The organism is Streptomyces sp. x-19, assembly GCF_046549115.1.
Taxonomy (GTDB): Bacteria; Actinomycetota; Actinomycetes; order Streptomycetales; family Streptomycetaceae; genus Streptomyces; species Streptomyces albulus_C.
Genome location: NZ_JAJPWK010000012.1, coordinates 169485 through 225876, shown reverse-complemented (window position 1 = coordinate 225876; position 56392 = coordinate 169485). Strand labels below are relative to the sequence as shown.

The window sequence follows — 56392 nt, the reverse complement described above, 5'->3', positions numbered from 1 at the left end:
CCTGCGGCGGGGATGGGCGCGATGGACGGGATGACCGGGATGACTGGGATGGCTGGGATGACTGGGATGACGCACTCCGCCCCGGCCGGCGTCCCGCTGCTGACCGGGTTGCTGCTCGCCTACTACGCGGTCTACGTGCTCGCCGCCGGGGTCCGGTTGGTGCCGGGGGACGCCGGGGCCGGGCCCCGTGCGGTGGTCGGCGCGGAGCGGGGCGCGTGCGCCGGGCCGCCCGTGGTCCTGCGGGCCTGCCAGGTGGCCATGGGGTTGGGGATGCTCGCCATGCTGCTGGCGCTGTGACGCGGCGGGCGGCCCGGCCGCACCGTCCCGGAGCCGTACACCTGGGGCGGGCGTGGTGTACGTCACTTCCGTCGCAGGACCGTACCAACCGGTAGTCGGCCGCTCATAGGCTGACGCCATGATGGTCCCCCTCACGCTGATGATTCTCGGCGTGCTGGCCGCGGCGATGGCGCCGCGCCTGATGGCCCGTTCGGACTGGCCCGACCGTGAGCCGGTACTGGCCCTGTGGGTGTGGCAGTGCGTGGTGGCCGCCGTCCTGCTGTGCTGCGGCCTGGCCATGTCGCTGAGCGCGGCCGCCGCCTGGGACGCGATCCGCAGCCCGGTCTTCGGCTTCGCCCCGCGGGTGGTCGTCGAGGCGTACGCGCTCAACACCTACGGCCCGTGGGCCGGTGTGCTGGCCATGCTGCTGGCCGGCGGCGGCGCGTGGACGGTGGTGGCGCTGACCCGCGAGGTGCGGGCGGCGCGGGTCCGCCGCCGCCGGCGCCGGGCCGAACTGCGCCGGCGCTCCCCCCTGATGCCGGGTGAGGACCCGCGCGAGGGTCGCCTGGTGGTCCTGGAGGGCGAGCGGCCGGAGGCGTCCTGGCAGCACCACCCCGCACCGCAACTGGTCATCACCACCGCGGCGTTGCGGCGCCTGAAGGGCCGCCAGCTCGACGCGTTGATCGCGCACGAGCAGGGCCACCTGCGGGCCCGGCACGACGTCCTGCTGCACTGCGCGTCGGCGCTGGCCGTCGGATTCCCGCAGATCCCGGTCTTCGCGGCGTTCCGCGCCCAGGTCCACCGACTGGTCGAGATGGCCGCCGACGACGTCGCCTCGCGCCGTTTCGGCCGACTGACCATCGCCCTGGCCCTGGTCGAACTCAACGAGGACCGCGGGGTGTTCGGACCCTGCCCGCCCCAGCTCGCGCAGGTCCCGCAGCGGGTCGACCGGCTGCTCGCCCCGGCGGCCCGGTTCACCCCTGGGCGCCGACTGCGGATGACCGCCTACGCGCTGCTGCTCCCGGCCGTCCCGCTCCTGGTGGCCTTCGGGCCCGGACTCTCCGCACTCACCTGAGCTTCCGCCGCCCGGCCGGCACCATGGTCACCATGACCCTCACCAACGGCGCACCCGACGGCACGGTCGGCGGCGCGATCGACGGCGTCCTGTTCGACTTCTCCGGGACGCTGCTGCGCATCGAGCCGGCCGAACGCTGGCTGCGCGCGTCCCTCGCCGCCTTCCACGCCGTCCCCGGCACCGCACCCTGTCCGCTCACCGACGACGAGATCGCCCGGCTGGCCGGCGCACTGGAACGGGCCGGCGCGCTCCCCGGCGGCGGGTCACCGACCACGGTGCCCGAGGCGCTGCGGCCGCTCTGGGACCTCCGGGACCGCGACGCCCGCAGCCACCGCGCCCTCTACACCGGCTTGGCCCGTCAAGTTCCCCTGCCACACGCGGAGTTGTACGTTCCGCCGGACACCGCCCCCTCCCTCTACGACGCCCTCTACGAACGCCACCGGCTGCCGGACGCCTGGCTGCCCTACCCCGACGCGGCCGAGGTGCTGGCCGCGCTCCACGGCCGCGGCATCCGCGTCGGCCTGCTCAGCAACATCGGCTGGGACCTCCGCCCGGTCCTGCGCGCCCACGGCCTCCACCGCCACCTCAGCGCCTGCGTGCTGTCCTACGAGCACGGCCTGCAGAAGCCGGACCCGCGCCTGTTCACACTCGCCTGCAAGGAGTTGGGAGTGGCTCCGGCGCGGGTCCTGATGGTCGGCGACGACCGGACGGCCGACGGCGGCGCCACCGCGATCGGCTGCGGCTACTTCCCGGTCGACCACGTTCCCGTCCACCGCCGCCCCGACGGGCTGCGGCCGGTCCTGAAGCTGGTCGGCTGAGCGACCGGGCCGGCGGGAAGGGGGTGGCGCGGGGCGGGGCGGTGTGTGATCGTCGGGGAGCTTGACGACCGCAGCGCCCCGCGGCGCGCACCCCGTCCGCCCAGGAGGCCGACCCGTGTCCACCCCGTACCTCGACGCGTTGTTCTCGCTCTCCGGTCGGCGGGCCCTGGTGACCGGGGGCAGCTCCGGGATCGGGCGGGCGATCGCCGAGGCGCTGGGGCGTGCCGGGGCCGCCGTCGTCCTGATGGCGCGCCGCCCGGACCCGTTGCGGGAAGCCGCCGAGGAGCTGCGGACGGCGGGGTGCGCGGCGGACTGGGTGGCCGCCGACCTGGGCGACCGGGCGGCGGTCGGGACCGGCGCCGACGAGGTGGTGCGCCGGTTCGGCGCACCGGACGTCCTGGTCAACGCCGCCGGGGTCAATCCCCGCCCGCCGCTCGACGCGTTGCGCACCGAGGAGTGGGACCGCACGATGGCGGTCAATCTGGACGCCCCGTTCCTGTTGGGCCAGCGTTTCGGTCCCGCGATGGCGGAGCGGGGCTGGGGGCGGATCGTCCACGTCGCGTCCCAGCAGGCGATCCGGGCGTTCGGCAACAGCGGCGCCTACGGGGTGTCCAAGGCGGGCCTGGCCGCACTGACCCGTTCCCAGGCCGAGGCATGGTCCCGGCACGGTGTGACCGTCAACGCCCTCGCCCCCGGATTCGTGCGCACCCCGCTCAACGCGGCGGTCTTCGCGGATCCGGAGCGCACCGAGGCGATGGCGCGCCGGACGATGACCGGCCGCAACGGCGAACTGGCCGACTTCGCCGGCGCCGCGGTCTTCCTGGCCGGCCCCGGCTCGGCGTACGTGACCGGGCAGACGCTGTTCGTGGACGGCGGCTTCTCGGTGACCTGACGCCGTGGCCGGGAGGCGTGGCACCGCCCGCCCCCGGGCGGTGCCACGCCTCCCGGTCTCAACTCCCCTCCCCCACCATGGAGTCGAGGATGCCGGTGACGGTCTCCTCACTGATGTCCGGGTGCAGGAACGCCAGCCGGGCGACGGTCTCACCCTCCCAGACGCTGGGGGTCACGAAGGCCGTTCCGGCCGCCAACAGCCGCTTGGACCAGGCGTAGTAGTCCTCGGGCCGCCAGCCGGTGCGGCGCACCAGGACCACGGTCAGCTCCGGCTCCCGCAGCAGTTCCAGGCCGTCGGTCGCCCGCACCTGCTCGGCGGTCCGGCGGGCGGTCCGGGCGCCGCGGGCGACGGCGTCGCGGTAGGCGTCGGTGCCGTGGACGGCCAGCGAGAACCACAGCGGCAGCCCGCGCGGGCGGCGGGTGAGGTGGTAGGCGTAGTCGCTGGGGTTCCACTCGCCGGGGGTGTCGCCGTCGGCGCCGTGGATGGCGTCGAGGTAGGAGGCGTCCTGGGTGTGCACCGCGCGGGCCAGGTGCGGTTCCCGGTAGAGCAGGGCGCCGCAGTCGAAGGGCGCGAACATCCACTTGTGCGGGTCCATGACCAGCGAGTCGGCGTGCTCGATGCCGCGGAGCCGGTCGCGGAGTTCGGGGACGAAGAGCGCGGCGCCGCCGTAGGCCGCGTCGACGTGCAGCCACAGCGCGCGGGTCCGGGCCTGCTCGGCGACGCCGGCCAGGTCGTCGACGATCCCGGCGTTGGTGGTGCCGGCGGTGGCGACCACCGCGACCACCGGCGCGCCGCCGTCCCGCTCGGCCGCGTCCAGGGCCGTGCGCAGCGCGTCCCCGGTCAGCCGGTGGTCCTCGGTCGGCACCACCAGCGGTTCCACGCCGATGATCCGCAGCGTGTTGCCGACGGAGGAGTGGACCTGGTCGCTGACGGCGATCCGAACCGGGGCGGCGTCGCCGAGGCCCCGGGTGCGGCGGCCGGTGTCCCGGGCGACGACGAGGGCGGAGAGGTTGCCGGCCGAGCCGCCGCTGACGAAGCAGCCGCCCGCGGCCGCGGGCAGTCCGGCGAGGTCGGCGAGCAGGCGCAGCACCTGGTTCTCCGCGGCCACCGCGCCGGACGCCTCCAGCCAGGACACCCCGTGCAGCGACGACGCGGAGAGCACCATGTCGAAGAGGGCCGCGGCCTTGGTGGGCGCACCGGGGATGAACGCCAGGAAGGCGGGGTGGTCGCAGGAGACGACGGTGGGTTCGAGGTCGTCGGTGTAGGTGCGCAGCACGTCGGCCACCGGGCGCGGGCCGGTGCCTATCGCGTCCTTGAGCGCGGTGGAGAGTGCACCGACCTCGCCGAGGCGGCCCAGCGGCGGCGGGTCGAGCCGCAGCCGGTGGAGCAGGTGGTCCATGACCTGCTGGGCGAGTTCCTCGTCGTAAGCGTGCACGGGCGTCTCTCCTGTCGCGTAGCGGGATCCCACACTCCGGATCCAATGGATCTGGATCAGATCCATTTACGGGAGCGTAAGTGTCCGCGGCAGGCAGCGTCAATCAGCGGTTGCGGCGGCGACACACGGGCCCCTCCCTGGGACCTCGCCCCACGAGCAGCCCGGACCGGACCTAGTCGTGCGCCGCGAACTGGTCCAGGACCGTCAGGAACTGCCGGTGCGCGTCCCGCAGGTGGTCCCGCATGGCCGCCTCCGCGGCCGCGCCGTCCCCGGCCAGCACCGCGAACGCGATCGCCTCGTGCTCCTCGCGGAGGGCCAGCCCGAAATCCCGGTCCGTGGGGTAGACCCGGCTCCAGTCCGAGCCCAGCCAGAGCGCGTTGCCGGCGACGAACATCTCGGCCCGCGCCCGGGTCACCGCCTCCGCCAGCACCTCGTTGCCGCCCGCGGACGCCAGCCCGAGGTGGAAGCGGGTGTCGATCCGGTGGTACTCGCCCAGGTCCGTGACCTTGGCATCGAGCAGCGCCAGCAGTTCCCGGCGCGCCGCGCCGCCCCCGCGCTCGGCCGCCAGCCGCGCCGCGTACGGCTCGATGGCCTGCCGGTATTCCATGTAGTCGCGCAGCGACGCCCGGATCCCGGCGGTGACCGCGGCGCGCGCGCTGTCGCCGCCGGGCCGGGCCGAGGCGATCCGGGTGCCGCCCGCGCGCCCCAGGGTGGTGTGCACCAGCCCCTCGTCCGCCAGCTCGCGCAGCGCCTGCCGCACGGTGTTGCGCCCCACGCCGAACGCCGCCGCCAACTCCCGCTCCGGCGGCAGCCGGTCGCCCGGGCCGAAGCCGCCGAGCGCGATCCGCTGCCGCAGCGCCTCGGCCACCACCGCCCGCGAGGACTGCTGCCCCGCCCCGTTCACTCGCTCGCCGTCGCCGCTGCGGGCCGACCCGCCGGAACCCTCGTCATGCACGCCGTCGCTCACGCCTCCAGCCTATTGGACTTCGCGCGGAACCTATTGACAGGCATCCGCCCCCCTCCTACGGTCACCTCATCATTTTTGGATCCCAGGCAAACCCATTGATTGGGCGGCCGGACCGGGTGCACGCCCCGCCGCACCCCGCAGCGGTCCGCCGTTCCATGGGACCGCCGTGAGGAGCGTCTTCATGAGCAGAACCGCAGGTGCCCCGGCGAGCTCCGCCCCGGAGCCGAGCACCAGCGCCCCCGGCGCCGACCCCGACCCCGGCCCCGCACGCCCGTCGAGCCCCTGGAGGATCGCCACCGCCTCGCTGATCGGCACCAGCGTCGAGTGGTACGACTTCGGCATCTACGCCACGGCGTCCGCGCTGGTCTTCCCCGAGCTCTTCTTCCCCGAGATGAACCGCGCCCTGGGCACCCTGATGTCCTTCGCCACGCTGTTCGTCGGCGCGCTGGGCCGCCCGCTCGGCGCGATCGTCTTCGGGCACATCGGCGACCGGTACGGCCGCAAGAAGGCCCTCATCTGGTCACTGACCCTGATGGGCGCCGGCACCGTCGGCATCGGCCTGCTCCCCGGCTACCACGCCATCGGGGTGGTGGCCCCGGTCCTGCTGGTGCTGGTCCGGATGACCCAGTCGCTGGCCGTCGGCGGCGAGTGGGGCGGCGCGGTCCTCTTCGCCGTCGAACACGCCCCGCCCCGCCGCAAGGCGTTCTTCGGCTCCTTCCCGCAAGTCGGCGACGGCGTCGGCTACTTCCTCTCCACCGGCGCCTTCGCCGCCGTCGGCCTGCTGGGCCACCGCGCCCTGCTCGACTGGGCCTGGCGGGTCCCCTTCCTGCTCTCCGCCGTGCTGGTCATGGTCGGCCTGCTGATCCGGCGCACGATGGCGGAGTCCCCGGAGTTCGAGGCCGCGCAGGAGGCCACCGAGGCCGAACGCGACCCGGCCGGCGCCGTCGCGGCCCCCGCCGCCAAGCGCGACACCCCGTTCCTGTCCGTCCTGCGCGACGCCTGGCGGACCTGGCTGCTGGCCTCCGGCGCCTTCCTGATCACCGTCGGCGGCTACTACATCGTGGTCACCTTCATGTCCACCTACGCCGTCGACGACCTGGGCTTCTCCGACTCGCAGGCGGCCGGCGCCGGGACCGCCGCCTCCCTCGTGGTCATCGTCTGCACGCCGCTCGCCGCCCTCGCCGCCGACCGCTTCGGACTGCGTCGGATCACCCTCATCGGGATCCTGCTCCACGTCGCGGTCGCCTTCCCGATGTTCTGGCTCGCCGAGACCCGTTCCGTCCCCGGACTCTGGCTCGCCATGTGCCTGCCCATGCTGGCCAGCACCGTCGCCTACGCCGCGATCGGCACGTTGGTGTCCGGATGGTTCACCCCCCGCACCCGGTACACCGGCCTGTCGATGAGCTTCCAGACCGCCGGGCTCGCCGGCACCCTGGCCCCGGCCGCCACCACCTGGCTGTTCACCGCGTCCGGCAACTCCTGGACCCCGGTCGCCCTCGCCTTCGCCGCGATGGCCCTGCTCAGCGCGGTGTGCCTGGTCGCCCAGGGACGGCGGGGCACCCGCGGCGGGGCGGACTGACGCCCGGCACGACGCGACGGAACGAGGCGGTCGGAGCGCGGGAAGTCGCCGCGTCCGCCCGCCCCTCCCGCACTCACCGAGCGGCGCCGCTCCCCGGCCGGTCCCCGGCCGCGGACCCCACCGACGGCAGGTAGCGCGGCGCCCGCCAGGCGTCCATGCGGTGTTCCACCGCGGCCCCCAGCGACAGGAGCTCGCCGTCCTGGCGGGCGCCGGCCATCAGGAGCAGTCCCACGGGGAGTTCGTGCACGAAGCCGGCCGGCACCGACAGCGACGGGTATCCGGCCGCGGCCGCGGGCGTGGACGAGGGGATGACGTCGTTGTCGCCCCGCGCGCAGTCGGTCGTCCAGGCGGGCGGGTTGGTCGGCGCGGCGATGGCGTCCAGCCGGTGCGCGGCCATCGTCTCGTCGATGGAGCGCCGCGCGAGGTCCGTCAACTCCGCCCGCTTGGCGCGGTATTGGGGATCGGTGGTGGGTGGGGCGGCGAGCGCCCGTTCGAAGAGTTCCTGGCCGGCGAAGCAGGTGCGTTCGGCCGGGTGGGCGCGGTTGAACGCGATGAGCCCGGCGAGGTCCTGCGGGCCGTCGCGGGTGGGGAGGTAGGCGTCGATGTCCCGGTGGAACTCGCTCAGCAGCGCCGGGAACTCAAGTTCCGCCAGGCGCTTCTGGTACGGCGGCGTCACCTCGACGACCTCGGCGCCCGCGCCGCGCAGCCGCTCGGCGGTCCGGGACAGCACGGCGTCCACCTCCGGCCCGAGCGAGGGCAGCCGCCACAGGCCGATCCGCTTGCCGCGCAGACCGTCCGGGCGCAGCAGCCCCGCCGGCAGGTCGCCGGAGCCGTCGGTGCGCACGCCCTGCCCGCCGCTGAGCACCGAGAAGGCGAGCGCGGTGTCGATCACGTTGCGCGCCATGGGCCCGGCGGTGTCCTGTTCGGCGGAGATCGGGACCACGCCGGACTGGCTGACCAGGCCGAGAGTGGGCTTGTGGCCGACCACCCCGTTCATCCCGGCCGGGCACACGATGGAACCGTCCGTCTCGGTCCCGATCGCCACCTGCGCCAACGACGCGGCGAGCGCGGCGGCCGAACCGGCGGAGGAACCGCACGGGTTGCGGTCCAGGACGTAGGGGTTGTGGGTCTGGCCGCCCACCGCCGACCACCCCGACGTCGGTTTCTCGGCACGGAAGTTCGCCCACTCGGAGAGATTGGTCTTGCCGAGGATCACCGCTCCGGCCGCGCGCAGCCGGGTCACCAGGGCGGCGTCGCGGTGCGGCGGAGCGCCGGCCAGCGCCAGCGACCCGGCCGTGGTGGGCAGGCCGCGGGTGTCGACATTGTCCTTGAGCAGGACGGGGATGCCGTCGAGCGGGCCGCGGACGTCGCCGCGCCGGTGCCGGACGTCGCTGGCGGCCGCCTGCCGCAGGGCCGTCGGATCGAGCCGCAGCACGGCGTGGAGGGTGGGGTCGATCGCCGCGATCCGCCGCAGGTAGGCGGCGGTCAGCGCCGACGAGGTCAGGGAACCGTGCGCCATGCGCGCCTGGAGTTCCGGGATGGTGACGGTGTCGAGGTCGACGCCGATGCTCGGGTCGTGGGCGTCGTGGCGATCGGTGTCGGTGTGTGGCGCCGCCGCCCCGCGGGCTTCCGCGGCGCCCCGGCCCGGGTTCGCCGCACCCGCGCACAGGGACCCCACCACCAGGGCACCGATCAGCGTGGCGATGCTCCGCTTCCTCCTGCTCCTCATGGAACCCAGCCGACTACACGCCCGCCCACCCGCACAAGGGCCTTTCGCGCCGTGCCCGTCGGGTGGGCGGGGTCGGGTGACGGCGGTGCCCGCCGTGGAACCGCGCCGCCCGCGTCCCGCCGGCCAACTCCGCCGGGACGCGGCGGGCTGACGGCATGACGACCTCGCGCACGCCGACCTCGCTCACGTCGTCCCCGCCGGTCCCTTCGTCTCCTCGGCCTCCTGCGCGCCCTTCGTCCCCTTGCGGGCGACCGCGGTCTGGGCCATGCCGGGCAGGAAGTCGGTGAACAGTTCGTGCACCTCGTGGACCAGGGGGCGCAGCACCCGGAAGCGGGCCAGCGCCACGCCGCGTGCGGTCAGCCGGGCGCCGCGGCCGGCCAGCCGACGGCTGCGCTCGCGCTCCGGGGAGCGGTCGAAGACCCAGTACAGCACCAGCCCCATCTGCGAGAGCCACATCAACTCGGGCAGGACCTCGGCGAGTTCCGCCGGCACCTTCGCCTTCGACCCGGCCAGCACCTCGCGGTGCACGTCGATGGCCGCCTGGCGGGCGTGTTCGGACTCGGCGGAGAAGGGGCTGAGCGGGCTTTCCGGGTCCGCGGCGTTCTTGAAGAACTGGGCCGCGAACTCGTGGTAGGGCGCGGCGATGTCCAGCCACGCCCGCAGTACCCCGGCCAGCCGCTCCTCCAGGCCCGTCTCCCGGTCCAGCACCTCGCGGACCGCCGCCTGGTGCTCCTGGGCGATCCGGTCGTAGAAGCCCTGGATCAGGTGCTCCTTGCCCGCGAAGTAGTAGTACGCGTTCCCGACGGAGACCCCGGCCTCCTTGGCGATGGCCCGCATCGTGGTCTTGTCGTAGCCCCGCTCCTGGAACAGCCGCATCGCCGTCTCCAGGATCAGGGTGCGGGTCTGCTCGCTCTTGGTGGGTGGGGGCTGGTTCTGTGCTGGCACGGGGAGAGCCTAATCGGGCACCGTGCAGCCACCGCGGCAGCCCCGCGCGGCGGACGAACCCGATGCGGGCCCGTCCGCCGGACCGGGCACCACCGGGTCGACGGGGTGCGGACGGCGGTGCGCGTCCCGGTACTGCGCCGCGGCGAGCACCGCGCCGCGGGCGAGCCGCTGCCCGGCGCGGGTGCCGAGCCGGTGGGCCAACGGCCGGTACTTCTGGAGCGCCCACAGGCACACCACCCAGGCGGCGGCGCCCCGGTACACCTGGCCGCCGTCCCCCACCACCGTGATCTCCTCCAGGGTGCTGGCGTGGTCCAGCTCCGGCAACCGCTGCCGCGCCTGCTCGGTCCCGGCCGGCACCAGGTCCAGCGGCACCAACTGCCGCTGCCGCACCAGCCAGTCGCGCACGAACGCGCAGAGCGGACAGTGCGCGTCGTACAGGACGGTGAGCCGGCCGACCGGGGCGCCCGCGGCACCCCGGTCCCCGGAGGCGGTGTGCGCCGTCATGCCTGCGCCGGACCGTGGCCCGCGGGCCGGGTGTACGCCTGCGGCGGCACCGGCGGGGTCTGCTCACGGTCCATCAGCCCGCGCCGGCGGAACTTGTTGAGCGCGAAGACGTTGCCGAGGTGCATCAGTCCGAGCACCAGCAGCACGACCCCGAGCCTCTTCGACAGCGCCTCGAAGACTTCTCGCGCGGTGGCGAGGGTGGCGTCGTCCTGGAGGTACAGCGTGACGAACCCGAGGTTGACGAGGTAGAAGCCGACCACGAGCAGGTGGTTGACGGCGTCCGTCAACTTCTCGTTCCCGCGCAGGACGTCGGCGAGGAAGACCCGGCCGTTCCGGCTGAGGGTGCGGGCGACCCAGACGGTGAGGCCGATGCTGACGACCAGGTAGATGACGTACGCGACGACGGTGAGGTCCACGTCCCGACTCCTTCTTGAACATGTTCAAAAGTTCTTGAGGAGGACTGTAGACACCTTTTTGAACGCGTTCAAGTACGGGCGCGACCATGTGACCGGCCCGACACCCGGAGAGAGCGACAACGCCCCGAAGCGCAGCGGCGCGGCCCCCGACCGCCGTACCGGCGTACCGAGGACCGCGCCGCACCGGGGCCCGCGCCCCGTTCAGACCGCCGGCGTCGCCGCCCAACTGGCCAGGAGTTGCAGGCGCTCCGCCGTCTGCGAACCCGACTCCGCCGTGTAGACCACCAACAGCTGACCCGCCTCCCCCGGCACGGCCAACGTCTCGTACGGCAGCTCCAGTTCGCCCACCACGGGATGGTGAAGGCGCTTGACGCCGTAGCTCTTCTCCCTGACCTGGTGGTCCGCCCACAGCCGGCGGAAATCCTCGCTCCGCAACGACAACTCGCCGACGAGCGTCGTCAGTTGGGCGTCGTGCGGATGCTGTCCCGCGTCCAGTCGCAGATGGGCGACCGTCTCCGCGGCGACCGCCGCCCAGTCGGGGTACAGCTCACGGGCCCGAGGGTCGAGGAACACCTGCCGCGGCATGTTGCGGTCCTCGGGCGCCATCCGCGAGAAGCCCACCACGGCGTCGCCCAGGTCGTTCCACGCGAGCACGTCCATCCGGCGGCCGAGCACGAAGGCCGGCGCCCTGTCGAGGGTGTCCAGGAGCAGACGCAGGCCGGGACGGACCTGCTGGGGCGCGGCGCCGCCGGCGGGCGCACGGCGGGTGGCGGCGCGCCGGGCGGCGGGCCTCGCCACCCGCCGCAGGTACTCCTGCTCGGTGTCGTCGAGGCGCAGCACCCGCCCGACGGCGTCGAGGACGGCGTCCGAGACGGAGGGACCGCGGCCCTGTTCGAGACGGATGTAGTAGTCGACGCTGACGCCCGCGAGTTGGGCGACCTCCTCCCGGCGCAGGCCCGGCACCCGCCGCCGGCCGTGCCCCGGCAACCCGACCTCCTCGGGCTGGATGCGAGCGCGCCGCGAGCGCAGGAAGTCGCCGAGTTCCCGGCCTATGGGTGTGTCCATGCCGCCGATCCTAGGCTCCGGTACGCCGTCGATCCTGGTACTGCCGGACCCAGGAAAACAGCCACCCTGGGTAAGCCCGGCCACCGGGCCCAGAGTGGGTGACGTCGCCGGGAGACGCCCGACAACACCACCCAGCACCAGGAGTTCCCATGTCGTACACCACCCTCGCCGGTCGCACCGCCGTCATCACCGGAGCCGCCAGCGGCATGGGCGAGGCCACCGCGCGGACGCTCGCCTCACACGGCGTGCGGGTGGCGCTGCTCGCCCGCCGGGCCGACCGGCTGACCGCACTGGCCACCCGGATCGAAGCGGACGGCGGGCAGGCCCTCGCGGTCCCCGCCGACGTCACCGACCCGGCCTCCGTGGACGCGGCGGCGGAGCGGATCCACACCGCGTACGGGGCGGTCGACCTGGTGGTCAACGCGGCCGGCGTGATGCTGCCCAACCCCGTCACCGACGGCCGCGCCGACGAGTGGCAGCGCATGCTCGACACGAACGTCGCCGGCGCCCTGCGCGTCATCCGCGCCTTCACCCCGGACCTGGTCGCGGCGGCCGCGGCGGGTCGGACCGCGGACCTCGTGAACCTCTCGTCCATCGGCGCCCACGTCGCCTTCCCCCACTACGCGGTCTACGGCGCGACGAAGGCCGCACTCACGTACCTCTCCCAGTCCCTGCGCACCGAGTTGGGCCCGCGCGACGTGCGCGTCACCAACATCGAGCCCGGCCTGACCGACACGGAACTGGGCGGCCACATCGACAACGCCGAACTCTCCACCCAACTGGACGGCATGTTCGACGCCCTGATCGGCCTCTCCCCCGACGACGTCGCAGACCTGATCGCCTACGCCACGAGCCGCGCCCGCCACGTCAACCTGCGCCAGGCCGTCGTACTGCCGACGCGACAGGCCTGACCCCGTCCGACGACACGGGCCGACTGCGTCGACACGGGCCGGCAGGAACGGCCGGGCCGACCCGCGTTGGCCCCACCCACCCCAGTGACGACGGCGCCGCCCTACGGTCGTCCACACGCCTCGACCACACTACTTTCCCAGGAGGAAAGAACCTGGTATTTTCCTGACGGGAAACTAGATACCGCAGAGGGGCAGGGGCCGCATGACATCCCATGACGCACATGACGCACATGACGCACAGGTCGCACTGGATGACGTCCGACGTCGGCGCGGGCAGTCGCACGCCGAGTACGTACGCTACGGTCTCTCCCGTCCCTACCTCGCCGTCACGGCACTGCTGGTGTTCGCGGCGTTCGCCTCCTTCGACCTGCCCAACCCCTGGGGCGGAGCCGTGCTGCTCCCGGAGTTAGTGCTGTTCGCGGGCACGATCGTGGTCTACGCGCGACGGGCTTCCGTCCGCATGCCGCTGACCAACAAGCAGGCGCTCCTCGCGCTGGCGTTCGCACTGACCCTGATGGCGGCGTTCCGCCTGCTGTCGGACGCCGCGGAGGCCGGGGGCGTGCCCGCACCGCACGCGGTGGTCTCCGCAGTGCTGTGCCTGGCGGGCGCGGTCGTCACAGACAGGTGGCGGGCCGTCGCAGTGGCCCGGGCCCAGGACAAGAAGGCGGAGGCCACAACGCACTGATGGATGAAGACTTCAACGAGTTCCTGCACGTCCCCGCGCGACTGGCGATCGTCGCGCTGCTGGCGCCGGCCAGTTGGACGGAGTTCGGATTCGTGCGGGACGCGATCGACACCAGCGACTCCGCACTCTCCAAGCAGGTTTCCGCTCTCACGTCCAAGGGCTACGTCGAGGTCCGCAAGTACAAGACCCTCGGCGGGCGCCGCGCCCTCATGCGGCTGACACCGGTGGGGCGAGAGGAATTCCGTCGCCACGCCGCGGCGTTGGAACGGATCGCGGCAGCCGCGCACGCCCCGCAAGCCGCCGGCCAGTCAGACTGATCGGGGGACGGAGGAGACGTCGGGGCCCAGGCGGCCGGGTGACTCGCAGCGGCAGCACTGGACCAAGGTCGGGGCCTGGGACACGACCCGGCGGCAACGACTCCTCCGCAAGGAAGTGGCGCTGATCGCATACCTGGACGGCCACGGCAGATGACGTCCGCGCCCTGAGGACAACCGGTCCTCTTCGGAGCGTTGTTCTGCTACCGCTGAAGCGGGCCTCCGGTTCGGCGCAGGTCGGCTCCGTCCCGCCCGGGCGGACCGGCGGAGCCGCCCGGGCGGGCGGGACGGAGCCGACGGGACTGGTCCGGCATCGGCCGGTCCACCGAAATGGCCTTCATGGGCCGACGCCCCTCAGACCGGGCCGTACCAGGGCCGGCGCGTCACTGCCAGCGGCGTTTGACGACCGCGGTGTTGGCAGCCTTGTCGTGCATGCACTGTCGAAAGGGCTCGTTCCAGATGCACGACAACACGCTGATCAGGCCCAGAACCGGCACCATGCCGATCCCGAGATAGGCCAGCCACCGGCCCAGGGCGCGACCGAAGCCGAGCTTGTCACCGGTTTCGACGCGCACGACGCGCAGGCCACAGACGGCTTTGCCGATGGTGCCGCCCATCGCCATCGTCAGCGGTTCGAAGAAGAGTCCGACGAGCAGCGTCCAGGCGAAGAGGCCGAGAACCACGGGCACCCCTCGGTCGTCACCGGACTTGAGCGTGCTGTACATCCAGATGTTCGCCGGCACCCAGGCGCCGGCGATCAACACGACGATGACGAGGTAGTCGATGAAGCGGGCGAGCAGACGCATGCCCGGAACCGCGAGCGCCTGCGGGGGCGGGCCCTGTGGCCTGCCCATCTGCGGATGCATGGGCTGCGGCGGCGCCCCGTACGGCGGCACTGGGGACTGCGGCGGATAAGGCTGAGGCGGGACGCCCTGCGGTTGACCGTACTGCGGTTGCGCGGGACCGAAGCCGGGGCCGGGCTGGTTGGAGGACGGTGGCGACTGAAAGCTACTCACAGAAGGTGATCCAAACCGATGCCGCGGCACAACGACAACCCGGGAAGCACGAACAGGGCCATACCACCCACCAGTTGCCCTACACAGAACGAGAGGACGGTCAGCCGTCGCTGCGGTCTCGGTCCTTTCCTCGCTCCAGGCCGTTGACCACACGATGAGCCAGCGCGATCAGCAAGTGGCCAGCAGGGCTGACAGGGCTGACAGCACGGGATGTTGAGCGCAGACCACAGGGCTGGAACACCACCGGCACCGCCCAGGCAAGCGGTCCGATCCCCTCGCTGGCCTGACCGACGACCTTCCCAACCCACGGGAGCCGCCGTCACGCAAGCCGGCAACAACCCGCTTTCGGCAGCAACGCCGAGCTGACGAGTCACGAGACGCCCCGGACCACGCGGAGGTCCCCGAAAGACTCACTGCTAGCCTGCTCCGCATGATCGGGAAGGGTCCAAGAAGCGGACATCCGGCTTGATAGCGCCCAACGGTCCGCAACGCGCCCTCATCATCTCAAGTTTCGTCAGTCGGGTGGGCAACGGGCTGTTCAACACCGCTTCGGTGCTCTACTTCACGCTGGTGGTGCACCTGCCCGCCGCAGAGGTCGGCGTCGGCCTCACCGTCGCCGGGCTGACCGGTCTGCTGGCCGGGATCCCGGCAGGCAATCTGGCCGACCGGTACGGACCGCGCACGATCTGGTTGACGTCGCTCGCGCTGCAGGCCGCGACGATGGCCGCGTTCGTCTTCATCCACAGCTGGGGCACGTTCACCCTCCTCGCCACCCTGGACCGACTGGCGGCAACGGCGAGCGGCGCCGCAGGCGGTGCGCTCATCGCGCGCGCCGCCGGTGAACGCCCGGCCGCATTCAGGGCGAAACTCCGCACGTTCGTCAACCTCGGCGTGGTCCTGGGCACCCTCGGCGCCGCCTTCGCCGTCTCGATCGGCACCCGCACCGCGTACACCGCGCTCATCCTCGCCAACGCCGCCAGCTTCGCCTGCGCCGGCCTGATCGCCCTGATCGGCATCCCGAACTACCGGCCCCTGCCCAGGCCCCAGGAGCACCGCGGCTGGGCCGTCCTGACCGACCGGCCGTTCGTGTCCTTCGTCGCGCTCTACGGCGCCATGGGCCTGCAATACCAGACGGTCTCCCTGCTGTTGCCGATCTGGCTTTCCGCACACACCGACGCGCCCCGGTGGACCGTGGCGGCGGTCTCCGCGGTCAACAGCGGGGTCTGCGTGCTGCTCCAAAGCAGGATCGGCTCGCGGGTGGAGACACCGCGCCAGGGCGGCCGGGCGTTCCGCCTCGCCGGACTGCTCTTCTTGGTCAGTTGCCCCTTGATGGCCCTGACCGCGGACGTTCCTGCCTGGATCGCGCCGGGGCTCGCCGTCCTCGCCATCTGCGTGCACAGTCTCGGAGAGGTGTGGGAGTCGTCGGCCGGCTTCGCGCTCGGTTTCGGCCTCGCCCCCGACCACGCCCAGGGGCAGTACCAGGGACTCTTCGGCATCGGCTTCGACGCCGGACAGGCACTGGCACCGGTGATCCTCACAGCGGCGGTCCTGGAACTCGGACACGCAGGCTGGCTGCTGCTCGGCGGGTTCTTCGCGGCTCTGGGAGCGGCCGGCCCACCGGTGGCCGCGTGGGCGGAGCGAACCCGGCTCACCAGCCAGGACACGACCTCCGCATGAAAAGGGTCCCTGCCTCAGCGAGGAAGGGACCCTTTCAGCACGTCAGGCCGCCATCCGCCTCTGCACGCGCGCTCTCACTTGGTGCACATGGCGTATGCCTTGGCCCGGCCTCCGTCCATCCGGACGGCCCAGGTGTTCGCCTTCCACGAGGAGGGGGCGTTGGCATTGACGGCATCGGCGATGGCGCCGTTGCCGGTGTGAACGGGCTGTGAGTCGTATCCGCCGCCGGCCAGCGTGGTGCCCTCCGGACACGTGGCGTACACGGTCTCGGCGGGGCCCGACCAGTCGGAGGTGACGACGACGGGCGCCTGGTGGGAGTCCTTGCTGCACATGGCATACGCGTTGGCGGTGCCGTCGTCCATGCGCACGGCCCAGGTGTTGGGCTTCGACGTGGAGGGGGCGTTGGCGTTGACCGCGTCGGCGTTCGCCCCGTTGCCGAGGTGCACCGGCTTGGAGTCGTAGCCACCACCCACCAACGTGGTGCCTGCCGGGCAGGTCGCATAGGCGGTCTGCGCGCGCCCGGACCAGCCCGAGGTGACGATCACCGGTGCGTCAGCCGCAGCGGTCGCGCCCACTCCCGGGGCGGCGAGCAGTGAACCGACAGAAGTGACCGCGGCGGCGGACGCAAGCGTCACACAACGCATGAATCGGCGAGACATCGGAAGCCCTTCCTCCACAAGAAACCAGCGAACTCCCCCTTTTTATAAGGAGTTTGAGGACTCCGAGCCGATATCCAACCATCTACCCCAAAAGGGTGAACCAAGCCCTCGCTCACAGGCGGCTCCGCGCCCCACAACCTGCGACACCGACACTCTCGAACTCACCGAAAGGGCCGATCCCGAAGGTCGCGCCGTCAGCCTCTTCGTCCATGACATCGGCGGTCCGCCGGCAGAAGTAGCCGCGCCTCCGAACACCGGCCGTTCGTCGCATCTCCGACCGTCCACAGCGTGTCCGCGTCCACGACGACTCCCCGCGCGGCAGGATCCCCCCATGTCGTACTCCTACGACCCACCCGAGCCGTCCCTCGACAACCTCATGGCCGACGCCCTCGACGAGCTCGAGGAACAGGCCGGTGGCAACCCCGTTCTCGCCGCCGCCGAGTTCCTGCACCGGGCGTTGGTGCTGCACGACCAGCGTCACCAGATCGGCGCGGACGGCCAGGAGGTGGTGCTGAGGATGCCGACCCAGACCACGCTGGCGCTGGCGCTGCTGCTGAAGGACGCGTGGCGGGAGGGGCAGGCGCGTCCGGACTGACAACTGCGCGCGGTTCCTGCCCGGGGCCGGAAGTTACGGTGCTGGCTCGCTCTCCGTGACGCGGCCACGCCGAGTGATGGGCGACGCTGGGATCGACAACGGGTCCGGAGGCATCCGAACGACCCCCTCATCAGGCTGGACGGGTGGCACTCAGGTCCGTACGGAGAACGGCGGCTATGTCCGCGGCCAGCCCCGGGATGTCGTCAAGCCCCAGCGTGGAAACGGTGAGACGAAGGCCCGAGCGGGATCCCAAGCAGAAGCGAGAACCGGGCGCGACCGCCCACCCTCGCCTCAACAGCCCCACCACCGCTGGGGTTTCGTCCGGTACCGGAATCCACACGTTGAAGCCGCTGCGGCCGTACGCCTGGACTCCCTGCTCGGCCAGGGCAAGGATCAGTGCCCTCCGACGCTCTCCATAGAATCCGGCCACCCGCTTGCGGTCCACCGCCTCGCTGTTCCACAGCTGCGCGACGGCCCGCTGGAGCACGTAACTCACCCAGCCAGCCCCGAGGTGCTGCCTGCCCCGGACCCGGTCCACGGTGTCAGCGTCGCCCGTCAGCACCGCCAACCGCATGTCAGGCCCGAAGGCTTTGGTCACCGACCGGATCACCGTCCAGTGCTCGGTCACTGGTCGCCCGCCATCAGCGCAGAGCGAGTGGTAAGGCACGTCAGCGATTGCGTGGCCGAAGTCATCCTCGATCACCAGCACATCGGGACGAAGCCTCAGCACCTCCCGCAGCTCAGCCGCCCGGTGCGCCCCTAACGCCGCCCCTGTGGGGTTCTGCGCACGTGACGTAACGACGAGCGCGACAGCTCCGGCCGCCAGCGCCCGCTCGACGTCGTCGAGACGGGGCCCATCGTCGTCGACCTCGACGCCCACGGCGTTCAGCCCCAACGCAGGCAGGAGGTCCAGCAAGCTGGTCCATCCCGGATCCTCCACAGCCACCAGATCACCGGGTCGTAGCCGAGCTTGCAGGACGCGTTCGATGGCGTCGAGCGCACCGGAGGTGACAGCGATCCGCCCCGGCGGCACACCGTCTGCAAGGAACTCTCGCCGAGCAAGATCCATCAACTGTTCGTCCGCGGAGGCCCTTCCGTAGAGAACAGGGTCACGGTCCTGCTCGGCAGCCGCATGCCGCAGCGCCTCGGCCAGCGAGGGCAACTGCTCCGTCGAGGGGTTCCCGTGCGACAGGTCATGCGCATCGCTGGGAACATCGAACCGGACCTGATGGCGCGGCGTATGGGCCGGCCGCGGCAGCACACGACTGCCGCGGCGGCCGCCGGTCTCGATGACGCCTCGTTCGCGCAGGAGACGGTACGCGGAGGCAACCGTATTGGGGTTGACCCCGAGTTCCGCGGCCAGGTCCCTCAGGGGAGGGAGAGCACTCCCCGGAGCAAGTGCACCGGCCGTCACAGCCTTTTCCACGCTGATCACGATCTCGGCGGCCCGCCGACCCCGAATGCGGTATTTCTCTGACATGATGAACATTCTGCACGATCGAGCCCCACGCGGTAGCGGCTCACGGGGCCGAGCCAGAAAGACTCCTCGCTCCGACATGACTGGAGTCCATCAAATGCGCAGTCGACAGGGGCTCTTGGCGAACCCGTACGGGGTTCGCGTTTGAGGAGCGAACATGCGGAGCCCGCCGGTAAACCCAGCCTGCGCGGTTTTCCCTTGCCACCGATAACCTTGCATCCGGCAACTCACGTCATTATGGCCAATTTCACTCCCCCAGAGACGAAGACTCCACAGCGAATTCTCATGCGTCCGAATTGCGCGTTACCGAAAAGCATTCCTGCGCGACCGCCCCATTTCGCCAGGGTCAGTGAGTGAGGGCGGCCAGGCTCGTGACGACCGCGATGCCTGCGGGGGCGGATGCTCCGTCGGGGGTCTCCCTGCGCAGCCAGACCGCCGTCAGACCGGCACGTTGCGCACCGATGGCGTCGTTGTCGAGGCTGTCGCCGATGTGCACCGTCCGCTCGGGCGGGGTGCCGATTCGGTCACAGGCCAGGAAGAAGGACTCCGGGGAGGGTTTCGCCAGACCTGACTCACCCGAGACGGTGATCGCGTCAAGCCACGGGCTCAGGCCCAACCCTGCGATGCGGCGGCGCTGTTGGCGCCCGTCGGAGTTGGAGAGGACCCCCATCCGGTATCCGGCGGCGCGCACGCGCCGAACGAAGGGAAGGACGTCGGGGTAGAGCCGAAGCCGGGATTCCACGGCCTGTTTGCGTCGCGCGTCAAGCTCGTCGAGACCGGCGGTGCCGGGAACGGGGCGGCCAAGCAGGGTGAGCATCTCGGCGAGACGGTTCCGCTCAAGGGCCTGGTAGCTCACCTGTCCGGAGGTGAATTGTGGATACCAGTGGTCGGTCAGCGCCATCCAGGTCGTGAAATCGGCCTCCGGGCCCAGCACTTCGGCCAGCGCGGCGGGACTCGCCCCGCTGAAGTCGACGAGTGTGTCATCCATGTCCAGCAGAACCCCGGCGGGTCCGGCTGTCCGATCGGGCAGCCGGACCGTGCCGGAGCGCGCGGCCGATCTGGGCGTGGATGCGGTCAAGGATCCTGTCTTTCACTGGAGTTGGCCGGTGCGGTGTGTCCAGACGCTCAGTGGGGTGATGCCACGACCGGGTTGCTGAGGGTCCCTACGGACTCGATGTGGACCTCGATTTCATCGCCGACGTTCAGCGCGCCCGTGCCGACCGGCGTGCCGGTCAGCAGAACGTCGCCGGGGACGAGGGTCATCACCGCCGCGACCCGCTCGATCAGCCCTGCGATGTCCAGCAGCATCTGGGAGGTGCGGCCCTGCTGGACCACCGTCCCGTTGCGCCGGGCCGTGATCGCGAGGTCTCGGGCGTCGATGCCCGTCACGATCCATGGGCCCAGCGGACAGGATGTGTCGAAGCCCTTGGCGCGCGTCCACTGGCCGTCACTCCGCTGTGCGTCGCGGGCCGTGACGTCGTTGGCGCAGGTGTAACCGAGGACGTATGACAGGGCCTCGTCGCGCGACACCTGGCGGCAGGTCCGACCGATGACCACAGCGAGTTCCGCCTCGAAGGCGATCTCGTCGGAGAACGCCGGCCGGACGATGGGCAGTCCGTGGGCGAGCAGCGCGCTGTGGGGCTTGAGGAACAACGGTGCCTCGCCGGAGCCCGTCTCCGTTCCCGCGTAGTTGCGGCCGATACCCACGATCTTCGCGGTGGCCGGGACCGGCGGCAGCAGCGTCACCTCATGGGCGCCGAGTAGGCGGCCGGTGGACGGACACTCGTCCCGGAAGGGACGGGCACTGTCGAACGGGTCGGTCGACAGCAGGACGTATGCGGTGCCCTGTGGGCCTTCGACGACGCTCGCGTACTGCTCGGCGCCCGCGGTGAGAACTCGGGCCAGTCGCATGGCGGCATCCTTCTGTGGGGAGTGGGGTGGTCGATTCGCCGATCATGTCGCCGGAAGGGAAGAGCAGGTCGCGGGGGCCTCCGGCCGCCGCCGGCCGCCGCCGGGTACCGCAGTGCCCGGAACCACAGCAGCGGCCCAGCGGTGGCTGGCCGTTCACTGAGCCGCCACGTCGATCCGCAGCATGGCACGCAGTTCGTTGAAGCGGGCGTCGAGGCTCGCGGGGTCGTCGGCGGTGAAGAGCACGTGGCCGTGCGCCTGCCCGACGTGCGAGGACTCCTGGACGGTGTCACCCACGCTCTTGTACACCTCGACCTCGACGACACCCTCGGTCGCGCGGGCCTCCTCCACACCGTGGATGGCGGTGATCACGCCGGCCTTCTCGGCGAAGAAGCCGAAGAAGGCGGTCGGCCGGGCGGCGCCGGTCCCCTTCAGGTGGGGCTCGCGGTTCAGCGCGACGTCCAGGATGACGTCCACCATGTCGACGCCGGTGCTGGTGAGCACCGAGGTGTAGACCTGGAGGCCGCCGAGCCGTGCGGCGGTCTCCAGGATGACCGGCTCGCCGTTCGCGGGGATGCGGAACTCGGTGTGCGTGACGGCGGTGTGGATGCCCAGCGCCTCGTGCGCATGGGCCGTCAACTCCACGATCCGGTCCTGGATCTCAGGGGAGAGCTGGGAGGGCGTGCGGAAGAAGACCTCTTGGAAGAAGGGGCCCTGCATCGGCAGCGGCTTGTCGTGGATGGCCACGACCTGGGTCTCTCCGTCACGCACGACGGACTCGACGCTGACCTCGCTGCCCTCGACATAGCCTTCCAACAGCAGTGCCGCGCCGTACTTCGCACGGTCCGCCTGGTGCAGCGGGTCGTAGTCGAAGCCGTCCCAGGCCCCGCCCCGGATCATGTCGAAGTGCTCATCGAGTTCGGCCGCGCTGTTGACGCGGCGCACATACATGCTGCCGCCGCCGATCAGCGGCTTCATCACGAGCGGATAGCCGATGTCCGAACCCAGTTGGCGGGCCTCGTCCAGGGTGTGCGCGAGGCCGAAGCCCGGGCCGGGGACGGAGCCGTGCCGGGCGAACGCGGTACGCATCTCGAACTTGTTGCGGGCGATGTGCGCGGTCTGTTCGGAGATGAACGGCAGATCGAGCGCGGCGGCGACCGCCGCGGCGGCGGGCACGCTGTGCTCGACGAAGGACACGACCGCTGCGATCGGCTCGCTCTCCGAGGCCGCCAACTCCCGGGCCGCGGCCACCGTCTCCGCGATGCTGCTGGTTTCCGCATCCACCACGCGGTCGACGAACTCCGGCTCCCACGTGGGGCCGTTGACGATCAGCAGCAGCCGCTCACCATACTGACGGGCGCGGGCGAAGTGCGGCTTGCGGTTGGGAGTGCTGGTGTGCAGGATCAGGACGCTCATGGCAGGTCGGTTCCTCTTTCGGAGTGAGCGGGAAAGCGGGGGCGGGCACAGTGGGCGACACGGTGCGTCGGACGGACACAGGACATCAGAACCGGCCGCGGACCCGAGAATCGCACCCGGGACGTCTCGACGGACAGCGGTGACGGACAGCGGTGTCCGTCGTCCGGTGGTGGTGCGCCCTTACAGCAGCGTGCGCAGGTAGGCGACCGGTCGGCCGCCACCCCACAGCTGCGGCGAGAGCAGCTCCTCCACGGTGCTGCCGGCCGATTCGGGCACCGACAGCCCGCCGAACTCGGTGAACGCACGCAGCGCCACCGGCATCGAGGCGCGGCTCGCGCCGTCGTCGATCTTCACCGCCACCGCCCCGGCTCGCGGCGCGGCCAGCAGGTGCAGGCCCTCGGCCCCCAACTTCACCAGCAGGCCCGGGACGGCCGTCATCGCCCGAGCGTCGATCTGGTCGGTGCCCTCGACCAACTGCGGGTGGGCGCGCATGGCGTCGGCGACCTCCCGCTCCTGGGTGCCCTCGGGGGCCTCGACCAGACGGGCCATCGCGCGCGCCAGGCCGGTCAGACTCACGGCGAAGATCGGCACACCGCACCCGTCGACACCGGTCGCGGTGACCGGCTCGCCCGACAACTCCTCGACCACGGACGCGGCCAGCTTCTGCAGCGGGTGGTCGAGCTCCCGGTAGGTCTCGGTGTCCCAGCCGTTGGCCGCACACGCCGCGAGCATCGCCGCGTGCTTGCCCGAACAGGCCATGTACACCTGCCGCGCCTCGGCTCCGGCGGCGATCAGCGCCCGCTGGGCGGCCGGGTCGCCGGGGAGGTCCGCCGGGCACTGGAGCGCGTCCTGGCCGAGCCCCGCGCCCGACAGGATCGCCTCGACCTGCGCCACATGCATCGGCTCGCCCCGGTGGCTGGCCGCGGCGACCGCGAGTTCGGCGGCGCTGCCTGGCTTCCACCCCGCGCGCAGCATCGCGACGGCGAGCACCGGCTTGACGGCCGAGCGCGGGAAGACCGGGGAAGCCGCGTCACCGACCGACTTCACCAGTACGCCCGAGGGATCGACGACCGCGACGGAACCGCGGTGGAAACTCTCGACGAAACCGGAACGGACGAGCTCGGCGACGTTGTCCCCGCCACGGTATGCGGCGGCGGAGGGATTGGGGCTCACTCGGGACACTCCTTGCGAATCGGTGTGATGGCTACGTGGAAACCAGACGGATCAGCTGGCCGTCAGGCCGTGCCGGAAGAATTGCCGGAGGGAACCCCCGGTGCTTTCGGGGCCGCCGGCTCTCGATAGATGTGCCGGGTGCGCTCGGCCCAGCGCACGGCCGCCGGCTGGGCAAGTCCCGCTGCCAGAAAGAGCAGACCCACGATGTACCAGCCCGGTTTCCCCAGTCCGATGCACAGGGAAGTGAGCAGGGCAGGACCGAAGGATTCGGCCAGACCGAGCCCGATCCCGAACACACCGAGATACTGCCCCTGAGAGTGACTCGGCGCCAGCTCGAAGGAAATCTCGAATCCGCCGGCGGCCTGCCACAATTCGCCGACGCTGTGCACGACGGTGGCGATGACCAGCATGATGACCGCAACCCACGTGGGGACCCCGGCGGACCAGGCAATGGCCACGCACGAGATGAGGAAGGCCACCCCGGACCGACGCAGGGTGAGTCCTGCCGCCCGAGGGCTGTCGATGCTTTTGCTGGCGCGCACCTGAAAGAGCACGACGATGGCGGTATTGGCGATGACGATGGCCGATATGAGCCAGCGCGGTGCGGATGTCTGACTGACCAGCCACAGCGGGATGGCCACCGTCAGCACCCGGTACTGGATCGACAGAATGCCGTCCAGCAGCGACAGCGCGATATAGGGGCGGTCTCGCAGGGCCAGCCAGCGCGGTCCTTCCGCCGGAGCTTCCGGCGGGACCGGCGGCAGGCCGAGCATGATCGCGGCGGAGGCCAGGAGCAGGACCGCATTGCCGACGACGATGAGGAGGTAGGCGCTGCGCGTGTCGGCCTGGGCGGCCCATCCCGCCACCGCGGCCCCCACGGAGATCCCGACATTGGTGACGGATTGAATGTAGGCGCGGAACTCCTGCGGTCGCTTTCCTCCGTAGCGGCGAATGAGCGGGCCGCGCGCGATGAGGCCCGCCCCCTGAGCGGCGGCGGCCAGACTCGCCACCACCAGGAACGGCCAGAAGCTGCTCACCAGGCAGAAGCCCGCCGTCGCGAGGCCACCGAGCACCAGGCTCGCCACATAGATGCCCCGGGCCCCGCGACGGTCGGCCAGATATCCAGCAAAGATCCCGATAGCCACCGATATGAAACCAGCGACGCTGAGCCCGATACCCACCTGTTTAACGGGAAGGTGTGCCGATCTCGTGAAATACAGCACACCCGAGGTGAGGAATATTCCTTTTCCGATGGTGCCGACCAGTGTCGCAAGTGCCAGTACGCGACGTGGCCTGGTGTCGGGAAGCAGTGGAGACATAGGTGATTACGCAATCTTGCATATTAGTTATCGAACATGGAACTGGAGGGTCTGGTTGATGTTCCGCTGCTTCTCGAGAATGTCCTCGCGGGAGTCCCCCGTGAAGATCACGTGCCCGTGCGCCTGCCAGACCCGCGGCGGCACGTCGACCTGCTCGCCGAGCTGGCGGTAGATCATGACCTCCGAGACGCTGTCACTGGCCTCCAGGCTTTCGACTCCGTCGACGGCGACGAGTTCACCGGGCTCCTCCGCGAAGTGCAGCGAGAAGCCGACGTGCCGGAACTTCTCGCTGTCCACGACGACATCGGCGTCCGCGCCCAGCGAAACCTTGGTGAGGACCTCGACCATGTCGACGCCGGTCGACAGCAGCACACTCTGGTACACCGGGCCGCCGCCCAGGCGTGCGCCGGTCTCCAGGATGTAGGGCTCGCCTTCCGGCGAGACCCGGAACTCGGTGTGCGTGGCGCCCTGGGTGATGCCGAGCCCCTCGTGGGCCAGCGTCGTGAACTTCTTCACCTTCTCCAGCGTCTCGCCCGTCAGCACGGTCGGAGTCGCGTAGAACGTCTCCTCGAAGAAAGGGCCGTCCATCGGCGCCGGCTTGTCGTGAACGGCGACGACGGTCGTCTCGCCGTTCTGCACATAGCTCTCGACGCTGATCTCATCACCGACGAGGAACTCTTCGAGGAGAATCCCTTCCGAGTACCGCGCCTTCAGGAAGAACAGCGGGTCGTAGTCGAACCCGGCCCAGGCGCCCTGCCGGATCTCCTCGAAATGCTCGGCCAGTTCCTCCGGGCCGTCGACTCGGCGGACGAACATGCTGCCGCCCCCGATGATGGGCTTCATGACCAGGGGGTACTTGATGGTCCGGGCGGCCTCCTGTGCCTCCTCGACCGAGGACGCGAGCGCGAAGCGCGGCTGCGAGATACCCACGGTCTCGAAGGCGCTGCGCATGCTCAGCTTGTCGCGGCTCTTCGCGGCCGTCTCAGGAGAGATGTACGGAAGACCGAGTTCCGCGGCGACCGCGGCAGCGGCCGGCACGCTGTGCTCGACGAACGCGATCACGCCCGCTATGGGCTCGGACTCTTCCTTCGCGATCTCCACACACCGGGCGACGGTGGCCTCGAGGTTGCCGGTGGGCGCGGCGTAGACCGCATCGACGTATTCGAGCTCCCAGCTGGGCTCCTCCACGACGACAATCGCCCGGTGGCCCAGCGCGTGGGCGGTCTCCGCAGCCTTGGCGAGGTGCTTGCGGCGACTCGCGTTGCGGGTGTGCAGGATCATCAGGGTCATTTCAGTGCACCTTTCGAATTGCGATTGCCATGTCCGGCGAGACCTCGTCGACCGACGTGTCCAGTACGAGGACGGCCGGGCCCGGTCGGGAGAAGAAGGACGCGATCTCCGACGCGTCGCGGGCCGGGTCGTCGCAGGCCATCACGGGCAGGCCGATCGCCGCACAGATGGTGGGCCAGTCGATCCGGCGGAAGTCCCGGCTGACAGCGGCGGCCCCGTGACGGTGGATGGCGTGTTGGTCGATCAGATTGAGCCGTCCGTTGTCGAGGACGGTGATCTTCACGTTGAGACCGAGGCGTTCGATGGTCTCCAACTCGCCGATGGCCATGGTGAGTCCGCCGTCGCCGACCAGGGTCCACACCGTCGCGTCGGGGCGTGCGACGGCCGCGCCGACGGCCGCGGGGATCGCGTAGCCGAGGCTTCCGGTCCCGCGCGGGGTGATGAGTCGCTGCGGCGGCGCCAGGCGCAGCAGCGCGCCGAACCAGCCGCTCGCGACGCTGGCCTCGCCGACGCAGACGTCCCGGTCGGACAGCTCCGCGTTGACCGTCGCCACCAGGGAGGCGGTGCCGGTCTTCGACCAGTCGCCGGCGGTGGCGGTCGACGGACGGGGACCGCCGTAGGCCCACTCTCCCAGCTCGCCGGTGAGCAGCTTGAGGCCGCCGGCGATGTCCTCGCGCAGCAGGCAGCCGCGCGCCGGGTCGGCCTCCTCGATCGTCGGGTCGTCGTCGATCCGGACGAGGAACTGGTCGGGCGACGGCCACGCGTACTGGTTGGTCGACTTGTCGCCCATCTTGGAGCCCGCGTAGAGCACGACCTCGCAGCCGCTGATGTACGCGTTCGCGGGCGTGTCGCCCTTCGACCCGACCACCCGGGGAAGGTCGCTGTCGACCTCGGAGAGGACGCCCTTGCCGTTGAGCGTGGTGAACACCGGGATGCCGAACCGGTCGACGAACTCCCGCAGTGCCTCGGCTGCGCCCGCCGCGTGGCAGCCGCCACCGGCGATCAGGGCGACGCTCGCTCCCCTCCTGACCGCTTCGGCGGCCCGCGCGACCGCGTCGCCGACCGTGGCGGCCGTGTCCGCGGGCGCCGTCGCGCCGGCCGCGGCGGACGGCGCATCCAGCAGTGCCGGGTCCGCCTCGGCCTCCAGGACGTCGGGGGCGATCTCCACGACGACCGGGCCGCGGCGGGGCCGCTCCGCGAGGGCGAGCGCGGCGTCGATGACGCCCAACGCACCCCGCTGCTCACGGACCACGTAGACGTGCTTCGCGACGCTGTCGAAGAGCCGCGCGTGCTCGACCTGTCCCGTCGCCCACGGCCTCGGGGTGCTCTTGCTGGGCCCCGAGGTGATCAGCACCAGCGGCGTGCCGCTGTTGTATGCCTCCAGGAGGGCCGGGGTGGCGTAGGGAGAGCCGATTCCCCCCGGGGCGTCGCAGACCGCGACGCCCCCGCTGATCCGGGCGTAGGCCTCGGCCGCGTAGGCCGCTCCCCGGGGGCACCGGCCGACGACGTGGGTGAGCTCGTCGCTTCGTTGGAAGGCGGCGTAGAGCGAGAGCGAGGTCTCGCCGGGGTAGCCGAAGACCTGGGAGACGCCGTGCTTCGCCAGCCTGCGGGCGATTTCGTCCGCGACCGTGGTCATGAGGCCACGGCCAGGATGTTCGTCGGCGTGGGCAGCATGGGTCGCTCCGCACCGGTGAGGATGACGAGCAGGTCGCTGTCCTCCTTGAGGGAGCCTTCCTGCGCCATCCGCATCGCGCCCGCGAGGCACGCGGCGGCCGCGTAGCAGGCGTCGAAGCCGAGCGACTTCAGCAGCCCCTTGGCCATGTGCATGTCGTGCGTCCGGGCGGCCACCAGGGCGCCGCCCGTGTTGAGGGCCATCGCGCGCAGGTAGGGGTAGGTGTTCGTCGGGTCGCCCCGCTGGATGGCGTGGGCCAGTCCCTCGGGGTTCTCGACGATGTCCTCCTGCGCGATCGCGGCGCGGCCCGCGTTCCACGCGCTGACCATGGGAGCGCAGCTGTCCTCCTGCACGCCGACGAAGGCCGGCGTGCTCTCCAGGAGGCCGAGGCGGTTCATCTCCACGGCGCCCTTGTAGCCGCCGAGCAGCCCCATGCCGCTGCTGATGGCCTGGAAGACGTGGGTCGGGGCCGACGGCATCTGCTGGTAGGCCTCGATGTAGGACATCTTGAGGCCCTCGCGGCGGGCGTAGTTGAAGAAGCCGCCCTCCCAGAAGTACCCGTTGTCCTCGGCGAACTTCTGGGCTATCGCGCCCGCGCCGACGAAGCTGCCGGCGACGGCGTGCGTGTCGATCTGGGGGTGGTCCGCGTAGTTCAGGCGGTACGCGAACTGCTCGCCCACGAAGATGTGGAGCTTGAAGCCGCGGACGAGGCTCATCGAGTTCGCGTAGGCCATGGAGCTGTTGCCCGTGGAGGCCATCACGAACTCGCGGACACCGAGGCCCTTGAAGCGGCTCAGGGAGGCCGACGCGATGCGGTCCTTGGTCGAGCGCGTGGGGTTGCGCGTCTCGTCCTTGATGTACACCGAGCGGACGCCGAGGAGGCGGGCCAGCGCGGGCACGTCGGTGCAGGGAGTGTTGCCCTCGCCCAGCCAGGTGATGTGGTCCTCTTCGGCGACGGGCAGGACGTCCTTGTAGCGCAGCAGCGGGTTGGGGTTCGAGTCGAGCGCCCCGAACTCCACCCGGTCGAGCGGGTACAGGACGTCGATCGCGCCCTTGCAGGAGGGGCATCGGTGCGCCCTGTCGTCCGTCTCCTTCTCGCAGTCGAGACAGAGGAAGACGGGACGGTCGGCCGGTGTGCGGTTCGCGTAGAGCTTCTGGTAGTCAAACATCAGGATCCCCCGGAATCCTTGTCTTCTCGCGGGCACGTGGTGACGGCCGTTCCGGCCTTCAGCCCGAGTGCGTGGCCGTTTCGGAAGTCCGCGCCCTCGACGAGGATGTTGTAGTGGTTCGGCATGTGGGTTTCGTCGAAGCCGCTGATGGTGCCGAGCGTGCGCCCCTCGCAGACCAGGGCGTCGCCGACCGCGAGGACGCCCGACGTCTCGAAGGTGGCGAATCCGTAGTACTCGACGTGGTCGACGGGGTAACGGGGGCCGGGTCCCACGTTGATGAACTCGTGCACCTCACCCGCGCGAATGCACCGGGTCTGCCAGGCCGACGGCTCGATGGCGCGGTCGTGTCGCGTGTGGTCCATCACTGCGGCCCAACGCAGACGTAACGGTTCTCTACTGGTAAACATCATTCCCTGCTTCTCGGAAAGTTCTGTCGGAAAATTCCGTGAGTGAGCGCCGTCAGCGCGGGTTCACCGCGTACGGCAGGTCCCAGGCCGAGGAACCCTGGTGGAAGCGCGGACCGAAACGGCTCGATCCCCGCAGCCGCCGGTACAGCGAGATCGGAACGAACACCGCGACGAACACCGCGGATGCTGCAAAACGCATGGAGACCATTCCTTGTCAGTCGAGCGGGATCTCGTCGCGCCAGTCGACGGATTCGGCGAACGGCGGCTGGTCGTCCTTGTGCAGGAGGTGGCTGCCGAGGACGAGCACGTCCATCCCCGTGCGCATGAAGCAGCGGTAGGCGTCCTCGGGGGTGTGCACGATGGGCTCGCCGCGCACGTTGAACGACGTGTTCACCAGGACAGGGCAGCCGGTCGCCGCCTTGAAGGCGCTCAGGAGCCGGGCGTACGGGGCGTTGTCGCGCTCGGTGACGGTCTGCACCCTGGCAGAGAGGTCCACGTGCGTGATGGCGGGCAGCTCCGAACGGGCCTCGTTGATGCTGCCCAGGCCGCGGCTTGGCCCGCCGGGCTTCCGCGAGGTCTCGGTCTTGATCCGGTCTGCGACCTCGGCGACCACCAGCATGTACGGGCTGTCGCCGACCAGACCGAAGTAGTCCTTGGCGTCCGCGCCGAGGACGGCCGGCGCGAACGGCCGGAACGACTCACGGAACTTGATCTTGAGGTTCATGCGCTTCTGCATGGACTGGTCGCGCGGGTCGCCGATGATCGACCGGGCGCCCAGGGCGCGCGGGCCGAACTCCATGCGTCCCTGGAACCAGCCCACCACGGCGCCCTCGGCCAGGTGGCCGGCCACCTCGTCGTACAGCTTGTCCTGCGGGAACGTGGTGAAGACGTAGCCGTTCTCCTGCAGGAACTTCTCGACCTCGCCGTCGGAGAAGCTCGGCCCGAGCAGCGCGCCGGACATGCCGTCGCCACCGTCGGCCAGGTGCGGCCGACCGTGCGCCGGGACCGAGTGGTCGAGTGCGGCGCCCAGAGCGCAGCCCGCGTCGCCGGCCGCCGGCTGGATCCACAGGTCGTCGACGATGCCGGAGCGGCTGAGCACGCCGTTGGCGACGCAGTTCAGGGCGACGCCGCCGGCCATGACGAGCGCGCGTTCGCCGGTCTGCTCGACCGCCGCCCGCGCCAGGCCCAGCACGATCTCCTCGGTGACCACCTGCACGGAGGCCGCCAAATCGCAGTGCCGCTGCTCCAGTTCGCTCTCCGCGTCCCGGATCGGCGCGCCGAACAGCTCCTCGAAGGCGCGCCCGACCATGCGGCTGCCCTGGTGGAACTCGAAGTACTTCATGTTCAGCGTGAACGAGCCGTCGGGCCGGATGTTCACCAGCTCCCGGCGGATGACGTCCGCGTACCGCGGCTCGCCGTAGGGCGCCAGGCCCATCAGCTTGTACTCGCCGGAGTCGACCTTGAAGCCGCAGTAGTAGGTGAACGCCGAGTAGAGCATTCCCACCGAGTGCGGATAGGAGACCGAGTTGACCAGTTCCAGGGAGTTGCCGCGGCCGTGCCAGATCGTCGTCGTCTGCCATTCGCCGACGCCGTCGATCGTGAGCACCGCCGCGTTCTCGAACGGCGAGGGGAAGAACGCCGATGCGGCGTGCGAGCGGTGGTGCTGCGAGGCGACCGCCCGCGGCGCCGCGCCGCGCCCCATCGCCACGAGCTCGGCGTCCACGCGCTTCAGGACGTCGCGCTTCCAGCGCAGCCATTCCGGCAGGACGGCCGAGAACGGCCGGAGACCGCGCGGGCCGGCGCTGGCGAACGAGGACAGCACCCGCCCGTACTTCAGCGCCGGGTCCTCGTAGTAGACGACGGCGTCGAGCTCCGCCAGGGATATCCCTGCGTGGTCCAGGCAGTACGCGATCGCGTCTGACGGGAACCCGGAATCGTGCCGGATCCTGCTGAAACGCTCCTGCTGCGCTGCTGCGACGACGACGCCGTCGCGGACCAACGCGGCCGCGCTGTCGTGATAGTAGGCCGAAATTCCCAGCGTATACATGGACATCAGGACACCTCCACCGGTGCGTGGTGGAACAGCGACCCGCCTTGCGATCGAGGTTTCCACGGAGTTGTCAGGAATCGGTCGCCGATCCGGTCAGCGATGGTGGACGACGGCAGCGGGGCCAGCGACTCGTAGCCGATGCGGATCCGCTCCCATTCGGCGGCGGACTCCGCCGGGGTCGACAGCTTCGACACCGTGCGCATGTGGGTGTCGATGGCGTCGGCGGCCCAGGCGGAGTGGCCGGTGGACACGTTGTCGATCGTGTTGTGCAGATCGACGAAGTGCGTGGAGAAGCCGTAGTGCTTCAGGAAGCGCCGGGCGGTGCGGTAGCTGCCGCCGACGCCGGAGAGTTCCATCGCCAGGTTCATGCCGAGGATCTCCGACATGAAGGTGTGCGGCAGCTTGCCCAGGCACAGCCAGTACACCGGCCGCTCCAGCGACTCCTCGCGGAACCGGGTGTCGTAGGCGAACTCCCGGCTGCCGGTGGGCGCGAGATCGATGCCCATCTCCCGCAGCACGTCACGGTAGATCTTGGGGTGGTTGAGCTCGATGTCACCGTTGCCCAGCTCGTCCCAGTACGTCTCGAACAGCGGGAAGCCGTACCGGGTGGTGGCGAGCCCCGCGTCGGTGAAGCCCTGCAGCCACGAACCGTCGATCAGCGTCAGCGGCGCCAGCTGCAGGGTCTCGTCGATGACCTGCTCGCGGGTCGGCAGGTCGCCGGACCTGCCGGTCTCGAACTCGACGCCGTGCTTGTCGTGCATGTCCAGCAGCCAGGGACGCAGTCCCGCGGACGTCCACCGCTCGGGCAGCGAACGGTCCGTGCGGCCCAGCGACCGCTTCGCCCGGGCCAGCCAGCGGTTCACGTACCGGAGGGCGAAGTCGCGGGTGCCCGGGGCCAGCACGCGGCCCTGCAGCACGAAGTACGCCTCGCGGATGTCGGCCGGCACCACGCCCTCCTCGGCCGTCCGGTCGAGGAGGCCGGGAGCCGGCGCGCCCGGGACCCGCGCGGCCGACGGCGGCACGGGCTCCGGCTCGGAGTCGGCCAGCGAGTCGATCCACTTCGAGATCACCTCGACGTCGTCGGCCGAGAAGACCCGGAACATCGGGCCCTTCGGTCCGATCAGGCCGTTGACCAGCGAGCTGCGCTCGGCGTTGCCCGGCTTGACCATGCGGGTCGCGGCCAGCTCCGTCAGCAGCGGACCCGGGTCGGTCTTCGCCTGCTTCAGCAGTTCGGAGAGCGTCTCTCCGCCGCCCATCCGGAAGTTCTGGTGGTAGACGGCGCCTTCCCGGGCCCGCTCCCGAATGAGTTGTTCCATCGCACGCTGCGGGTGCAGCGCGGCGCGGGCCTCGTCGAGCAGCAGCTCGTTCCATGACCGCAGGGCGTCGAGCATCCAGGCCGCGCCGAACGCGACCTGGCGGCGCGCGGCCTCGTCCGTCGCGCAGAACCTCTCGGCCACGCCACGCGAGACGTCCAGGGGCGCCGCGAGGTCGGTGGCCCCGGTGGACCGTGCCAGGTCCAGGCGCGCCCACTCGGCCGGGGCGCCGTCGCTCGCGCGGAGCGCCTCCCAGCAGGGGAGCATGCCGACGGAACGCAGCACCACATCGATGCCGCCGATCAGCGGCGCGAACGCGTCGCTGCGTCGGCTGATCGCGAACAGGGCCGCGGGCAGCGCGAACATGTGGTCCCGGACCGACCGCTCGGCGGCCAGTTCGTCGGCGTCCACGGCCAGTTCGGGACGGCCGTACTGCGTCGCGAGGACCTTGAACGCGTCGTAGCGCGACGAGCGGGGCCCGCCGACGCCGATGTCGTCGGCGAAGAGGGCCAGGATCGTGAGGTGGACCTCGTCCTCGAAGACCCCGGGCGCGCTCATGCCCTGCAGCCAGGCCCCGAGCGTCGAGGCGAACGGCCCGGACTGGCGGAGCAGCGCGTGCGCCAGGGTCTCCGATGCCTCGGTCCGGTCGGCAGAGTCTGTCAACTCCCGGTAGGCGCTGCCCTGTTCGTTCCGCCACGAGGAAGCCTCGTCGAGCGTGACGGACAGGTGCGGAGGGTCGGTCTCGGGATCAACAGACGCGACCTCGGCCATGAGTGTCTGGATTGCGGTGGTGCCCAGAAATAATTCTGGGTCGACACACCGGCGGTACGTCTCACGCCACATTGGATGCTCTCTTGCTGTACTCGACCGGCCTTAGAACATCGGGTAAATGGAAGCGTCCGGCTTCTTGGACTTCTTCCGGCCGAAAATTCGGGCTATCAAGGATTTGATGAACGACATGCGGGGCTCCAGGTTAGATGTTTTCCAGGACCTTACTGGCAACGAAATCATGACCATGGTCCGTCAGATGGATCCGATCGATGAACAGCCACTGGTCCTGCTGGGCGGACTCGGCCAGGACGGGGCTGAAGTTGACGAAGTCGATGCCCATCTCCTTCGCACCCTGCTCCAGCATCGCCGCGTAATCGATATTCACCTGGCGGCTCAGAATATCGCCGTACATCGCGGCGAAACCGCCGTGCTGCTCAAGCTCGTCGAAGATGAGTTCCTCTTCCCGACTCCCCTTGTCACGCACCCAGCCCGACAGCGGCTGAAGAATGTAGGTGATCTTCGCGTCCCAGGTCGAGGCCAGGGCCTTCCAGCCGCTCAGGTGCCGCAGCGTCAGGTCGGCGGCGTAGGCGAGCTGCTCGTCGATGCTCGGCGCGGCCGGCGCGGGCGCTTCCTTCTGCCGACGCAGCAGGCTGCGCATCGAGGACTTCGTCTTCGCGTGCTGCGCGAAGATGTCCTGGTACGTCGTGTACTGGAAGAAGGTGCCGTGGTCCTCCTCCCGCATCTGCGGCATGCGGGCCAGGCTCAGGTTGTTGAATCCGGAGAACAGCACGATCTCGTCCACCTTCGGCAGCAGGTGGCGGTAGAGCGTGAGCAGGAGGAGTTCCTGTGTCGAGTTGAAGCTGCGGCCACCGAAGTTGAGCCAGGTGCCAGGTCTGTCGTCGTGGGCGTTCAGCCGCGAGGGAAGCGTCCAGGCATCGGAGCTGGCACCGATACCGAAGACGGTGGAACTGCCGGCCAGGAGCCGTACCGAATCGGCGTCTTGCTGGTCGGCCACCGAATAGTTGCGGCCGCCGTCCGTAGCGTACCGGAAACCGATCGAGTCGGTGTTCACCACGTCCGAACGATGCGATTGCGGGTGGAAGAAGAGAAGATGCGGGAGCCAGCGGATCTCGCCCTTGCTCGTGAATTTCTCCTCATAGCCCGCAAGATACGGCGCCAGTTCGTTCCTGATTTTCACTGATAACTCCTCAGGCGATACGCCCCGAACCTTGTCGAGAACATTATTCGATCTCGATCCTGACGGACTTCACAAGCTCGTCGAACGTCTCGACGAGTCCGTCGTCACTGTCGGCGGTGAAGATCACATGGCCGTGCGACTGCCAGACGCGCGGCGGAACATCGACGAAGTCCCCCACCTTCCGGTAGAGCGAGAGCTCCTGCACACGGGGATTGCGGCCGGCTTCTTCCACCCCGCTGATCCCGCTGACCCGCCCGGCCTTCTCCGCGAAGAACAGGTAGAAACCAGCAGGCGTGGGTTGAGGTTTGGGAGTGAGATCAGGGGTCCGGCCAGACGCCACATCGAGCACCGCCGCGACCATGTCGACCCCGGTGCTCAGCAGAACCGACTGGTAGACCGGCCCGCCGCCGAGTCGCGCCGCCGTCTCCAGGATCTTCGGCGTGCCGTCGCTCTGGATCCGGAACTCCGTGTGAACGGCGCCTGTCTCGATGCCGACGGCTCGGTGCGAGGCCGCAGCCAGCTCGACGATCCGCTCCTGCACCTCCGCCGGCAGCCGGCTGGGCGTCGCGTAGTGCACGTCGACGAAGTAGGGGCCCTCCATGGGGACGGGCTTGTCATGGATGGCGACCACGTGGGCCCGACCATCGACGACGATCGACTCGACGCTGACCTCCGCGCCCGGTAAGTACTCCTCCAGCAAGATGGCCGAGTCGTACGTTTCGACCATCCACGCGTACAGCGGGTTGTGCGCGATTCCGGACCAGGCGCCACGCTGCACCACCGGAAAGTACTCGGTGAGTTCGGCGACGCTGTCCACTCGCCGGAAGTAGCCGGTGTCGTTGTCGATGAGCGGCTTGAGCACCAGAGGGAAGCCGATGCGGGCGGCCTGCGTCACAGCTTCGTCGAGCGTCCGGGCCAGTCCGTAGACCGGCTGCGGCACGTTGCCCGAGGCGAAGGCCTCACGCATGGCGTACTTGTCGCGCACCGTGCGCGCCACCTGTTCGCCGACGAAGGGAAGTCCCAGGTCGGCAGCGACCGCGGCAGCGGCGGGCACACTGTGCCCGACGAACGCCGCGACGGCCCGGATGGGTTCCGACTCGGACGCCGCTAAGGCGCGCGCCGCAGTGACTGTGGCCTCGATGTCCGAGGTGTCCACCGACACCACGACGTCGGCGAACTCCTTCTCCCAGGTCAAGTCCTTCACTAAGAGAAGAAGCCGGTCCCCGTTCTTCCTCGCGTACTCTGCGGCTTTCGCCAGGTGGCCGCGACGGCTGGCGTTGGATTTGTGGAGTACGAGGATGCTCATCCTCTACACCTCTTTCCGTGCACGACGACCCCGGCCGTGACTCTCGGGTTCAGCCGATGTTGCCGTTGAAGAACTTCGCTCCGCCGTAGACCGACTCGGATCCCAGCTCTTCCTCGATCCGAATCAGCTGGTTGTACTTGGCCGTCCGGTCGGCGCGCGACAGCGAACCCGTCTTGATCTGACCGCAGTTGAGGGCGACCGCGAGATCGGCGATGGTCGTGTCCTCGGTCTCGCCCGAGCGGTGCGACATCACGACGGAGTAGCCGGCGCGGAAAGCCGTGTTCGCGGTGTCCAGCATTTCGGTCAGAGTGCCGATCTGGTTCACCTTGACCAGGATCGAGTTCGCGATGCCCCGGTCGATGCCGTCCTGGAGCAGGCGGACATTGGTGCAGAAGACGTCGTCACCGACCAGCTGGCAGGTGGAGCCGATGGCGTCGGTGAGGTACTTCCAGCCCTCGAAGTCGTCCTGGGCCATGCCGTCTTCGATCGACACGATCGGGAATCGGGACGTCAGGTCGGCGAGGTAGTCGGCGTGCTCGGTCACCGACCGGACGCGGTTCTCGCCCGCGTAGTGGTAGACCCCATCGCGGTAGAACTCGGAGGAAGCCGGGTCCAGCAGCAGCGCCACGTCGTGACCGGGCCGGAAACCGGCCTTTTCGATGGCTTTGACGATGAATTCGAGCGCCTCGTCCGCCGTGGCCAGATCGGGTGCGAATCCACCCTCATCGCCGACGTTGGTGTTGTGTCCCGAAGCGCGGAGAAGGTCTCGCAGGGTATGGAAGACCTCTGAGCCAATACGGACGGCCTCGGCCATCGAGGTCGCACCCACCGGCGCGATCATGAATTCCTGGAAATCCAGCGCATTATCGGCGTGGGCACCGCCATTGATGATATTGATCATCGGGGCGGGAAGAACGTGCGCGAAAGTGCCGCCGACATAACGGTACAGAGGCATCTTGTGCGACGCCGCCGCGGCCTTGGCGATCGCGAGTGAAACGCCCAGCGTCGCGTTGGCGCCGAGGCGTCCCTTGTTCTCGGTCCCATCGAGCTCGATCATCAGTCGGTCGACGGCGGACTGCGATTCAGCCGGGAGTCCACGCACCGCCTGCGCGATTTCTCCGTTCACTGCGGCAACCGCGCGCGTGACGCCCTTCCCCCGGAAACGGGTGGGGTCGGAGTCGCGAAGTTCGACCGCTTCCCGGGTGCCGGTCGAGGCGCCTGAGGGCACCGCGGCCCTGCCCAGGGAGCCGTCGGCCAGGCGAACGTCGACCTCGACAGTGGGATTTCCACGGCTATCGACGATTTCGCGTGCTAACACGTCAGTAATATCAGACATTCCACTCCTACGCTGCGTCTCACATTTTTATGCTGGGTGAGTCACTACATAGCATTGCTGCCGCGGCACGCTAAAGGGCACCCTCGCTGCAAAGCCGCTCGGTTGGCATCGAGCAGGACGCTATTGACCTGGGACGAAACTACGGAACTACGCCGTAGCGACCATCAACCGACCGGATTGCTTCTCACCGAGTCGCATCTGCCTGTTGCGCAAAGAATCCGTCAAGAGATTCCGTCGACCATACTGTCTGCGCTGTGGACGACAGATCTCCGTGCCCCGATAGATTCACGACGAATTTTGGTGAATCGCGAACACCATCCGGTGGGACGACTTCCGGCACCTCCAACACGCGCCCGCAACGAAACTCAGGCAACTGCGTGGGAGACGAATGCGCCCTTCCACATTGAAGGGACTGCTCCTATTCCCCCGCGCCACGGCTCCAGGTGGCCGCGCGGTTGCAATCTAACCACACGCCCCCCTGAGCGAGACAGTGCGTGCGGGGTTTCCTTCCTGACGCATCGCAAGGTGAAGAGTGAAGATGACCTTGACAACCACGGAGATGGCAACCCTCCCCAGGGACGCCTACCCAACGCACTCAACTCCGTTGAGAACGCGCTGTGTGCGCGCAGGTAGACGACCTGGTCGCGCCGGTGCGCAGAGCGTCAACGCTCACGACCGCCTCGGCCACGCCCACCCCCTCCAGGACGGCGACCGCGCCCCGTGTTCCGTACGCGGATCGCCGTCGAGTTGCTCCAGGACCTCGCGGTCCGCACTGCGGATCCACCGCGAGCCCGAACGACGACGGCGCGAGCGCCGGACGGTTCACCGCGAACGACCTGCTGTCCCTCCCCGCCCACCACCTGGTCAAACTCTCGTGCGCCGCGGGGTGCACCGTCCCGGCCGACCCCTCGCGAGCTGCACGTCATCCGGCCGCTTCGAGCACTGGAGAGACCCGTGAGGAGGATCGGCACGACCAGCAGCGACAACGGGCCGATCCTGGTTCCGGTGCGGTGGCTCCCGCTGGGGCGAGTGGGAGCGGTGCCTCGGCCTGGGCGCGGCGGAGTTGGAGGCGGCCCGGGCGAGACGAGCGCCGGCGAGCCGGCTCGGCTTCGGCCGTGGCGTGGGGCGCGGTGCCGAGCATCCGCGGGGTGAGGCGGACGCAACCTCAAGGCCCGAGCCCGAGTTGAGTTGCCACGCAGCCAAATCCTCAACCACGTCCGACATTTGGCACGGCCGGAATTTCGAGCGACAACGACATCCCGGCGGGAAGACCCGTCGGAATGCTCGGATGCATGGGTGCGGACTTGGCAACGTTTCAGGAAAGGGGGGCTAATGAACTCGAAAAGCGCTGGGCTGTCCACTACCGCCAGCCGGGCGGACACGGCGCCCGGCAACGTGAGAAGTCGTTCGACCGCAGGAAGGACACGGCGGGACTTCGCCACCAAAGTCGAACGACAAGCGCGAGAACGCCTTCATCGACCCGCCGCCGGAAAGGTCTCGCGGGGTACGCCACAAGCACATCGCCGACAACTCCCGTTCAGGGGTGCGGAGAAGCCCGCAGGACAACACGCTGTGCCTGCGCCGCCAGATGGTCCGGTATCGGGAAAAGGGCGGCCTCGACGCGGCCCGCTACGCCCCCTCCCGAAGCGCCGGCAGGAAGGGGAATGGCGCGATGTGCCGCTGCCTGAATTCTTCGCCGCCTATGCCGGCCGCTTCCCCGTTCTCGATCAGCAAGGCGGCATGACCTGTCCCGGGCTCGTCCGCAATGCATGGGACCGTGCCATCGAGCGGCTGGGGCTCCGCGATGACACGCCGCACGACCTCCGCCGTAAATGGGCGACCGCGCCCCTGACACCTAGGGCTGCCATTCATGAGGTGTCCCGTCGGCTCGGACACCGGTCCATGAGGATCACGGTCGCCCAGTACCGCCATCTCACCCAGGACGGCCGCGAGCGCTACCGCCAGGTCGTGACGACGACCTTCCAGGGCCCCCGGAGGGGCTGGCGGTCGGCTTGGCGGCATGAGCTGTTACCGGATCCCGAGCTCGCGCAGGACGCGGTGCTGAGTCGGTGTTGAGTTGACGGGGAAGTAGAGGTAGCAGACACCCCCGGAACCGCTCTTGACCTGGCCTTTTTCGTCGTGGCGCTTCGTCCGCAGCCAGATGTTTTCGAATTGGCGGCGCTTGTAGACGCGGCGGACGGCGGGGTCGTCGGGGGAGGCCGGGTCGTTGGCGATGACGTCGCCGGTGGGGGTGAAGCCGATGACGGTCATCAGGTGGCCGGCGGTGCCGTAGCCGGCGCCGTCGAGTTCGGTCTTGAGGAAGGACTGGGAGGTGATGACGGGGAGGCCGGCGTGGACGAGGCGTTCGACGTCGGTGAGGGAGGAGAGGCGGGTGACGACGGCCTGGAGGTCTCGGTAGGTGGCGGCGTAGGCCGCGTTGAAGGGCCAGTTGCCGCAGCCGTCGTACTGGTAGTCGAAGGTGTAGCGGGCGGCGTGGCAGACCTGGGGGTCGGCGTAGGAGGGGTCGACCCAGGAGAGCTGCTGCGGGGTGGGGCGGCGGCCCCAGTGCTCGATGATCATCTGGGAGGAGGTGGGGCTGCACCACGCCTCTCCCCCGTTGTCGTACTGCGGGTACTGGCCCTTGTGGATCTCCTGCGAGTAGCGCGGGACCTGGAGTTCGCGGCCGACGAGGCCGGGGGCGGAGGCCGGCACCTCGAAGCGGTCGGGGAGGTCGGAGGCCATCGCACCGAGGCGCCAGACGGTGGGGGTGTCGGTGCTGCCGGGTCGGCGGTACAGGGTGACGCGGAGTTGGTAGGCGGCCAGCCGGAGACCGCTCGACGGGTCGTCGACGGCGAAGGTGTCGGTGGAGACGGCGCTCCGGCCGTCCTTCTGATCGTCGACGGAGGTGCGCCGGATGTCGCTCTCGCCGTCGCCGGCGGTCCAGCGGCCCATGACGTACCAGGGGGTTCGGCCGCCGTCGGAGTAGGTACCGCCCAGCTCTACGGCGATCCAGGTGCCGGCGGGGGTGTGCGCGTTCCAGGAGGCGACGGCCTCGGTGGCGGGGACCGGCAGGCGGTGCGCCGGGCTGGTCCAGGTGGCGTACTCCCAGGTGGCGGTCTTGTTGGTGTGCGGGTCGCGGTAGACGGTGATGCCGGCGGGGCGGGCGAGGGCGATGCCGGGGCGGGCGGCGGCCACGACGCGGGTGCCGTGGGCGGTGCCCTGGTGCCAGTCGGCGGCGGTGGTCCAGGCGTGGTAGTCCACGGGGCTCTTCGTTCGGGCGGTGGGGGCGGGAACCGGCGGGACGGGGCGGCGGGCGGGTGCGCCGGCGGCCGCGGCCAGGGGCGGGGCGGCGGCGCCCGCGGCTGCGGCGAGCACGGCGGCCAGGACGGTGCGCCGGGGCGCGGAGCTGGTCATGTGAGGTCCCCCAGTCGGTGCGGACGGATCGCGGTGCGGGGTGGTGCGGGTGGGCTCAACTATTGCCGTTGCGGACGGGCTTAGGAAGGCGGTCCGACGCGCGTCGCGCCACGAATATTGGTGTGGACCACTGGCGTACGCTGGTGGGATGACCCCGACCCCGGACCCGGTACTGACCTCGCTGGCCGCCCGGCTGCGCACCCTGCCGCCGTCGTGCGGCCCGGTGCGGCTGATCGCCGTGGACGGGCACGCGGGATCCGGCAAGAGCACCTTCGCCGGGCGGTTGGCGGCGGCGCTGGGCGGCGCCCCGGTGGTGCACACCGACGACCTCGCGACCCACGAGGAGCTGTTCGCCTGGAGCGGCCGGTTCCGGGAGCAGGTGCTGGCGCCGCTGTCACGGGGCGAGCCGGCGCGCTACGAGGTCTACGACTGGGTGCGGCGGGAGTTCGACGCGGTGCGGGAGTTGCCGCCGGAGCCGGTGGTGGTCGTCGAGGGCGTGGGCACCGGGCGGCGCGCGCTGCGCCCGTACACCGCGTGCCTGCTGTGGATGGAACTGACGCGCGAACAGGCATGGGAACGAGGCCAACTCCGCGACGGTCCGGGGCTCTCCACGTTCTGGGATGGCTGGATTCCGGCGGAGCGCGCGCACTTCGCGGCGGATCCGTCCCGACCGCACGCCGATCTCCTGGTACGCCAGGGGCAGATGGGGTACGAGGTGCTTGTGGGACCGGCCGACGCGCCGTGAGCGGGCCCGGATTTCACCCTGCGTAGCCGACCATGGCTGACACACCGACGGGCACTGACCGGGACCCGCCGAGTGCGCCAACTCCGCTTGACCTAGGGGGCGTACAGGACTTACGTTCTCAATGTGCGGTTCAACGGACCGCCTGCAGACGCGAAGCCCCCGGTTGTTCCCCCGTGATCGGGGGCTTCGTCCTGTGTGGAACACCGACCGCGGCGCTCGCCGGGCGGCATTTTCCTCACCCTGGGTCACCGTTCTCTTCGCGCCGGTGCGCCCCCTCGTCCGCCCCTGCTTCCACCTCGTGCGGCCCTCTACGACCTGCACCGACAGCGCAGGTACGATGCGAGTCTGTGCCACCGCAGGACCCGGACCCGGGTGCGTGGCAGGGCAACTCCCGCCCGCCGCACGCCGGTTCGGCCAGGACCGAGCAGGACCTGGACCCACGGCCCGGCACACGTCCGGTGGTACACCACGGGGGGACGTTTTGTGGGGGGACGGGATGGAAGTCGGCGCTCAGGGTTCGCCCGCCCCGGCCGAACTCGCTTGGTTGCGCGCGGTCGACGCCTACACCATGGGGGCCTACCCCCAGGCCGAGGAGGAGTTCCGGTCCGCGGTGCGACTCGATCCGTCGATGGCCGACGCCTGGCTCGGACTGCACGCGCTGCGCGCGGACACCACCATGGCGCTGCTGCGGATGCACCAGCACCGGGACCGCTTCGGCGAGCAGCGCGCCCGGCACCGGCGCTCCCTCAACTCGTGGTACTGGCTCGGCTGGTGGGTCCAGCCGGTGCTGGAGACCGGTCGTGACCTGCTGCTGGCGCACGCCTCGCACTGGCTCGACGGACGCCACGTCGCCGAGCTGGACCAGGCGCTGGCCGGCTGCCCCCCGGTGGAGACCGACCCCCAGGTCCGGTTCCTGCACGCCTGCCGCGCCTATCTCGTCAAGGACTGGGACCAGCTCGTCCGGCACACCGAACCGCTGCTGGGCGATCCGGTGCTGGGCATCGAGGCGGGGCTGTTCGGCGGGATGGCACGGGTCCGGCTGGAGATGTACGGGCAGGCCGAACCGCTGCTGGCCGCGGCGCTGATGCGCTGCCGCAGCGAGCAGCCGCAGCGCAAGGAGTTGCGGTACTGGCTCGCCCGCGCCTACGAGGGCACCGGGCGCAGTGCCGCCGCGCTCCCCCTCTACCGCGCGGTGCACCGGGTCGATCCGACGTTCATGGACACCGCGGCCCGGTTGGCGGCCATCGCGGAGGCCGACGGGCTGGACGAGGGCGCCGGGCTGGCGACGGTGTCCGCCCAGGGCCCGGTGCAGGAGGCCGGCGGCGACCTCGACCCGCTGGCGCCGCTGGACCCGGTGGACGGCCGGGAGTTGCTGCTGGCCGACGAGCCGACCGCGCCGCCGCCCGAGACGACCGGGCCGCCCGTGGGGGACGGCGGCGCGGCGCGACGGAAGACCGTCCCGCCGGGCCGTCGCGGCGGCCCGCTCCTGCCCACCGGACCGGCCGACCCGGTGCTGCTGGAGAAGGCGCTGGCGGAGCTGGAGCGGATGGTCGGCATGGAGCCGGTAAAGCGGCACGTGCGGGCGCTCTCCGCGCAGTTGCGGATGGCCCGGCTGCGCGCCGGTCAGGGCCTGCCGGTGGCGCCCCCGAAGCGGCACTTCGTCTTCTCCGGCCCCTCGGGGACCGGCAAGACCACCGTGGCCCGGATACTCGGCCGGGTCTTCTACGCGCTGGGGCTGCTGGGCGGCGACCATCTCGTGGAGGCCCAACGGGCGGATCTGGTCGGAGAGTTCCTCGGCCAGACCGCGGTCAAGGCGAACGAACTGATCGACTCGGCGCTCGGCGGGGTGCTCTTCGTCGACGAGGCGTACAGCCTGTCCAACTCCGGCTACAGCAAGGGCGACGCGTACGGCGACGAGGCGCTGCAGGTCCTGCTCAAGCGCGCCGAGGACAACCGCGACCGGCTGGTGGTCATCCTGGCCGGCTACCCCGAGGGCATGGACCGGCTGCTGGCCGCCAACCCCGGGCTGTCCTCGCGGTTCACCAGCCGCGTCGACTTCCCCAGCTACCGCCCGCTCGAACTCACCAAGATCGGCGAAGTGCTGGCGGCGGAGAACGGCGACCGCTGGGACGAGGAGGCCCGCGACGAACTGCGCAGCATCAACGGCCACGTCGTCGAGCAGGGCTGGATCGACGAGCTGGGCAACGGCCGGTTCCTGCGGACCCTGTACGAGAAGAGCTGCGCCTACCGCGATCTGCGGCTGTCGACCTGGCTGGGCACGCCGACCCGGGACGACCTCGCCACCCTCCGCCTGGCGGACCTGATGCAGGCATACGGCGAGGTGCTCTCGGGGCGCGGGCCCGATCCGCAGGCACCGCCCAAGGGAATGGACTTCTAGGGCACCGACGGCCGGACGCGCGTGGGGGCGCGCCGGTCGTCCGGCGCGCCCCCACGTCCGGCGCGCCCCCACGTCCGCGTGTCCGTCCGGCGTCAGCCGGCCAGCGCGGGATCCTCGGCCGCCAGTGGCGCCCCGGCCTGCGGTGCGCCGACCCGCTCGGTGCCCGCGCGGGGCGCCGGGCCGGCCGTCGACTCCGTGCGGTGCGCCGGATCGCGGACCTCACCGACCAGCATCTCCAGGACGTCTTCCAGGGCGACCAGGCCGAGCACCCGACCGCTGGCGTCGGCCACCGCGGCGAGGTGCGAGGCGGCCCGGCGCATCGCGGTCAGGGCGTCGTCCAGCGGCAGTTCGGCGCGCAGTGTGGTCATCGGGTGCCAGATCCGCTGCGGCACCGCCCGCTTCCGGTCCTCCAGGTCCAGGACGTCCTTGACGTGCAGGTACCCCATGTAGGCGCCGCCGGGCGCGCAGACCGGGAAACGGGAGTAGCCGGTCCGTACGGTCAGCTCCTCCACCTGGCGGGGCGTCACCGTCGGCTCGACGGTGATCAGCCCGGCGGGGTCGAGGAGCACGTCGGTGACGGGTCGGCTGCCGAGCTCCAGGGCGTCGGAGAGCCGTTCCTGCTCGACCGGGTCGAGCAGGCCCGCCTGCCCGGAGTCCTCGACGAGGTGGGTGAGCTGCTCGCTAGTGAAGACCGCCTCGACCTCGTCCTTGGGCTCCACGCGGAAGAGTCGCAGCACGCCCCGGGCCAGTGCGCCGAGCAGCGCGGTGACCGGGCGGCACAGTCGGGCGAAGGCGACCAGTCCGGGGCTGAACCACAGGGCGGTCTTCTCCGGCGCGGCCATCGCCAGGTTCTTGGGGACCATCTCGCCGATCACCAGGTGGAGGAAGACCACCAGCGCGAGGGCGAGGGCGTAGCCCAGCGGGTGGACCAGGGCCTCGGGCAGGTGGACGGCCTCGAAGACCGGTTCCAGCAGGCTGGCGACGGTCGGTTCGGCGACCGCGCCGAGGGTCAGGGAGCAGACGGTGATGCCGAACTGGGCGGCGGCCATCATCTGCGGCAGGTTCTCCAGGCCGTGCAGGACCCGGCGGGCCCGTTTGGAACCCATGGCGGCGAGCGGTTCGACCTGGCTGCGGCGGACCGAGACCAGGGCGAACTCGGCGCCGACGAAGAAGCCGTTGACGAGCACGAGCAGCAGCGCGAGGAGGAGCTGGGCCATGGTCATCGGGCCACCTCCGCACCGGCAGCGACCCGCTCGCGGGCGGCCTCGGGGACGACCGGGGTCGCCAGCCGGACCAGCCGTATCCGCTCGGCGCGGTGGTGCGCGACCAGCCGCACCCGCAGGCGCCACCCGTCGAGCTCCGCGGTGTCGCCGGGGGCCGGGATCCGGCCGAGTATGTGGGCGACCAGGCCGGCGACCGTCTCGTACGGGCCGTCGGGGGCGTCCAGGCCGATGCGACGCAGGGTGTCGACCCGGCAGCCGCCGTCGGCGTCCCAGGCGGGGCGGCCGTCCTCGGGCGGGGCCTGACCCAGTTCGGGCAGGTCCACCCGGTCGTGCTCGTCGCGGACCTCGCCGACGAGTTCCTCGATGATGTCCTCCAGGGTGACCACGCCGGCGGTGCCGCCGTACTCGTCGACGACGACGGCGATCGGCTGCTCGCTGCGCAGTCGCTCCAGCAGCGGCTGCACCGGCAGCGTCTCGGGCACCAGCAGCGGCGGCACCGCGATCCGGGCCGCCGGGATGCGCAGCCGCTCCTCGGCGGGGACCGCCAGGGCGTCCTTGAGGTGCACCATGCCGACGATCTCGTCGAGCCGGGTGCGGTAGACGGGGAAGCGGGAGAGGCCGGTGGCCCGGGTGAGGTTGACGACGTCCTCGGCGGTGGCGTTGGCCTGGAGGGCGCTGACCCGGACGCGGGGCGTCATCACGTTCTCCGCGGTGAGGTCGCCGAGTGAGAGGGTGCGGACGAAGAGGTCCGCGGTGTCCTGCTCGATCGCACCGGCCAGGGCGGAGTGCCGGGCCAGCGAGACCAGCTCGCCGGGGGTGCGGGCGGAGGCCAGTTCGTCGGTCGGCTCCACGCCCAGGGCGCGGACCAGCCGGTTGGCGACGGTGTTCAGCATGGTGATCACCGGCCGGAAGAAGCGGGAGAACGCGTCCTGGGGGCCGGCGACGAAGCGGGCGACCTGGAGCGGCTTGGAGACCGCCCAGTTCTTGGGCACCAGCTCGCCGATGACCATCTGGACGGCGGAGGCGACCAACATGCCGATGACCACCGCGATGCCCGGGACGGCGCCCTTGGGCAGGCCGAGTGCGAGCAGCGGGCCGGACAGCAGTTCGGCCAGCGCCGGCTCGGCGAGCATGCCGACCACCAAGGAGGTGATGGTGATGCCGAGTTGGGTGCCGGAGAGCTGGAAGGAGAGTTCGCGCAGTGCGGAGACCACGGTGCCGGCCCGGCGGTCGCCGTCGGCGGCGGCCCGTTCGGCGTCCGCCTTCTCGACGGTGACGAGGCCGAACTCGGCGGCCACGAAGAAGCCGTTGGCCAAGATCAGTGCGAGTGCCGCAAGGAGGAGCAGCAGGGGGCCGGTCATGCCGCCGCCTCCATCGTATGCGGAGGTTCGGGAGGGGCGGCGCAGGTACTACAGGACGATCCGTCCATTGCCGGAGGGAGTCACTCCTCGGGTCGTTGGGGCCCACTCAGGGGCAGGGGTGCGGGTGCACCCCGGAGAACAGAGTAAACAGCGGGGCCCGCCTTGCGGCAGGGTCAGCGGGCCGTGTGGTCGACGGCACCGTGCCGCTCGACGAGGTCGCGGAGCGCACGGGCGTCGCGGATGGCCTGCTCCCGGGCGACGCCGGGCTGGATGCCCATCGCGGGCAGGCTGGTGCCGTCGGCGAGGTCCAGATGGACCCAGGGGTCGCCGGCACGGAGGTTGACGCCCAGGACCTGGGCCCACGCCAGGTCGCGTCGGGTGGTGAGGTTGACGACCGTGACGCCCTCCTGCCGCGCGACCACCCGGGGGCGGCTGAGCAGTAGGAGGACGGCGCCCACGAGCACCCCGGTGCCGACGAAGCTGATCCGCTCGCCGCCGCTCAGCTCCGGCAGCAGCACCGCGATCGCGGTGAGGGCGGCGAGCTGGGCGATCCCGACGGTGTACAGGACGGCCCGGGTGCGGGACGGCCGGAAGGTCACCGGGAGGGCGGGCAGGGCGGCAGCGGGGGACGCGGGCGCGGACACGTGTCGTCTTCCGTCAGGAGGGTTGGAGGTGCTGGCGGCGGTGGCGGCGGTGCGTCAGAGCCGGCAGGCGTGGATGCCGGTGGTCAGGATCGCCCGGGCGCCGAGGTCGTACAGCTCGTCCATGATGCGCTGGGCGTCCTTGGCCGGAACCATGGAGCGGACCGCGACCCAGCCTTCGTGGTGCAGCGGGGAGACGGTCGGGGACTCCAGGCCCGGGGTGAGCGCCACGGCCTTCTCGACCTGGTCGACGCGGATGTCGTAGTCCATCATCACGTACCGGCGGGCCACCAGGACGCCCTGCATGCGGCGGAGGAACTGGCGGACCTTCGGGTCGTCGTCCGGGGCGCCGGTGCCGCGGATGACCACGGCCTCGGACTTCAGGATCGGCTCGCCGATGATCTCCAGGCCGGCGTTGCGCAGGGTGGTGCCGGTCTCCACGACGTCGGCGATGATCTGGGCGACGCCGAGCTGGATGGCGGTCTCGACCGCGCCGTCGAGGTGGACGACGGAGGCGTCCACCCCGTTGTCGGCGAGGTGCTTGGTGACCAGGCCGGAGAAGGAGGTGGCGATGGTCATCCCGCCGAACTCGCTGACGTCCTTGGCGGTCCCGGGACGGGTGGCGTAGCGGAACGTGGAGCCGGCGAAGCCGAGCTGGAGGATCTCCTCGGCCGGCGAGCCGGAGTCCAGCAGCAGGTCGCGGCCGGTGATGCCGATGTCGAGCTTGCCGGAGCCCACGTAGACCGCGATGTCGCGGGGGCGCAGGAAGAAGAACTCGACGTCGTTCTCCGCGTCGACCAGGACCAGTTCGCGGCGGTCCTTGCGCTGGCGGTAGCCGGCCTCATGGAGCATCGCCGACGCAGGCTCGGACAGTGAACCCTTGTTGGGGACAGCGATGCGCAGCATGACAGCGATTTCCTTTGCAGCTAAGGGAGTTGGGGACGTGCGTGGGGGTGGCTGGATCAGAGGTGGGCGTAGACGTCGTCGAGGGAGATTCCCTTGGCGACCATCATCACCTGGAGGTGGTAGAGGAGCTGCGAGATCTCCTCGGCGGCGGCGTCGTGGGACTCGTGCTCCGCGGCCATCCACACCTCCGCGGCCTCTTCGACGATCTTCTTGCCGATCGTGTGGACACCGGCCTGCACGAGTTCGGCGGTGCGGGAGGTGGCGGGGTCGCCCGTGGCGGCCTTCTGCTGGAGCTCGGCGAAGAGCTCCTCGAACGTCTTCTTGGACATGATGGCGCCTACCCTACGCGGTGACGTCGCTGCGACGCGCAGCGCCTCGTGCGAAGGCCGGTGGGCCGGGGCGCCTCCGACCGGGGACTGATCGGGGCGGCTCAGCGCCAGGGCTCCGCGACGGTGCGGAGCGTCGCGGCGGTGGCGACGGCGGCGGTGACCGCCTCGTGCCCCTTGTCCTCGACGGATCCGGGCAGTCCGGCACGGTCCAGCGCCTGCTCCTCGGTGTCGCAGGTCAACACGCCGAAGCCGACCGGAACGCCGGTGTCCACCGCGACCTGGGTCAGGCCCTGGGTGACGCCCTGGCACACGTAGTCGAAGTGCGGGGTGCCGCCGCGGATCACCACGCCCAGCGCGACCACCGCGTCGTAGCCGCGGCCGGCGAGAACCTTGGCGACGACCGGCAGCTCGAAGGTTCCGGGCACCCGCAGCAGCGTCGGCTCGTCGATGCCCAGGTCGCCCAGGGCCCGCAGCGCGCCGTCCACCAGGCCGTCCATGACCTGCTGGTGCCACTGTGCGGCGATCACGGCCACCCGCAGGTCGCCACAGTTCTTCACGGTCAGTTCGGGTGCGCCCTTGCCGCTCATGCTTCTCCTCGTACGGGTGACGTGTCGGTGTTCGGTTGACGTGGTGATGGGGTGGTCACTGGTTGGCGCAGGTGCTCGGTGTGCCGTCCAGCCAGGGCAGGTCGTGGCCCATCCGGTCGCGCTTGGTGCGCAGGTACCGCAGGTTGTGCTCGCCGGCCTGGACGGGCATCGGCTCGCGGCCGGTGACGGTGAGGCCGTGGCGCACCAGGGCGGCGGTCTTCTCGGGGTTGTTGGTCATCAGGCGCAGCGAGCGCACGCCGAGGTCGCGGAGCATCTGGGCGCCGGCGCCGTAGTCCCGGGAGTCGGCCGGCAGCCCCAGTTCGAGGTTGGCGTCGAGGGTGTCCCGGCCGCGCTCCTGGAGCTCGTAGGCGCGCAGCTTGGACAGCAGTCCGATGCCGCGTCCCTCGTGGCCGCGGAGGTAGACCACCACGCCGCGGCCGGCCTCGTCGATCCGGCGCAGCGACTCCGCCAGCTGGGGGCCGCAGTCGCAGCGCTGCGACTGGAAGACGTCGCCGGTCAGGCACTCGGAGTGGATCCGGACCAGGACGTCCTCGCCGTCGCCGAGGTCGCCGGCGACCAGGGCGACGTGCTCGACGCCGTCGGCCGTGGAGCGGTAGCCGTGGGCGGTGAACTCGCCGTGGGCGGTGGGCAGCCGGGTGGTGGCCTCGCGGCGGACCGTGGGTTCGGCGGACCGGCGGTAGGCGATCAGGTCCTCGATGGAGATGATCGCCAACCCGTGCTTGCGGGCGAACGGGACCAGCTCGGGCAGCCGCAACATGGTGCCGTCCTCACCGGCGATCTCGACGATGGCGGCGGCCGGGCGCAGTCCGGCCAGGCGGGCGAGGTCCACCCCGGCCTCGGTGTGCCCGTTGCGGACCAGCACGCCGCCGGGCTTGGCGCGCAGCGGGAAGACGTGGCCGGGCCGGACGAAGTCGCCGGCGGTCGAGCCGCCGGCGGCCAGCAGCCTGAGGGTGGTGGCGCGGTCGGCGGCGGAGATGCCGGTGCTGACGCCGTGCGCGGCGGTGGCGTCGACCGAGACGGTGAAGGCGGTGCCCATCGACTCGGTGTTCCGGTCGACCATCTGCGGGAGGTCGAGGCGGTCCAGGTCGGGGCCCTCCATGGGGGCGCAGATCAGACCGCGGCACTCGCTCATCATGAACGCGACGATCTCCGGGGTGGCCTTCTCGGCCGCGACGATCAGGTCGCCCTCGTTCTCCCGGCTCTCGTCGTCGACCACGACGACCGGCCGGCCGGCGGCGATGTCGGCGATCGCCCGCTCGATCGGGTCGAGCGTGAGCGCGCCGGCCCCGGTCTCGCCGTACCAGCTCTGCAGTGCGGTCATGCTGCGGCTCCTTCCAGTGCGGGGCGTTCGGCGGCGGTCCGCGAGCGGAGCCACCAGTCGCGCATGCCCCAGGCGACGAGCGCGAGGTAGACGACGTAGACGAGCCCGGAGAAGGCCAGGCCGCTGCTGAAGGCCAGCGGGACGCCGACCACGTCGACCAGCAGCCAGGCGAACCAGAACTCGACCAGCCCGCGGGCCTGGGCGACCATCGCGGCGAGCGTGCCGACGAAGATGTAGGCGTCCGGCCAGGGGTTCCAGGACAGCTGCGGGACCAGGGCGAACAGGCCGCCGACGGCGAGCGTGCCGAGGGCGGTGCCGCCGATCAGCAGCCCGCGCTCGCGCCAGGTGGCGAACCGGACGGCGATCGAGCCGTCCTGGGCCTGCCGCCGGCCGCGCTGCCACTGCCGCCAGCCCCACAGCGCCACGCCGATGACCAGCAGTTGCTTGCCTACGCCGCCGCTGAGGTGGGCGGAGGCGTAGGCCGCGACGAGGATGACGCCGGAAAGGAACTGGGTGGGCCAGGTCCAGATCGAGCGTCGCCAGCCGAGCGCGAGGGCGGCCAGGCCGACGGTGTTGCCGATCATGTCGGACCAGATGACCCGCTGGCCGAAGGCCGTGAAGGCCGGGCCGTTGAGCCAGTCGAGGACGCTCACCGGTCCATCTCCTTGATCTCCGCGAGGTCGCCGGCGTCCCCGTCGCCCCGGCCGAGCAGCCGCTCGACGTACTTGGCGAGCACGTCCACCTCCAGGTTGACCGGGTCGCCGGGCGCCTTGATGCCGAGCGTGGTCAGGGCGAGGGTGGTGGGGATGAGGCTGATGGTGAAGTGGTCGTCGGCGGCGTCGACGACGGTGAGGCTGACGCCGTCGACCGTGATGGAGCCCTTCTCGACGACGTAGCGGGCGAGTTGGGCGGGCAGCGCGACCTTCACCAACTCCCAGCGTTCGCCGGGGGTGCGCTCGACGATGGTGCCGGTGCCGTCGACGTGGCCTTGGACGAGGTGGCCGCCGAGCCGTCCGCCGAGGGCCATCGGGCGTTCCAGGTTGACCCGGGAGCCGATGGTCAGCGCGCCGAGGCTGGAGCGCTGCAGGGTCTCGGCCATCACGTCGGCGGTGAACTCGCCGTCCGCGGTGTCCACGACGGTCAGGCAGACGCCGTTGACGGCGATCGAGTCGCCGTGCTTGGCGCCCTCGGTGACGACGGGGCCGCGCAGGCGGAAGAGGGAGCTGTCGCCGAGGTTCTCGACGGCGACGACCTCACCCAGTTCTTCGACGATTCCGGTGAACACGTCAGTTCTCCTCGGGACGGAGTGCGGAGGCGGAGCCCTTGGCTGCACGGGCGGTGACGGGCCGGGGCCGCGTCCCGGCAGTGGCGGGGTGGGACACGGTGGCGGTGATGCGCAGGTCGGGGCCGAGCCGATCGGTGTCGGTCACGTCGAGCCGCAACGCCTGGGTGAGGGTGGTGATTCCGACGTCGCCGACGACGGACGGGCCGGCACCGAGCAGCACCGGCGCGAGGTAGCCGACGACCTTGTCGACGGCCCCGGCGGCGAGGAAGGCGCCGGCCAGCGTCGGCCCGCCTTCGAGCAGTACGGACCGCACGTCGCGGGCCTGGAGGGCCTGGAGCAGGGCGGGGATGGACAGGCCGCGCCCCTGCGGTGCGCGCGGCAGCCGGACGAGCGGGGCGAGCCCTTCGAGGTGGGCGGCGTCCGCGTCCTCGGCGACCGCGATCAGGGTCGGCGCGGTGCCGTCCAGGACCCGGGCGCCGGCCTTGACGGCGCTGGCGCTGGAGTCGACGACCACCCGCAGCGGCTGGCTGACCGCGTCGTCCGCGAGCCCGGAGACCCGCGCGCCGAGCTGCGGATCGTCGGCGCGGGCGGTGCCCGAGCCGACGATCACGGCGTCCGCGGCGGCGCGCAGCCGGTGCACGTCGGCGCGGGACTCGGGCGAGGAGATCCAGCGGCTGGTGCCGTCGGCGGCGGCGATCCTGCCGTCCAGCGTGGCGGCGTATTTCCAGAGGACGAACGGGCGGCCGCGCAGCACCGAGGTCAACCAGGCTTCGTTGCCGGCGGCGGCCTCGTCGGCGAGCAGTCCGCCCTCGACGTCGATCCCGGCCTCGGCCAGGGTCAGTGCGCCGCCGGTGGCGGAGGGGTTGGGGTCGGAGACGGCGTAGACGACGCGGGCGACGCCGGCGTCGATCAGCGCCCGGGCACAGGGGCCGGTGCGACCGGTGTGGTTGCAGGGCTCCAGAGTGACCACCGCGGTGCCACCCCGGGCGCGCTCGCCGGCGGCCCGTAGGGCGTGAACCTCGGCGTGCGGTCCGCCGGCCCGTTGATGCCAGCCCTCGCCCGCGGTGCGGCCCGCGGAATCCAGGACGACACAACCGACGACCGGGTTCGGGCTGGTGTGACCGAGGCCGCGGGCGGCGAGCTCGATGGCCCGGCGCATCGCCGCGGTCTCCACGGGGGCTGAGGTGGCCACCGGGTCCTCCTGCCTCATCGGGCACGGACTCCGGGGCTGTCTGGACGACAGGAGCGGACGCTGAAGCCGAAGGACACCGGGTCGGCACGGAACGGCCCGACCGAACGAGACGTCCGGACGCGCCGCCGACGGCGGTGTACCTCAAGCTGGCCCGCCGCGCACTGCCTCCCATCCGGACTTTCACCGTCGGTGCAGGAATTTCACCTGCTCAACCGGCCGCTGGCTGCGGACGGGTCGCGGACTATAACCGCCGGTTCGGAATTACACCGACCCCGGAGTGCGCTGCTGCTTATGTCAGTACAGCTCCAGTCTGCCACGGCCGATCGTCGGCCATGCGAGCGAAGCGCTGTGGGCTGTCTCACAGGGCGTGGGCGCGCCGTCCGTCACCGTCACGTCCGGTGTTCCGTCATGGGTCGGTACGCCCACCTTCTCCCCTCTCCCCTTCTCTTCCCTTTCTCTTCCCTTTCTGCCTTTTCCCCGCATGCAAGGAGGGTCCGCGATGACGGACACGACGGAGATCCTGGTCACCGGCGGCACGGGCACCCTCGGGCGCGCCGTGGTCGACCGGCTGCTGACCGCCGGCCACGGCGTCCGGTCGCTGAGCCGCCACCCGCACACCGGGGTCGCGCGGCCCCGCCCGCGGTCGTACGCGGTCGACCTGCGGGACGGCACCGGGCTGGCGGAGGCGGTGGCGGGCGTGGGCACGGTCGTGCACTGCGCCTCCACCCTCGCCGGCGGCGACGCGGAGGCGGCCGGACGGCTCGTCGAAGCGGCGCGCGGAGCCGGCGTCCGGCACCTGGTCTACATCTCGATCGTCGGCGTGGACCGGATCCCGCTGCGCTACTACCGCGCCAAGCTCGCGGTGGAGCGGCTGGTGGCGGAGTCCGGGATCGGCTTCACGGTGCTGCGGACGACGCAGTTCCACGACCTGCTGCTGCACCTGGTCAAGACGGGGGCCCGTTCGCCGGTCCTCCCGGTACCCGCGGGGGTCCGCTTCCAGCCGGTGGACTCCGGCGAAGTGGCCGACCGGCTCGCCGAGTTGGCGCTGCTCGGGCCGGCCGGGCGGGTCGCCGACGTGGGCGGGCCCGAGGTGCTGACGGCCGACGAGGTGGTCCGGATGACGCTGCGGGCCGGCGGGCGGCGTCGGCTGCCGCTGCCGGTGTGGCTGCCCGGCCCGACGGTCGCTGCGCTGCGGCGCGGCGAGAACCTCACGCCCGAGCACGCGGTGGGCCGTCGCACCTACGGGGAGTTCCTGGCGGCCCGGACCGGCGGGTGAGCCGGTGGCCGGCGCGGGCCCGGGGCGCGACGGGGCCCGGGCCGGTCCCGGCGGGTTCAGCCGGCGGGACCGAACAGGTCGTCCTGCGCGGCGTCCCGGGCGGCGAGCACCGCGCCGCGCAGCACCGCCCGGCCGCCGACCGTGCCGGCCCGGACGTCGGTGTGCAGCGGGGAGAGCCGGGCGAGGTGGTCGGCGACGCGCTCGGCGAGCGGCGCGCCGCCGGCCCGGCCGATCTCGCCGCCGAGCACGACGCACCCGGGATCGAGCACCGCGCACACGCCCGACACGCCGAGCGCGATCCGGGCGGCCAGGTCGTCGAGGAAGCCGGCAGCGGCGTCGCCCGCGGCCACCGCGTTGCGGACCAGGGCTTCGGCGGGCGGGGCGTCGGTGCGTTCCGGGCCGTCGGCGGGGGGCACCGGGCGGCCGTGTTCCGCGGCGAGCCGACTGATCGCGGCGGAGCCGGCCAGGGAGTGGAAGCCGCCGTCGCAGCCGGTGGCGGAGGGCAGTCCGCCGGTGCCCGGGACGGGCAGGAAGCCGATCTCGCCGGCGCCGCCGGAGGCGCCGCGCCGCACCGCACCGTCCAGGACCACGGCGGCGCCGGTGCCGTGGCCGAGCCAGAGCAGGACGAAGGTGTCGCGGTCGCGGGCGGCGCCGTCGCGCTGTTCGGCGAGGGCGGCGAGGTTGACCTCGTTCTCCAGCAGCAGGGTGCCGGTCCGGCGGTCGCGCAGGGCGCCGATCAGCGCGGCGTGCCAGGTGGGGGCGGAGCCGCCGAGCCGCCCGGTGACCGGGTCGACCAGGCCGGGTGCGCCGATGGCGAGGGTGTGCGGAGCGGTGGCCCCGGCCTCGGCGAGCGTCGTGTCGACGGCGGCGAGCGCGGTGGCGAGGGCCGCTGCGGTGGTGTCGGCCGGGGTGGCGGCCGGCCGGTCGGCGGCGGGCGCGCCGACCGGCACGGTGCGTTCGGCCCGCACCCGGCCGAGGAGGTCGGCGACCGCCACGGTGAGGGTGCGGGTGCGCAGGTCGAGGCCGAGCAGGTGGGCGCGGTCGGCGACGATCCCGTAGAGCCGGGCGTTGGGGCCGCGGCGCTGGGCACCGCTCTCGCCGACCACGGCGACCAGTCCGGCAGCCTGGAGGCGGTCGACGAGGTCCGCGACGGTGGGGCGGGACAGTCCGGTCAGGTTCTTGAGTTGATTTGCCGTCAAAGGGCCCTCGGACTGGAGGAGTTGGAGGGCCAGTCGGTCGTTGATGAGCCGGGCGGTGGCCGGGGAGGCGGTACGGCCGGCGGCTGCCGCGAGCGGTGCATGCATGGCTGGATTCTTCCATCCTGACGAGCCGTCACTCTTATTATCAGGCAGGGTTCCTGATAGTTTACCGGCCATGGCTGGCCACGGCGTTCCCGACGCCACCCCCCGCGCCCCGCTGCCCCCACTTCCCGACCACCGGCTGCGCCGCGCCCGTTGGGCGATCGCCGCGGTGTTCCTCGTCCACGGATCGGTCACCGGAAACTTCGCCACCCGCATCCCCTGGATCCAGGACCACACCCAGATCCCACCGGGTCAACTCGGCCTGGCCCTCGCCTTCCCGGCGATCGGCGCGTCGCTGGCGATGCCGCTGGCCGGCCGGATCAGCCACCGTTTCGGCGCCCGCACGGCGCTGCGCGCCCTGCTCGCCCTGTGGACCCTGTCGCTGGCGCTGCCCGCCCTCTCCCCCAACCTCCTCGTGCTGTGCGGCGCGCTGTTGGTCTACGGCGGCACCTCGGGCACGGCGGACGTGGCGATGAACGCACTGGGCGTGGAGACCGAGGACCGGTGGGGGAAGCCGATCATGTCCGGGCTGCACGGCATGTGGAGCCTGGGCGCGCTGCTCGGCTCGGCGGTCGGCACCGTCGCCGCGCACAGCGGCACCGACGCCCGGCTCCATCTGGCCGGCGCCGCACTGGTGTTGACCGTGCTCGGGGCGCTCGCCTGCCAGGGCGTACTGGACCTGCGCAGCGGCCCCGAGGAGCATCCGCCGCCGCGCTTCGCGCTGCCGCCCCGGTCGGCGCTGGTCATCGGCGTCATAGGGTTCTGCGCGGTGTTCGCCGAGGGCGCCTCGTTGGACTGGTCGGCGGTCTACCTCCGCGACCGGTTGGGCACGGACGCGGGGCTGGCGGCCGCCTCCACCACCGCGTTCTCCTGCACCATGGCGGTCGCGCGGCTGGCCGGGGACAGGGTGGTGGCCCGCTTCGGCCCGGTGCGCACGGTCCGGGCGGGCGGGGTGCTGGCCACCGTCGGCGGGCTGTTGATCGTCACCGCCGGCCATCCGGCGCCGGCGCTGGCCGGCTTCGGCCTGGT

General features: G+C 71.1%; 52 protein-coding genes and 1 riboswitch (2 of these 53 only partly in view). Of the genes, 15 read left to right on the top strand and 37 right to left on the bottom strand.

What is annotated here, in order from left to right; genetic code table 11:
• The 4 genes from ACLJT4_RS25835 to ACLJT4_RS25820 form a co-directional block, all read left to right on the top strand.
• Positions 1 to 297: the final stretch of a DUF5134 domain-containing protein gene (locus ACLJT4_RS25835; RefSeq protein WP_411125629.1), read on the top strand. It extends 327 nt beyond the left edge of the window; the window shows 297 of its 624 coding nt (coding positions 328-624); its start codon lies beyond the left edge, outside the window; the stop codon is at positions 295 to 297.
• Between the two features lie 118 nt (positions 298 to 415).
• Positions 416 to 1351, top strand: coding sequence for a M56 family metallopeptidase (locus ACLJT4_RS25830; protein WP_411125627.1), 936 nt, complete (start codon positions 416 to 418; stop codon positions 1349 to 1351).
• A gap of 23 nt (positions 1352 to 1374) precedes the next feature.
• On the top strand, positions 1375 to 2169 hold the full coding sequence (locus tag ACLJT4_RS25825) for an HAD family hydrolase (protein ID WP_411125625.1): 795 nt from the start codon (positions 1375 to 1377) through the stop codon (positions 2167 to 2169).
• A gap of 115 nt (positions 2170 to 2284) precedes the next feature.
• Positions 2285 to 3061, top strand: coding sequence for an SDR family NAD(P)-dependent oxidoreductase (locus ACLJT4_RS25820; RefSeq protein WP_382466019.1), 777 nt, complete (start codon positions 2285 to 2287; stop codon positions 3059 to 3061).
• Between the two features lie 58 nt (positions 3062 to 3119).
• Here ACLJT4_RS25820 and ACLJT4_RS25815 read toward each other — a convergent pair whose 3' ends face one another.
• Positions 3120 to 4496 carry a pyridoxal phosphate-dependent decarboxylase family protein gene (locus ACLJT4_RS25815; protein WP_411125623.1) on the bottom strand — a complete coding sequence of 459 codons (1377 nt, stop codon included), beginning with the start codon at positions 4494 to 4496 and terminating at the stop codon, positions 3120 to 3122.
• A gap of 172 nt (positions 4497 to 4668) precedes the next feature.
• Complete coding sequence (locus tag ACLJT4_RS25810; RefSeq protein WP_411125621.1) at positions 4669 to 5463, bottom strand: FadR/GntR family transcriptional regulator; 795 nt, start codon at positions 5461 to 5463, stop codon at positions 4669 to 4671.
• A gap of 181 nt (positions 5464 to 5644) precedes the next feature.
• On the opposite strand from ACLJT4_RS25810, the gene ACLJT4_RS25805 reads away from it, so the two are divergent.
• Positions 5645 to 7042 (top strand): MFS transporter, encoded by a 1398-nt coding sequence (locus ACLJT4_RS25805; protein ID WP_411125619.1) that lies wholly within the window; start codon positions 5645 to 5647, stop codon positions 7040 to 7042.
• 73 nt (positions 7043 to 7115) lie between these two features.
• On the opposite strand, the gene ACLJT4_RS25800 is transcribed toward ACLJT4_RS25805, so the two are convergent.
• From ACLJT4_RS25800 to ACLJT4_RS25780, 5 genes are all read right to left on the bottom strand, one after another.
• Positions 7116 to 8771, bottom strand: coding sequence for an amidase (locus tag ACLJT4_RS25800; protein ID WP_411125617.1), 1656 nt, complete (start codon positions 8769 to 8771; stop codon positions 7116 to 7118).
• Between the two features lie 183 nt (positions 8772 to 8954).
• A complete protein-coding gene (locus ACLJT4_RS25795) occupies positions 8955 to 9647 on the bottom strand; it encodes a TetR family transcriptional regulator (RefSeq protein WP_411125657.1) in 693 nt (230 codons plus the stop codon).
• A gap of 78 nt (positions 9648 to 9725) precedes the next feature.
• Positions 9726 to 10220: a thiol-disulfide oxidoreductase DCC family protein gene (locus ACLJT4_RS25790; protein WP_411125615.1), complete on the bottom strand. Its 495-nt coding sequence runs from the start codon at positions 10218 to 10220 to the stop codon at positions 9726 to 9728.
• Positions 10217 to 10636 carry a hypothetical protein gene (locus ACLJT4_RS25785; protein WP_411125613.1) on the bottom strand — a complete coding sequence of 140 codons (420 nt, stop codon included), beginning with the start codon at positions 10634 to 10636 and terminating at the stop codon, positions 10217 to 10219. Before ACLJT4_RS25785 ends, ACLJT4_RS25790 begins: the two co-directional genes overlap by 4 nt.
• Positions 10637 to 10837: 201 nt before the next feature.
• Positions 10838 to 11701, bottom strand: a complete 864-nt coding sequence (locus ACLJT4_RS25780) for a helix-turn-helix transcriptional regulator (protein ID WP_411125611.1) — start codon at positions 11699 to 11701, stop codon at positions 10838 to 10840.
• 149 nt (positions 11702 to 11850) lie between these two features.
• Between ACLJT4_RS25780 and ACLJT4_RS25775 the strand changes: the two genes are divergently transcribed.
• From ACLJT4_RS25775 to ACLJT4_RS25765, 3 genes are all read left to right on the top strand, one after another.
• Positions 11851 to 12612 (top strand): SDR family oxidoreductase, encoded by a 762-nt coding sequence (locus ACLJT4_RS25775; RefSeq protein WP_411125609.1) that lies wholly within the window; start codon positions 11851 to 11853, stop codon positions 12610 to 12612.
• Between the two features lie 202 nt (positions 12613 to 12814).
• A complete protein-coding gene (locus ACLJT4_RS25770) occupies positions 12815 to 13297 on the top strand; it encodes a hypothetical protein (RefSeq protein ID WP_411125607.1) in 483 nt (160 codons plus the stop codon).
• Complete coding sequence (locus ACLJT4_RS25765) at positions 13297 to 13614, top strand: transcriptional regulator (protein WP_016571766.1); 318 nt, start codon at positions 13297 to 13299, stop codon at positions 13612 to 13614. The genes ACLJT4_RS25770 and ACLJT4_RS25765 overlap by 1 nt, the downstream gene beginning before the upstream one ends.
• A gap of 380 nt (positions 13615 to 13994) precedes the next feature.
• On the opposite strand, the gene ACLJT4_RS25760 is transcribed toward ACLJT4_RS25765, so the two are convergent.
• Positions 13995 to 14417 (bottom strand): RDD family protein, encoded by a 423-nt coding sequence (locus ACLJT4_RS25760; RefSeq protein WP_411125604.1) that lies wholly within the window; start codon positions 14415 to 14417, stop codon positions 13995 to 13997.
• Positions 14418 to 15092: 675 nt separating this feature from the next.
• Here ACLJT4_RS25760 and ACLJT4_RS25755 point away from each other — a divergent pair.
• Complete coding sequence (locus ACLJT4_RS25755) at positions 15093 to 16304, top strand: MFS transporter (RefSeq protein ID WP_411125602.1); 1212 nt, start codon at positions 15093 to 15095, stop codon at positions 16302 to 16304.
• A gap of 74 nt (positions 16305 to 16378) precedes the next feature.
• Here ACLJT4_RS25755 and ACLJT4_RS25750 read toward each other — a convergent pair whose 3' ends face one another.
• A complete protein-coding gene (locus ACLJT4_RS25750) occupies positions 16379 to 16939 on the bottom strand; it encodes a hypothetical protein (RefSeq protein WP_411125600.1) in 561 nt (186 codons plus the stop codon).
• 355 nt (positions 16940 to 17294) lie between these two features.
• Between ACLJT4_RS25750 and ACLJT4_RS25745 the strand changes: the two genes are divergently transcribed.
• Positions 17295 to 17558 carry a hypothetical protein gene (locus tag ACLJT4_RS25745; RefSeq protein ID WP_233659774.1) on the top strand — a complete coding sequence of 88 codons (264 nt, stop codon included), beginning with the start codon at positions 17295 to 17297 and terminating at the stop codon, positions 17556 to 17558.
• Between the two features lie 130 nt (positions 17559 to 17688).
• Here the strand turns inward: ACLJT4_RS25745 and ACLJT4_RS25740 are convergent, their stop codons facing one another.
• The 16 genes from ACLJT4_RS25740 to eno form a co-directional block, all read right to left on the bottom strand.
• Positions 17689 to 19038 carry an aminotransferase class I/II-fold pyridoxal phosphate-dependent enzyme gene (locus ACLJT4_RS25740; protein ID WP_411125598.1) on the bottom strand — a complete coding sequence of 450 codons (1350 nt, stop codon included), beginning with the start codon at positions 19036 to 19038 and terminating at the stop codon, positions 17689 to 17691.
• 343 nt (positions 19039 to 19381) lie between these two features.
• Complete coding sequence (locus ACLJT4_RS25735; protein WP_411125596.1) at positions 19382 to 20113, bottom strand: HAD family hydrolase; 732 nt, start codon at positions 20111 to 20113, stop codon at positions 19382 to 19384.
• Between the two features lie 47 nt (positions 20114 to 20160).
• Positions 20161 to 20946 (bottom strand): fumarylacetoacetate hydrolase family protein, encoded by a 786-nt coding sequence (locus ACLJT4_RS25730; RefSeq protein WP_411125594.1) that lies wholly within the window; start codon positions 20944 to 20946, stop codon positions 20161 to 20163.
• A 153-nt stretch (positions 20947 to 21099) separates the two neighbouring features.
• Positions 21100 to 22359 (bottom strand): ATP-grasp domain-containing protein, encoded by a 1260-nt coding sequence (locus ACLJT4_RS25725; protein ID WP_411125592.1) that lies wholly within the window; start codon positions 22357 to 22359, stop codon positions 21100 to 21102.
• A 180-nt stretch (positions 22360 to 22539) separates the two neighbouring features.
• On the bottom strand, positions 22540 to 23532 hold the full coding sequence (locus ACLJT4_RS25720; RefSeq protein WP_411125590.1) for an asparaginase: 993 nt from the start codon (positions 23530 to 23532) through the stop codon (positions 22540 to 22542).
• Between the two features lie 62 nt (positions 23533 to 23594).
• The gene (locus ACLJT4_RS25715; protein WP_411125588.1) at positions 23595 to 24851 is read right to left on the bottom strand and encodes an MFS transporter; all 1257 of its coding nucleotides are present in this window, start codon (positions 24849 to 24851) and stop codon (positions 23595 to 23597) included.
• Between the two features lie 27 nt (positions 24852 to 24878).
• The gene (locus ACLJT4_RS25710; protein WP_411125586.1) at positions 24879 to 26141 is read right to left on the bottom strand and encodes an ATP-grasp domain-containing protein; all 1263 of its coding nucleotides are present in this window, start codon (positions 26139 to 26141) and stop codon (positions 24879 to 24881) included.
• Position 26142: 1 nt separating this feature from the next.
• Positions 26143 to 27777 carry a thiamine pyrophosphate-binding protein gene (locus tag ACLJT4_RS25705; RefSeq protein WP_411125584.1) on the bottom strand — a complete coding sequence of 545 codons (1635 nt, stop codon included), beginning with the start codon at positions 27775 to 27777 and terminating at the stop codon, positions 26143 to 26145.
• Complete coding sequence (locus tag ACLJT4_RS25700; protein WP_411125582.1) at positions 27774 to 28982, bottom strand: threonine synthase; 1209 nt, start codon at positions 28980 to 28982, stop codon at positions 27774 to 27776. The genes ACLJT4_RS25705 and ACLJT4_RS25700 overlap by 4 nt, the downstream gene beginning before the upstream one ends.
• Positions 28982 to 29389, bottom strand: coding sequence for a DUF6917 domain-containing protein (locus ACLJT4_RS25695; protein ID WP_411125655.1), 408 nt, complete (start codon positions 29387 to 29389; stop codon positions 28982 to 28984). The genes ACLJT4_RS25700 and ACLJT4_RS25695 overlap by 1 nt, the downstream gene beginning before the upstream one ends.
• A gap of 52 nt (positions 29390 to 29441) precedes the next feature.
• A complete protein-coding gene (locus ACLJT4_RS25690) occupies positions 29442 to 29588 on the bottom strand; it encodes a hypothetical protein (protein WP_402065048.1) in 147 nt (48 codons plus the stop codon).
• Positions 29589 to 29603: 15 nt separating this feature from the next.
• The gene (locus ACLJT4_RS25685; RefSeq protein WP_411125580.1) at positions 29604 to 31442 is read right to left on the bottom strand and encodes a carbamoyltransferase; all 1839 of its coding nucleotides are present in this window, start codon (positions 31440 to 31442) and stop codon (positions 29604 to 29606) included.
• Positions 31442 to 33523, bottom strand: a complete 2082-nt coding sequence (locus ACLJT4_RS25680) for an iron-containing redox enzyme family protein (protein WP_411125578.1) — start codon at positions 33521 to 33523, stop codon at positions 31442 to 31444. The genes ACLJT4_RS25685 and ACLJT4_RS25680 overlap by 1 nt, the downstream gene beginning before the upstream one ends.
• A 202-nt stretch (positions 33524 to 33725) precedes the next feature.
• Positions 33726 to 34721 (bottom strand): SGNH/GDSL hydrolase family protein, encoded by a 996-nt coding sequence (locus ACLJT4_RS25675; protein ID WP_411125576.1) that lies wholly within the window; start codon positions 34719 to 34721, stop codon positions 33726 to 33728.
• 43 nt (positions 34722 to 34764) lie between these two features.
• Positions 34765 to 36027 (bottom strand): ATP-grasp domain-containing protein, encoded by a 1263-nt coding sequence (locus tag ACLJT4_RS25670; RefSeq protein ID WP_411125574.1) that lies wholly within the window; start codon positions 36025 to 36027, stop codon positions 34765 to 34767.
• A 49-nt stretch (positions 36028 to 36076) separates the two neighbouring features.
• A complete protein-coding gene (eno, locus tag ACLJT4_RS25665) occupies positions 36077 to 37363 on the bottom strand; it encodes a phosphopyruvate hydratase (protein WP_411125572.1) in 1287 nt (428 codons plus the stop codon).
• A gap of 1332 nt (positions 37364 to 38695) precedes the next feature.
• Here eno and ACLJT4_RS25660 point away from each other — a divergent pair.
• The gene (locus ACLJT4_RS25660) at positions 38696 to 39439 is read left to right on the top strand and encodes a tyrosine-type recombinase/integrase (protein ID WP_411125570.1); all 744 of its coding nucleotides are present in this window, start codon (positions 38696 to 38698) and stop codon (positions 39437 to 39439) included.
• Here ACLJT4_RS25660 and ACLJT4_RS25655 read toward each other — a convergent pair.
• On the bottom strand, positions 39392 to 40777 hold the full coding sequence (locus ACLJT4_RS25655) for a peptidase C39 family protein (protein ID WP_411125568.1): 1386 nt from the start codon (positions 40775 to 40777) through the stop codon (positions 39392 to 39394). The genes ACLJT4_RS25660 and ACLJT4_RS25655 overlap by 48 nt on opposite strands.
• A gap of 148 nt (positions 40778 to 40925) precedes the next feature.
• Between ACLJT4_RS25655 and ACLJT4_RS25650 the strand changes: the two genes are divergently transcribed.
• Together ACLJT4_RS25650 and ACLJT4_RS25645 are read left to right on the top strand one after the other, a co-directional pair.
• Positions 40926 to 41522 carry a uridine kinase gene (locus ACLJT4_RS25650; RefSeq protein WP_411125566.1) on the top strand — a complete coding sequence of 199 codons (597 nt, stop codon included), beginning with the start codon at positions 40926 to 40928 and terminating at the stop codon, positions 41520 to 41522.
• A gap of 496 nt (positions 41523 to 42018) precedes the next feature.
• Positions 42019 to 43920 (top strand): AAA family ATPase, encoded by a 1902-nt coding sequence (locus ACLJT4_RS25645; RefSeq protein ID WP_411125564.1) that lies wholly within the window; start codon positions 42019 to 42021, stop codon positions 43918 to 43920.
• A 92-nt stretch (positions 43921 to 44012) separates the two neighbouring features.
• Here ACLJT4_RS25645 and ACLJT4_RS25640 read toward each other — a convergent pair whose 3' ends face one another.
• The 10 genes from ACLJT4_RS25640 to ribD form a co-directional block, all read right to left on the bottom strand.
• A complete protein-coding gene (locus tag ACLJT4_RS25640; protein ID WP_411125562.1) occupies positions 44013 to 45143 on the bottom strand; it encodes a hemolysin family protein in 1131 nt (376 codons plus the stop codon).
• Entirely contained in the window at positions 45140 to 46504 is a 1365-nt protein-coding gene (locus tag ACLJT4_RS25635; RefSeq protein ID WP_411125560.1) for a hemolysin family protein, read from the bottom strand. Before ACLJT4_RS25635 ends, ACLJT4_RS25640 begins: the two co-directional genes overlap by 4 nt.
• 173 nt (positions 46505 to 46677) lie before the next feature.
• Positions 46678 to 47148, bottom strand: a complete 471-nt coding sequence (locus tag ACLJT4_RS25630) for a PH domain-containing protein (protein ID WP_411125558.1) — start codon at positions 47146 to 47148, stop codon at positions 46678 to 46680.
• A 54-nt stretch (positions 47149 to 47202) separates the two neighbouring features.
• Positions 47203 to 48051: an ATP phosphoribosyltransferase gene (hisG, locus tag ACLJT4_RS25625; protein ID WP_016571914.1), complete on the bottom strand. Its 849-nt coding sequence runs from the start codon at positions 48049 to 48051 to the stop codon at positions 47203 to 47205.
• 56 nt (positions 48052 to 48107) lie between these two features.
• Complete coding sequence (locus ACLJT4_RS25620; protein WP_016571913.1) at positions 48108 to 48380, bottom strand: phosphoribosyl-ATP diphosphatase; 273 nt, start codon at positions 48378 to 48380, stop codon at positions 48108 to 48110.
• Positions 48381 to 48481: 101 nt separating this feature from the next.
• Entirely contained in the window at positions 48482 to 48967 is a 486-nt protein-coding gene (gene ribH / locus ACLJT4_RS25615) for a 6,7-dimethyl-8-ribityllumazine synthase (RefSeq protein WP_016571912.1), read from the bottom strand.
• Between the two features lie 55 nt (positions 48968 to 49022).
• The gene (locus tag ACLJT4_RS25610; protein ID WP_411125555.1) at positions 49023 to 50309 is read right to left on the bottom strand and encodes a bifunctional 3,4-dihydroxy-2-butanone-4-phosphate synthase/GTP cyclohydrolase II; all 1287 of its coding nucleotides are present in this window, start codon (positions 50307 to 50309) and stop codon (positions 49023 to 49025) included.
• On the bottom strand, positions 50306 to 50962 hold the full coding sequence (locus tag ACLJT4_RS25605) for a nicotinamide riboside transporter PnuC (RefSeq protein WP_411125553.1): 657 nt from the start codon (positions 50960 to 50962) through the stop codon (positions 50306 to 50308). Before ACLJT4_RS25605 ends, ACLJT4_RS25610 begins: the two co-directional genes overlap by 4 nt.
• Positions 50959 to 51594 (bottom strand): riboflavin synthase, encoded by a 636-nt coding sequence (locus tag ACLJT4_RS25600; RefSeq protein WP_411125551.1) that lies wholly within the window; start codon positions 51592 to 51594, stop codon positions 50959 to 50961. Before ACLJT4_RS25600 ends, ACLJT4_RS25605 begins: the two co-directional genes overlap by 4 nt.
• A 1-nt stretch (position 51595) precedes the next feature.
• Positions 51596 to 52804: a bifunctional diaminohydroxyphosphoribosylaminopyrimidine deaminase/5-amino-6-(5-phosphoribosylamino)uracil reductase RibD gene (gene ribD / locus ACLJT4_RS25595; protein ID WP_411125549.1), complete on the bottom strand. Its 1209-nt coding sequence runs from the start codon at positions 52802 to 52804 to the stop codon at positions 51596 to 51598.
• Between the two features lie 136 nt (positions 52805 to 52940).
• Positions 52941 to 53071, bottom strand: a riboswitch (FMN riboswitch).
• A 214-nt stretch (positions 53072 to 53285) separates the two neighbouring features.
• On the opposite strand from ribD, the gene ACLJT4_RS25590 reads away from it, so the two are divergent.
• Complete coding sequence (locus ACLJT4_RS25590) at positions 53286 to 54062, top strand: SDR family oxidoreductase (protein WP_411125547.1); 777 nt, start codon at positions 53286 to 53288, stop codon at positions 54060 to 54062.
• Positions 54063 to 54118: 56 nt separating this feature from the next.
• On the opposite strand, the gene ACLJT4_RS25585 is transcribed toward ACLJT4_RS25590, so the two are convergent.
• Positions 54119 to 55366: an ROK family transcriptional regulator gene (locus ACLJT4_RS25585; protein WP_411125545.1), complete on the bottom strand. Its 1248-nt coding sequence runs from the start codon at positions 55364 to 55366 to the stop codon at positions 54119 to 54121.
• A gap of 70 nt (positions 55367 to 55436) precedes the next feature.
• Here ACLJT4_RS25585 and ACLJT4_RS25580 point away from each other — a divergent pair, with 70 nt between their 5' ends.
• Positions 55437 to 56392, top strand: the 5' portion of a protein-coding gene (locus tag ACLJT4_RS25580) for an MFS transporter (protein WP_411125543.1). 298 nt of this gene lie beyond the right edge of the window; the window shows 956 of its 1254 coding nt (coding positions 1-956); its start codon is at positions 55437 to 55439; the stop codon falls past the right edge of the window.

Coding starts and splice junctions, on each gene's coding strand:
- ACLJT4_RS25830 (WP_411125627.1), top strand. CDS start 416: ATGATGGTCCCCCTCACGCTGATGATTCTCGGCGTGCTGGCCGCGGCG.
- ACLJT4_RS25825 (WP_411125625.1), top strand. CDS start 1,375: ATGGTCACCATGACCCTCACCAACGGCGCACCCGACGGCACGGTCGGC.
- ACLJT4_RS25805 (WP_411125619.1), top strand. CDS start 5,645: ATGAGCAGAACCGCAGGTGCCCCGGCGAGCTCCGCCCCGGAGCCGAGC.
- ACLJT4_RS25800 (WP_411125617.1), bottom strand. CDS start 8,771: ATGAGGAGCAGGAGGAAGCGGAGCATCGCCACGCTGATCGGTGCCCTG.
- ACLJT4_RS25795 (WP_411125657.1), bottom strand. CDS start 9,647: ATGCGGCTGTTCCAGGAGCGGGGCTACGACAAGACCACGATGCGGGCC.
- ACLJT4_RS25790 (WP_411125615.1), bottom strand. CDS start 10,220: ATGACGGCGCACACCGCCTCCGGGGACCGGGGTGCCGCGGGCGCCCCG.
- ACLJT4_RS25780 (WP_411125611.1), bottom strand. CDS start 11,701: ATGGACACACCCATAGGCCGGGAACTCGGCGACTTCCTGCGCTCGCGG.
- ACLJT4_RS25775 (WP_411125609.1), top strand. CDS start 11,851: ATGTCGTACACCACCCTCGCCGGTCGCACCGCCGTCATCACCGGAGCC.
- ACLJT4_RS25770 (WP_411125607.1), top strand. CDS start 12,815: ATGACATCCCATGACGCACATGACGCACATGACGCACAGGTCGCACTG.
- ACLJT4_RS25765 (WP_016571766.1), top strand. CDS start 13,297: ATGGATGAAGACTTCAACGAGTTCCTGCACGTCCCCGCGCGACTGGCG.
- ACLJT4_RS25760 (WP_411125604.1), bottom strand. CDS start 14,417: ATGCGTCTGCTCGCCCGCTTCATCGACTACCTCGTCATCGTCGTGTTG.
- ACLJT4_RS25745 (WP_233659774.1), top strand. CDS start 17,295: ATGTCGTACTCCTACGACCCACCCGAGCCGTCCCTCGACAACCTCATG.
- ACLJT4_RS25740 (WP_411125598.1), bottom strand. CDS start 19,038: ATGTCAGAGAAATACCGCATTCGGGGTCGGCGGGCCGCCGAGATCGTG.
- ACLJT4_RS25730 (WP_411125594.1), bottom strand. CDS start 20,946: ATGCGACTGGCCCGAGTTCTCACCGCGGGCGCCGAGCAGTACGCGAGC.
- ACLJT4_RS25725 (WP_411125592.1), bottom strand. CDS start 22,359: ATGAGCGTCCTGATCCTGCACACCAGCACTCCCAACCGCAAGCCGCAC.
- ACLJT4_RS25715 (WP_411125588.1), bottom strand. CDS start 24,851: ATGTCTCCACTGCTTCCCGACACCAGGCCACGTCGCGTACTGGCACTT.
- ACLJT4_RS25710 (WP_411125586.1), bottom strand. CDS start 26,141: ATGACCCTGATGATCCTGCACACCCGCAACGCGAGTCGCCGCAAGCAC.
- ACLJT4_RS25705 (WP_411125584.1), bottom strand. CDS start 27,777: ATGACCACGGTCGCGGACGAAATCGCCCGCAGGCTGGCGAAGCACGGC.
- ACLJT4_RS25700 (WP_411125582.1), bottom strand. CDS start 28,982: ATGTTTGACTACCAGAAGCTCTACGCGAACCGCACACCGGCCGACCGT.
- ACLJT4_RS25695 (WP_411125655.1), bottom strand. CDS start 29,389: ATGTTTACCAGTAGAGAACCGTTACGTCTGCGTTGGGCCGCAGTGATG.
- ACLJT4_RS25690 (WP_402065048.1), bottom strand. CDS start 29,588: ATGCGTTTTGCAGCATCCGCGGTGTTCGTCGCGGTGTTCGTTCCGATC.
- ACLJT4_RS25685 (WP_411125580.1), bottom strand. CDS start 31,442: ATGTCCATGTATACGCTGGGAATTTCGGCCTACTATCACGACAGCGCG.
- ACLJT4_RS25680 (WP_411125578.1), bottom strand. CDS start 33,523: ATGGCCGAGGTCGCGTCTGTTGATCCCGAGACCGACCCTCCGCACCTG.
- ACLJT4_RS25670 (WP_411125574.1), bottom strand. CDS start 36,027: ATGAGCATCCTCGTACTCCACAAATCCAACGCCAGCCGTCGCGGCCAC.
- eno (WP_411125572.1), bottom strand. CDS start 37,363: ATGTCTGATATTACTGACGTGTTAGCACGCGAAATCGTCGATAGCCGT.
- ACLJT4_RS25660 (WP_411125570.1), top strand. CDS start 38,696: ATGAACTCGAAAAGCGCTGGGCTGTCCACTACCGCCAGCCGGGCGGAC.
- ACLJT4_RS25655 (WP_411125568.1), bottom strand. CDS start 40,777: ATGACCAGCTCCGCGCCCCGGCGCACCGTCCTGGCCGCCGTGCTCGCC.
- ACLJT4_RS25650 (WP_411125566.1), top strand. CDS start 40,926: ATGACCCCGACCCCGGACCCGGTACTGACCTCGCTGGCCGCCCGGCTG.
- ACLJT4_RS25645 (WP_411125564.1), top strand. CDS start 42,019: ATGGAAGTCGGCGCTCAGGGTTCGCCCGCCCCGGCCGAACTCGCTTGG.
- ACLJT4_RS25640 (WP_411125562.1), bottom strand. CDS start 45,143: ATGACCATGGCCCAGCTCCTCCTCGCGCTGCTGCTCGTGCTCGTCAAC.
- ACLJT4_RS25635 (WP_411125560.1), bottom strand. CDS start 46,504: ATGACCGGCCCCCTGCTGCTCCTCCTTGCGGCACTCGCACTGATCTTG.
- hisG (WP_016571914.1), bottom strand. CDS start 48,051: ATGCTGCGCATCGCTGTCCCCAACAAGGGTTCACTGTCCGAGCCTGCG.
- ACLJT4_RS25620 (WP_016571913.1), bottom strand. CDS start 48,380: ATGTCCAAGAAGACGTTCGAGGAGCTCTTCGCCGAGCTCCAGCAGAAG.
- ribH (WP_016571912.1), bottom strand. CDS start 48,967: ATGAGCGGCAAGGGCGCACCCGAACTGACCGTGAAGAACTGTGGCGAC.
- ACLJT4_RS25610 (WP_411125555.1), bottom strand. CDS start 50,309: ATGACCGCACTGCAGAGCTGGTACGGCGAGACCGGGGCCGGCGCGCTC.
- ribD (WP_411125549.1), bottom strand. CDS start 52,804: ATGAGGCAGGAGGACCCGGTGGCCACCTCAGCCCCCGTGGAGACCGCG.
- ACLJT4_RS25590 (WP_411125547.1), top strand. CDS start 53,286: ATGACGGACACGACGGAGATCCTGGTCACCGGCGGCACGGGCACCCTC.
- ACLJT4_RS25585 (WP_411125545.1), bottom strand. CDS start 55,366: ATGCATGCACCGCTCGCGGCAGCCGCCGGCCGTACCGCCTCCCCGGCC.